The following is a 57,671-nucleotide window of genomic DNA, read 5'->3' as shown; positions in this document are numbered from 1 at the left end:
AGAAAGTCCTCTTTTGACAGACTTCCCACACAAGGCCCTCCAAGGGATCTCTCTGACAGATGTGACCCTCAGCTACGGCAAACACATCATCACCCATGACCTGCTCTTTACGCATTTCGGTCTTTCTGGCCCTGCAGCCCTTCGGATGTCTAGCTTTGTTAAAGGTGGGGAAATCTTATCTCTGGACCTCCTTCCGACTACCTCTTCTCAAGAGTTAAAAGACTTTCTAGAAGAGCATCGAGAAAAGTCCATTAAAAATAGCCTCAAAACCCTTCTTCCTGAACGGTTAGCTGATTTCTTGGCGCAAGGATTCCCTGAAAAACCCAAACAACTCACTCCTACTCAGACAGAAAAGCTCATTCAAAACATCAAAGAGATGCCTATTCCTGTCACTGGGAAGATGTCACTAGCCAAGTCCTTTGTCACCAAGGGCGGCGTCAGCCTCAAAGAAATCAATCCTAAAACCCTTGAAAGTAAGCTAGTTCCTGGGCTCCACTTTGCAGGAGAAGTCCTCGATATCAATGCCCATACAGGCGGTTTTAATATCACATCCGCCCTCTGTACCGGTTGGGTAGCAGGAAGCCCTCATTACTAAAAAACGAACTCGATTTGTTCGAGCTCGTCTTAGAATGATGACAAACTATTTTAAAGTAAAATAAGTTAAGTAATTCTACAAAGAAATATAAATGTGGTCCAATTCTTAGAATGAATAAAGAAAATGCCGAAACTTTCCGCTGTGAGAAAAGTGCCTGAAACTTTTTGTTTCAGGCACTCGGAATTATTGAGACCTTAGGCTCAATAATTAGTCATGGAACTACTACGAAGTTCGCTGACGTCCGTACTCACTTAAGGAAAGTTTTTAAGAGAACTTTGTCTTCAATCTGAAACGAACTCGATTTTCCATCGAGTTCGTCTTTTTATTGTTCTTTGGTTAATGAAAAACGGAAATCATTGTATTTGTTGTAGTCAAATGGTGTATTGGTAGCCGTTGTGAAAACAATCGGTGTATAGTGTCCTTCTTCTAAGATAAAACCAGGTTCGAGTCGGAAATCAGCGACACCTAAGCCTGTGATCCCAGGGAGCAAGGCATCAGCCCCATCAAGACCTTCAGCATCCCAATAGTAGATATTTCCAGTTGCTTGGACGGCTCTTGCCGTATAGGTAGCTGTTCGAGTCGGTTCGCTGTCATTTTTGAAGCTTACCACTGTTGTTACATCCCCATTGGCATCGACGGTCATTTTAATCGAATCCGCTTGTGGACTAGATCCTACCCAAGTTCCCACCAGTTCTGCAGGGACAGTAGCTTGCGTCGGAGTAGACGCATTCTCGGTCTTACTAGAGTCTTTTGTACCTGTCGCGCTACTGGTTTGAGTTGAAGAGCTAGCTGTATCTTTTGCCTGAGCAGAAGATGCTGCACTCTTTTTGCTATTACTTTTGGCTTTTTTCTCTACCTTACTGGTAGATGCTTTTGCGGAGGATGAGGAAGCTGTCTTTTTATCCTTAGCACCACAACCACCGAGAGCTAGACCAAGTGAAGCAGCCACTAGAACGGCGGCACTCCAACGGAAGATTGATTTTTTCATACGATCACCTCTTTATCTTTCTGACTCCCATTATACCTCAATTATTACAAAAATCAAGTTTTTTTGTAACAATTGTAATTTTTTTGTAACATATTTTTTCATTTAAAATGCCAATCGTAATAGAGCGATCAAGACAATTCCAAACAAAACGGTTCCCATAAGGTTTTTATAACGAAAGGCTACAAAGAGACTGGGAATGGTCACCATGAGGTCCAACCAGTGGAGCTGCGGGAGGCTTCCCATTTTCCCATCTACTAAGCTTGACAAAACCAAAGCAAAGATAATGGAAATGGGCAGGTATTTGAGAAAGCGGGTCACAGGAGCCGGCAGTCCCTTGTATTTGACTAAGAGGAAGGGCAGGATCCGAGGAATCCAGGTAACGAGGGCTGAGGCCAGAATGGCCATGAAGATAGAACTATTCACGCGCATCACAGACCACCCCCACAAAACAGCCGATCAAGGTCGCAGCTAGCACAGCTAGCGGTTGCGAAACAAAAAAGAGTAAGAGAAAGAAACTCACTGCTACTGCTAACAGCACCATGAGCATAGTCTTGGTCTTTTCTGTCAGTTGCATTCCTTGAAACTGGGCTGCAAAAATCCCAATAAACATAGCCACTAAAGCAAAATCAAGTCCAAAAGCCTTTGGATCAGGTAGGAGAGATCCCAGAGCTGTTCCGATAACCGTCGCACTGATCCAGGCCACATAGCCTACTAGATTATTCCCATGCATCCAAGGAACTGTAATGGTATCCGTCTTTAACTTCTCACTCAAGTAGACCCCATAACTCTCATCGGTCAGGAGGCTTCCAATCCCGATGGTATGAGCGAGACTAGCATCCTTAAAGTCAGACGATGTATGCAGACTCATCAACATATTACGGAGATTGATCAAACACACCGTCAAGGCCATATTCAAGATCGAAGAATGAGCCGCAATCAGAGAGATCATCGCAAACTGGGCCGCCCCAGCATAGACTAATACACTCATCAAGGCCATCTCCAAAGGAGAAAGATAGGGAGATGCCACCACACCACAAGCCAGGCCAATACTGATATAGCCCAAAGCCGTCGGTAGCGCGTCCCTCACCCCCTGCCAAAAATCTTTTTCCACTCTCTCACTCCTTTCTAAATCATTGACCTCTATTATAACACAAGAAAAAAGGTTGAAAAAGGACAACTGAGAGAGAAAGCTTTATAATCCCAGCCCTCCTCAATCTTTTATTCCTTCTATCATACCGAATTTTCTTTCGACTCGCAAATCCGCTACTAGTTGGTGAGATCCCAGCAAAAAAGCCATTGGACCTTGCACATCCAATTGGCTCCTTTTTCTTATTCAATTCCTTCAAAGGCTAGGCTTGGTTTGGCATTGAGGTCCCAGCCTGCGAAGTTTTCTTTGTTCCACTCACTGACACTGGCATAGGCGATCATCCCTGCATTGTCCCCGCAGAGGCGCAGAGGCGGAATGATGACCTTGACATCGGTGATCTCAGAAGCCAAGCGTTCACGAAGACCTTGGTTAGCTGCGACCCCACCAGCGACGACTAAGGTTTTGACTGGGTATTTCTCCAAAGCCTTCTTGGTCTTGGCCATGAGAATGTCTAATACGGCTGCCTGAAAGCTTGCAGACAAGTCTTCATTGGAGAGGTTTTCTCCTTTTTGCTGCGCATTATGGTGCAGATTAATAAAGGCCGATTTGAGCCCTGAAAAAGAGAATTCCAGATTGTCTTCCTTGATCATGGCCCGAGGGAAATCGTAGATATCAGATCCTTGGTGGGCCAGCTGATCAATTTCACGTCCTGCTGGATAGGTCAAGCCCATGACGCGCCCGACCTTGTCATAAGCCTCTCCGACAGCATCATCACGGGTCTCTCCGACGATCTTATAATCACCCGCTTCACTGACGTAGACTAGTTCTGTATGTCCTCCACTCACCAGCAAGGCCAAAAGTGGAAATTCTAAGGGCTCGACGCTTTGAGCGGCCATCAAGTGCCCCGCCATATGATTGACAGGAATCAAAGGAAGTCCATGCGCCCAGGCAAAGGCCTTGGCTGCAGCTAGGCCGACTAAAAGAGCTCCAACTAGGCCTGGACCGTAGGTGACAGCCACAGCTGTGACATCGGCTTCAGTGATACCAGCTTCTTCCAGGGCTTCTTCAATACAAGCAGTGATGACTTCCACATGGTGACGAGAGGCTACCTCAGGCACCACCCCTCCAAAACGCTTGTGACTTTCGATTTGACTGGCAATGACATTGGACAAGAGTTGGTCGTCATTTTTCAAGACAGCCACACTGGTCTCATCGCAAGATGTCTCAAAAGCCAAAATATATCTATCTTTCATTTGGGTTCCTCTTCATGATCACAGCATCCTCTATGGGATCGTGATAGTAGTTTTTCCTCCGTGCAATTTCTTCAAAATACATTTTTTTGTATAGGCCTTGGGCCGGTTGATTGGACACGCGCACTTCTAAGAAAATTTCTTTTTGGCCCGGCAACTGCGCGAGTAACTGCTGAGCTAAGCCTTGGCCTTGAAAGGCGCGCTTGACCGCAATCTGTAGTACTTCTGCTTCATAGAGAGTTTCTTGAATGGCGACAAACCCAAGGACTTGTCCTTCATCCACAGCTAGGAAATAGAAGATCGATTCCTGCTCTAAATCAGCTTCAATCTGCTCCAACTTCCAGGGGCTAGCTTCATAGACATCTTCCAGCACAGCGAGAATAGCAGCCGCATCCTGGTTGCTCCCTTTCCTGATTGTTCCTTTCATCATAGGCGCTTGATGTAAGAGGTCGTTGTTTCTGTGTGGTCTTTCAGCCAATTTTCCTCTGCTTCGACCCGTTTGAGATAATGAGGGACAAAATCATGGAGGCTAACAGGCGCTTGTTTGAGACCGAGACGTCCGATTTTCACTGCATCTGGCAGCGTTTCATAGTAAGCAGCCCTTGGCAGGCTAGAGGCGATCTGCTCCTTAAAGGGTGTGATTTCTCCGACAAAGGTGACCTGCTCACTCGTTGCTGCACGCTCTAGGACTTCCTCAAATGGAAAATGCCCTTCTGGTGCGACCAGCTGATCATCTTGGTAAAAACCTGCATAAACGTTGTTTCGACGGGCATCCATGACAGGCACTACCAAACCTTCTAGATCATCTGGCACTAGAGCTAAGAGGCTCGAAACCCCGACCAATTCAATCCCTAAGGTATGAGCCAATGTCTTTGCGGTTGCGACCGCAATGCGCAGCCCAGTGTAGCTCCCAGGACCTTCTGCCACCACGATGCGGTCCAAGTCCTTGGGTGTCAAGTCGATTTGTTGCATCAAAAAATCGATGACCGGCATCAAGGTAATACTATGATTTTTTTTAATGGTTAATGTTGTTTCTGCAAGTAGAGTCTCATCTTCTAAAATCGCTACAGAAAGAGCCTTACTCGAGGTATCAAATGCTAATAATTTCATTTCCTACTCCTCTTGAACTGGATTATATTATACTACAAATTCCCTTTAAATCCCAGCGAAACTCTCCTCCAGAGCGCAGGATTTTCATATCCAAAACCGCTCAAAAGCTTCTCTATTATAGGTCTTTGCCTCTCTGACTTTTCCAGTCTATCTTTTACTTACAGGCAAATTTATGATATAATGATAAATAATTGTATCGAATCAGGTCCACTAGTTGCGAGTAGGAAACTCTAGTGATTGCACTCCTCCGCAGCTAACAAATAGACCGAAATAATGAAAGGAAAATTACTTCATGATTTACAAAGTTTTTTATCAGGAAACAAAAGACCGCAACCCTCGTCGTGAAACCACGCATGCACTTTATCTCGATATTGATGCACCGAATGAACGCGAAGGACGCATCCAAGCACGTCAATTGGTTGAAGCAAACACAGATTTCAACATTGAATTTATCACACCACTTTCTGAGCAACACCTTGCTTACGAGAAAGAGTCAGGTGCTTTTGAACTAACGGAGTACTAATCCATGGCTTATACCTTAAAACCTGAAGAAGTTGGTGTATTTGCCATTGGTGGACTTGGAGAAATCGGAAAAAATACCTACGGGATCGAATACCAAGATGAAATCATCATTGTCGATGCCGGGATCAAATTTCCAGAAGATGACCTCCTTGGGATCGACTATGTAATCCCAGATTACTCTTATATCGTTGACAATATCGATCGCGTCAAAGCGGTCCTCATTACCCACGGACACGAAGACCACATCGGTGGGATTCCTTTCCTTTTGAAGCAAGCCAATGTCCCTATCTACGCTGGACCTTTGGCGCTTGCCTTGATCCGTGGAAAATTAGAAGAGCACGGCCTTCTTCGTGATGCCAAACTCTACGAAATCAACCAAAACACTGAGCTTCAATTTAAAAATCTTAAAGCAACCTTCTTCCGTACGACTCACTCGATTCCAGAACCTTTAGGGATTGTGATTCACACCCCTCAAGGAAAGATTGTCTGTACCGGAGACTTCAAATTCGACTTCACACCTGTTGGGGAACCGGCTGACCTCCATCGGATGGCGGCCCTTGGGGAAGAAGGCGTTCTCTGCCTGCTCTCAGACTCAACCAACGCAGAAGTCCCAACCTTTACCAACTCTGAAAAAGTAGTTGGCCAATCCATCATGAAGATCATCGAAGGGATTCACGGGCGCATCATTTTTGCTTCCTTTGCTTCGAATATCTTCCGTCTCCAACAAGCAGCTGAGGCAGCTGTGAAAACTGGCCGCAAGATCGTCGTCTTTGGACGCTCGATGGAAAAAGCCATCGTCAACGGAATCGAGCTTGGCTATATCAAGGTCCCTGCTGGAACCATTATCGAGCCAAATGAGATCAAAGACTATGCGGCCAATGAAATCCTGATCATGTGTACAGGAAGCCAAGGAGAGCCAATGGCAGCCCTCTCTCGGATTGCCAACGGAACGCACCGCCAAGTGCAACTCCAACCAGGAGATACCGTGATCTTCTCTTCTAGTCCGATTCCTGGAAATACAACCAGTGTAAATAAATTGATCAATACGATTTCTGAAGCGGGTGTAGAGGTCATTCACGGGAAGATCAACAACATCCATACCTCTGGACACGGGGGGCAACAAGAACAAAAACTCATGCTCCGCTTGATCAAACCAAAATACTTCATGCCTGTTCATGGTGAATACCGGATGCAGAAGATCCACGCAGGACTTGCGCGTGATTGTGGAGTAGAAAAAGACAATATCTTCATCATGAGTAATGGTGATGTCCTTGCCCTTACAGCCAACTCTGCTCGGATCGCAGGAAGCTTCAACGCTCAAGACATCTATGTCGATGGAAATCGTATCGGTGAAATCGGGGCTGCTGTCCTTCGTGACCGGAGAGACCTTTCCGAAGATGGTGTCGTGCTTGCTGTTGCGACTGTTGACTTCAAATCGAAGATGATCCTGGCTGGACCAGACATCTTGAGCCGTGGTTTTATCTACATGCGTGAATCAGGGGATCTGATCCGTGAAAGCCAACGCATCCTCTTCAACGCTATTCGTATCGCCTTGAAGAACAAAGATGCCAATATCCAAACCGTCAATGGTGCGATTGTCAATGCCCTTCGCCCATTCTTATACGAGAGCACGGAACGTGAACCTATCATTATTCCTATGATTCTCACACCAGATGACGAAAATTAACAAAACAACCAGTTGAGACTATTGTTTCAACTGGTTTTATAGTAACCTTATGAAGATCAAAAAGAGAGTGGCACAGAAATCGGTCATTCGTTAGAATTCGATTTCGTCGTCCCTCCTCCGCACAGTTGAGTAGGGCTGTAAAAGCTGATGAAATCAGCGTAGTAGAGCCCACTCAACCACTACGTCTTGCTCGACAATCCAAAAGAGGCTAGGACTTTTGTCCTAGCCTCTTTACTCTTGTTTCTTAATAAAGATCTAAATAGTTGTCTACTTCCCATTGGGATACGAAGGTAGCATAACTTGCCCATTCGATTCGTTTGGCTTCAAGGAAGCTGGTGTAGATGTGCTCACCCAAGGCAGCTTTCACCACTTCGTCTTCTGTCAAGGCTTTCAAGGCATTGTGAAGGGTAGAAGGGAGATCTGTGATTCCAGCTGCTCTACGTTCTTCTGGTGTCATCACATAGATATTTTCTTCGATCGGAGCAGGTGCTTCGATTTTATTTTCAATCCCGTGAAGGCCGACTTCAAGCAAGACTGCCAAGGCTACATAAGGATTGGCCATTGGGTCTACTGAACGCAATTCTAAACGAGTTCCCATACCACGTGATGCTGGCACACGTACCAATGGGGAACGGTTGCGACCTGCCCAAGCGATATAAACGGGTGCTTCATATCCTGGCACCAAACGCTTATAAGAGTTAACCGTTGGGTTTGTCACCGCTGTAAAGTTATATGCATGCTTGATCAAGCCACCCAAGAAGTGATAAGCTGTTTCTGACAATTGCATGCCCTTTGGATCTTCTGGATCAAAGAAGGCATTGTTGCCATCTTGGTCAAAGAGAGACATATTACAGTGCATACCTGATCCGGCAATTCCAAATTTTGGTTTGGCCATAAAGGTTGCATACAAACCGTGTTTACGAGCGATGGTTTTCACGACAAGTTTAAAGATTTGGATCTTGTCACAAGCGCGGAGAACTTCGTCATACTTAAAGTCGATTTCATGCTGACCAACGGCTACTTCGTGGTGACTGGCTTCTACTTCAAAGCCCATCTTGGTCAAGACATTTACGATTTCACGATGAGTGTTATCTGCAAGGTCTGTTGGAGCCAAGTCAAAATAGCCACCTTTGTCATTTACTTCAAGAGTTGGATCTCCATTTTCATCCAACTTAAAGAGGAAGAATTCTGGTTCTGGACCAAGGTTAAAGGATTTGAATCCAAGTTTTTCCATATGACGAAGGGCACGTTTCAAGTTGCCACGTGGATCTCCTGCAAATGGTTCCCCTTCTGTCGTATAGACATCACAGATCAAGCCAGCTACGCTACCATTTTCATCTCCCCAAGGGAAGACTGTCCATGTATCCAAATCTGGGTAAAGATACATATCTGACTCGTTGATACGGACAAATCCTTCGATAGAAGAACCATCAAACATGGCTTTGTTTGAAAGAACCTTGTCTAGTTGCTCATCGGTAGCTGGAATTTCGACGTTCTTCATGGTTCCCAAAATATCAGAGAACATCAAGCGAATAAAAGTAACATTTTTTTCTTTTACTTCACGGCGAATATCTGCAGCAGTAATTGACATTTTTGTCTCCTTAAAATAGATTACAAGCTTATGAAATGATCAACGAAATTGACCATATGGCGATGGGGAAGATGTGAAGCGACTTTGCTGAATAATGTCACGATGAAGAGCCTTACGGATCTCTTCTTGACTGACAACCTTGGTTTGCTCTTGCTCTTTTTCCGCATATTTCTTCTTAATATCCGCAATATTGAAGCCATCTGAGATATAATCTTTGATCTCAAGCAGGCGGTCCATATCGTCCAACGAATACATGCGGCGATTGCCTTCTGTCCGATCAGGAGAAATCAATCCCTGATCTTCATAATAACGAATCTGGCGAGCTGTCAAGTCGGTCAGCTTCATAACACTGCCAATCGGAAAGACTGCCAGCGAGCGTCGTAATTCCTTTTCCTTCATACCATTCCTCTTTCTATTCTATTATATCGAAAAAAAAATCTATGTCAAGATTAAATGTTATATAATCTTACATAGGTTTTTTGTGTTTCTTGAGAAAATCGCGAATGCGATCCACATCCGAATTGACCAAAATCGCAACGAAAACGCCAATAAAGGTCTCAAATATTCGGGCAAAAACATACAAGAAGGTTTCACCGTTAGGAATCGAGAGGGTAATGATCAGCATTGCCGAAACTCCTCCGATAATTCCTGCTTTATTATTCATAGCGACATTTGTCATAATGGTTAACATGGTCGCAATGGGTACAAAAATAAGAGTCACCCAATACGCCCCATGAAAGAGCGTTTTTAAAAGGAAGAACAATACGGCATAAAAACCTCCGATACTGTTGCCCATGACACGCGAAGCCCCGAAATGGACACTCTTATCAAAGTCTTCCCTCAAACTAAAAACAGCTGTCAAAGTCCCGATCTGAAGGCCTCGCCAGCCAAATATTCCAAAAATAAGTAGTACAATAAAAACGGCAATCCCTGTTTTAAAGGTTCTCATCCCCAAACGGAATTTGGACCAATCAAATTTGTGTCGTTTAAAGTAATCCATGGTCACCTATCTTTCTATTTCTATTATTCTACCATATTTTCAGAAAGGAGAGAACAGTTATCAATAGAAAGAAAAAAGAGAGTGGGACAGAAATCAGTAATTCGTTAGAATTCGATTTCGTCGTCCCACCTCCGCACAGTTGAGTAGGGCTGTAAAAACTGATGAAATCAGCGTAGTAGAGCCCACTCAACCACTGCGTCTTGCTCGACAATCCAAAAATAATTGAGAGGCTAGGACTTTTGTCCCAGCCTCTTTCATTCTATTTAGATTATTTGTCTGTAAGAGCAGCCAATCCTGGAAGTTCTTTACCTTCAAGGAGTTCCATAGAAGCACCACCACCAGTAGAGATCCATGAGAATTTGTCTGCACGTCCAAGGTTGATCGCAGCAGCTGCTGAGTCACCACCACCGATGATTGATTTAACGCCTGGTTGCTTCACGATAGCGTCCATCACACCGATTGTACCAGCTTGGAAGTCAGGGTTTTCAAATACACCCATAGGTCCGTTCCATACAACTGTTTTCGCACCAGTCAATTCTTGGTCGAATTTAGCGATTGATTTAGGACCGATATCAAGACCAAGGAATCCTGGATCTACTGCTTCACCTTCAGTGTCTTTCACTTCAGTGTAGTCAGCAAATGCGTTCGCTTCTTTTGAGTCAACTGGCAAGATCAATTTGCCGTTTGATTTTTCAAGAAGAGCTTTCGCCACATCCAATTTGTCTTCTTCTACAAGTGAGTTACCGATTTCGATACCTTGTGCTTTGTAGAATGTGTAAGTCATCCCACCACCGATAAGGACTTTATCAGCTTTTTCAAGCAAGTTTTCGATAACACCGATCTTGTCAGATACTTTAGATCCACCAAGGATAGCTACGAATGGACGTTCTGGAGCTTCAACTGCTTCTTTGATGTAAGCAATTTCGTTTTCAAGAAGGAATCCAGCAACAGCTTTATCAACGTTTGCAGAGATACCAACGTTAGATGCGTGTGCACGGTGAGCAGTACCAAATGCATCGTTTACGAAGATACCATCTCCAAGTGATGCCCAGTATTTACCAAGTTCAGGATCGTTTTTAGATTCTTTCTTGCCGTCAACATCTTCGAAACGAGTGTTTTCAACCAAGAGAACTTGTCCATCTTCAAGAGCGTTAACAGCTGCTTCCAATTCAGCACCACGTGTAACACCTGGGATAAATTGAACTTCTTGACCCAATTTAGCAGCCAAGTCAGCAGCTACAGGAGCAAGTGATTTACCTTCTTTATCTGCTTCTTCTTTTACACGTCCAAGGTGAGAGAAGAGGATTGCACGTCCACCTTGTTCAAGGATGTACTTGATAGTTGGAAGAGCTGCAGTGATACGGTTATCGTTAGTGATCACGCCATCTTTTACAGGTACGTTGAAGTCGACACGAACGAGAACTTTTTTCCCTTTCAAGTCAACGTCTTTAACAGTCAATTTTGCCATTAGATATGACTCCTTCTTTTTTTAATACATGATAATTATATCACAAAAGCTGTAAAAGAGGTAGAAAAATCCAATGCTTTTCCCCTCTAATTCACAGGATCCGAACGACACTTCTAAATACAAGATCAAACCTCTCTGGTTTTCACCAGAGAGGTTTTTTTGAGAGTGACTTTTTAAGTGAACAAAAGAATCTTTTAGAAGACTTACTCTTCCTTCTTCTTACCAGCCAAGAGGAAGCCGCCTAAGGCTGCTAGAAGAACAGCTTCAGCTGCAAAGGAAGCTTCTAGGCTTGCCGTATTTGGTAGGTGTTCCGATTGACTTTCTTTACTTGCATCTTTTATTCCTTGCTGAACCGTTGGCTGTGAGTTCGCTCCTTGGTGGGCACTTAACAACTGATGGATCTCTTGATCAACCATATCCTTGTGTTCTTCCTCTTGATGACCCGCTTGAGTAGAAGTCGTTGGGGCCAACTGATCCACTTGAGAAGACTCTGTAGGCTTCAATGGATTAACTGGATCCGGAGTCACTGGGGCAGCTGGTTGGACTGGTTGATTTGGTTGAGCTGGTTGAACAGGCTGATCTGGTTTAGCCGGTTCTTCTGGTTGGATCGGTTGATCTGGTCCTTCCGTTTTTGCTGGCTTATAGACAATCGCATAGTGAGTAAAGTGAGGAGCTGTAAAGATGACCACATCTCCAACCCTCTCAAAGGCTAAGGATTGAGGAGCTTGACCTTCTGGGAAGAAGAGAACTTGCTCTACTTCTTTATCCTTATCCACAGGGATTTTCACAAGGGATGGATGCTGGGTATCGACATCCTGACCACTTGCATCGACTCCTTCGATATCAAAGATAGTCGCTTCTCGTCCCTTCAGCTCTTCTTTTTCTGCCTGATTGGCTTCAACTTTCGCGACTTTTAGTCCCTTAATAGCAGTAGTCTCCAAGTTAGAGAATTGAACTTCGACTCCAGTCGCAGGGTCTACAAAGACCGCCGGCTTATCTTCTTTCAGGAGCGCAATCAAGGTCTCTAGACCTGTCTTAGCTGTTTCAAGCGCTTCAGGAGTGAGCTCTGAAGAAGCTAGGAGTTCTTTATTTTTCTCCAAGAGTGCCTGCAAAGCCTCACCAGAAGGGTGATTTGGCTTGCTTGCTAATAGAGCGGTCGCTTCTGTTGTTAGGGCAGAGAGAGCTTCTTTTTCTTTTGTTAGATTAGCTTGACCATCCAAGGCTTTCAAGAGAGCGGTCAATTGGTTCAACTGCTCATTGACTTGATCTTGTGTGCTGGTATCATGCTCTTTCAAGACTTTTTCAGAAGCAGCCATTCCAGCCAGCAAAGCTTCTTTAACTTCAGGAGTGGCAAATGTAAAGTCTACTTTGGCTTTTGCAGCTTCAGCTTCAGCCAATTTTTGCTTGAGGTATTCATCGTTGAGAGCTGGTTTTGGATTGACGAGGACATCAAAGCTTGTGCTAGCTCCTTTGTAATGGACAGTGATGGTTTGACGTCCTTCCTTTGTCGTATCAAAGCCAGTCACTTCCACACCTTCATCTGTCAAGGCATGCGTTTCGGTCGTTTCATCTTCAAAGACGACTGTAAAGCGTCCACCCTCCTTCTCCAATGCTTCTCCGACAATATATTCCACTTTTGGTTTGTCGGTCAATTCTAGACCAGCAACTGCTTTTTCACCTGCTTCCTCTGCACTGACCACAAAAACAGTGAGAGTCTTATCTAATTTCTGACCAAGGTAAGAAACTTCTAGGTGTTGTTCTCCCAGCTTGCTACTGTCAAATCCATGAATCTCTACACCTGAGTTGGTGAGGTTGACCAGTTGATCTGCTTGGCCATCTTTATAATGAACTCGGAGAGTCGCCCCTTTCAAGGAAAGGGCATCGCCTTCCCGGTAGACCTTCTTGGTCAATCCATCTTCAAATTGGAGTCCTGCAATTTCTTTATCATTCTTTGGAACTTCGATCGCCAAAACATTACTGATATCTTTACCAGGAACTTGCGCGCGATAGTAAAGAAGAGATGGGGTTGATTCAAAAGCGAGCGGTTTAAATATGAGATTTCCAGCTTGATCGGCTGTCATGGTCGCAATTGGACTAGTGGCTTCTTTATCGGCATAAAGAGTCAGAGTAGTATGAGCTGGGACATCTTTGAAGCCGACTTGGACAAAATGATTACCTAAGTTTTGCGCTGCAGCATGTTTCATCGGGATGTTGACCGTTTCCGTATCCAGACTTTCATACATCTTCCAGTTGTAAATCCGGATGGCTTGCCATGGGGTGCCGTTATCTGCTGTAATGACATGGAGACGCCAGTCTTGAGCCTTGATCGGATGATCCAGTGTAATGTCAGATACATGGGCTTTATTGCCACGAACTTCCTTAGCGAGCTTCCATTCACCCGCTTCGTCCTTGTAGTAAAGGTCGAAGTCACGGGTATTCATTTTGCCATCATCGACAGATTCTCCACCAGCACCGGCATGGTCCATGACCCAACGAACAATGGTCCGTGGTTGTGTCAAGCGGATATCGACGGTTCCACTCAATTGAGCAGAAGACCATTTATCTGAAAGACTGGTAATGGTCCCATTTAACATGCCTTCAATGCCTTCACTACCATCCGCATCTGGGAAGCTCGAACCGATCACTTTGGCTCCGATGACTACGTTTGGCGCTAGGGCTTTTGGTAGACTGGTATCTGACACGGTCATGCCCCAATCAAAGGCCACGGTTCCCGCATCTGAACGTTGACCATTCTTTCCAACTGCCACAACCTTGAGTTCCTGCGTCTTTCCTTCAGCACTTGCTGAACGGCTAACTTTTGGTAGATAGACGGTTGTCGCAGAAGACCCTGTTAAGAGACGCCAGTTGTCACCATCTTTTTCATAGACTTCATAATAATCCGCATCTGCTACCCCTTTAAAATTGAGGACTGCTTCTGCTTCTTGCGCATTTTGTAGGCGTTTTGCCCGAACGGATACTTCTGTTGGAGTCGCTGGTTTCTCTTGGTTGGACGTAATCGACAATTGGCCGAGATTAAATTTGTAGTCTTTGACATCCGTATCATGGTCAAAGAACATCTTCACAGCATAAATGGTCTTGCCAGCCAAACTTCCCAAATCAAAGGTTTGAGTGGACCAATCCGCACTTGGTGTCAATTCTTTCCATTCGTATTCAGAGTAGTCCTCTTTTGTGGCAACAGCTACCCAGGCAGCAGCTCCGACCCCACCTTTATGACTGACGCTCAATTTTGTCGTTTCTGTCACAGGAATCTTGGTCGAATAGAGCATGACATTTTGACTGCTATTGGCTTTTAAATCTCCTTCAAAGGCTAGAGAATTTCCTCCATTGTAGGCTTGATCAAAATCATAGCGGCCTTTCAATGGCGTACTATCTTCACTATGCTCTACCCACCAACGCCATGTTGGAAGGTAGCCAGAAACAGAACGGTAGTTCCATTCCCCTTCTTTAGAAATCTTGCCATCGACAAACCAGTGTTTTCCGTGACCAGTATTGAAGGAAGTATTGAAATCTTCACTAGTGATTGGGGTTTTGTCCACTACTAGATTGGACATACCGTACCAAGATTGGTCTGCTGGTTTTCCTTTAGTCGGATCTCCTTGGAAACCTGTCCAGAATAGATCTTCATGGGTATGGTAACCTTCACCAGTCTTTCCTAGACCTGTAATGGTATCAGGCGCATAAAGACCAAGGGATAGACGCAACTTGCCATGTTCATCTAAAATGGCATTCCAGTCTACATTAGTCTTATAAGAGCCTCCTTTTTGGAGCTCGAGTCCAGCTAGAACATCATAAGGATTCCGATGAATCCATTTAGCTGTACTGATGGAATAATCAACTTCTGATTTGCCCCAGTTAAAGTTGGCAAAGAAGGTATCAACTGGGTTTTCCCCATTTTCTGGCTGCATGAAATTGTAGTTGTATTCTCCCAGCGCATTCTCATGGTAACGGCCATATTCATAGGTCATAGCATCATACCAGGAATACTTAATCGGATAGTTCAGACTTTTCGCATATTCCTTGGTATAAAGAAGGAAATCTCTCAATTTTGGACCCAATGGTTCTACAAGATTTCCGGTTGTTTCTTGGTTGATAAAGTAACCATCAAAGCCATAGTACTTGGCAAGTTCTACTAATTTACGGGCGATCGGAAAGGTCTTAGACCCTTCACTATCTTCTTTCAAGGTTTCTGCAAAATGTTCTTGATCCTTGATACTGCTAGACCAGTTATAAAAGATTGTTCCATAAATAGGAACCCCATTTCGGTGGGCAGCATCGATCACATCTGCTGATGGAACCAGCCCTTCCCAAAAGACCATGGAGTCCAAATATTGCCAGTAATCAAAAGCATAGGCTTTAAACTCTTCTCCGCCGACAGACGCATGATCCTTGGCTTTGGAGTTCATGTTTGACAGTGCTTGGATCTTCGCTTCAGGGTTGGCTTGTTCATTAATTTGTTTCCCTTGAAAACGACTCGCAAGTGGGACGCTTGCTCTGTTCATATCGTCATCCGCTCGTTTTCCTGGTTCCCACTTCAAGAGATCGTCCCAAGTATCGAACTTAACTTCTTTGGGTCTTAATTGTTTTTCTTCATTGGTTGGTAAATCAGCCACTTTTTCAGCAGTAGCTTTCGGTTTTTCAGTCTCTGAAACAGCTGGATGATCTGTAGTCGCAGAGCTAGCTTCTGTACTTGTCGGACTAGTCTCTGGAGCGACCGCTTCTGCTGTAGCCGGTTTTACAGGATCAGCTGTAGGAAGCGCTGCATCTGCAGTGTAGACGCCAGCTTCTCTCACCAAATGATTGACATCATCGGTGTTTGCTGAAGAGCTTTCCAAGGGTTGTTCACTAGTAGAAACCGTCTCATCTGCAGAGACAGCGCCTGTTCCTAAAAATGCTAACCCAATCAATGCGGAACAAACTCCTACACTGAATTTTCGTATACTAAATCGTTCTTTCTTTTCAAATAGATGACCTTTCATCTTGACCTCCTTGTATGTTTTTTTCTTTTTCTTGAGCGATTTCCATTGTCTCCTTTCTCCACGACCTGTAATCGCTTTCATTTCGTTGTATTAGAAATCTCCAATCAAGAATAGGATACCCTAATCTATTTAGCACTGTCAATCTATTTTGGCAATTCCTATAATATGATGAGAAAGCCCTAAAAAAAGTACAAAAAAAGAGGAGGTTTCCCTCCTCTCATCATACGCATGAATTATTTAGCAATTTTTGCGAAGTATTCAAGAGTACGAACAAGTTGTGCAGTGTAAGACATTTCGTTGTCATACCATGAAACAACTTTAACCAATTGTTTACCGTCAACGTCAATAACTTTAGTTTGAGTTGCGTCAAACAATGATCCGTAAGACATACCTACAACGTCTGAAGAAACGATTGGATCTTCAGTGTAACCGTATGATTCGTTTGAAGCTGCTTTCATAGCTGCGTTCACTTCATCAACAGTAACGTTCTTGTCAAGAACAACTACCAATTCAGTAACTGATCCAGTTGGAACAGGAACACGTTGTGCAGCTCCGTCCAATTTACCGTTTAATTCAGGGATAACCAAACCGATTGCTTTAGCAGCACCAGTTGAGTTAGGAACGATGTTAGCAGCACCAGCGCGTGCACGACGAAGGTCACCTTTACGGTGTGGACCGTCAAGGATCATTTGGTCACCAGTGTAAGCGTGGATAGTAGTCATCAATCCTTCAACAACACCGAAGTTATCTTGAAGAGCTTTAGCCATTGGAGCCAAGCAGTTTGTAGTACATGAAGCACCTGAGATAACTGTTTCAGTACCATCAAGAATATCGTGGTTAGTGTTAAATACGACTGTTTTAACATCTGATCCACCAGGAGCAGTGATAACAACTTTCTTAGCACCACCAGCATGCAAGTGTTTTTCAGCAGCTGCTTTAGTAGCAAAGAAACCAGTTGCTTCAAGAACGATTTCTACACCGTCGTTAGCCCAGTCGATTTGTTCTGGATCACGTTCAGCGGAAACTTTAATGAATTTACCGTTAACTTCGAATCCACCTTCTTTAACTTCCACAGTACCGTCGAAACGACCTTGAGTTGTATCGTATTTCAACAAGTGTGCAAGCATAACTGGATCTGTAAGGTCGTTGATGCGTGTAACTTCAACACCTTCTACGTTTTGGATACGACGGAAAGCAAGACGTCCGATACGACCGAAACCGTTAATACCAACTTTAACTACCATTCGTGATTTCCTCCTTATGAAAATCAAAAAAATTTTTTGTGAAAAGAGTAACTTGACACAGCGCCAAACATCTTTTAACAGTCTCTATTATATACTTTATTGCATTAAAAAGCAACTATTTCCCCACGAAAAGCAAGATTTATCATAGATCACCACCTCTTTTATTGAAGTTTTTCACAAAGTCTTGTTTGCTAGGAAGAGCACTTTTTTACTTGTATTCACTTTTGGAACAAAGAAAAACTCTTCCCAAAGTGGGAAGAGTTTTTAAGCATTGGTAAATTAAGCTTCACCTTTAGCTTTTTTAATGATTTCTTCTTGTACTGATTTTGGTACATCTTCGTAGTGGTCAAATACCATCATGAAGGTACCACGTCCTTGAGTTGCAGAACGAAGGACAGTAGCGTAACCGAACATTTCAGCAAGTGGTACATATGCACGAACGATTTGGCTTGCACCGTGTGCTTCCATACCATCTACACGTCCACGACGAGCAGTTACGTGACCCATAACATCCCCAAGGTTTTCTTCAGGAACTGTGATGGTTACAAGCATCATTGGTTCAAGGATAGCTGGTTGTGCAGTCTTAGCAGCTTCTTTAAGTGCAAGAGATGCAGCGATCTTGAAGGCAGTTTCAGATGAGTCGACATCGTGGTATGAACCATCGTAAAGCTTAGCTTTCACGTCAACCATTGGGTAACCAGCAAGAACACCGTTCGCCATAGATTCTTGAAGTCCTTTTTCTACTGCAGGGATGAATTCACGTGGAACCACACCACCGACGATCGCATTTTCGAACTCGAATCCTTTACCTTCTTCGTTTGGAGTAAATTCGATCCAAACATCACCAAACTGACCTTTACCACCAGATTGACGTTTGAAGAATCCACGTGCTTGTGTAGAAGCGCGGAATGTTTCACGGTAAGATACTTGAGGAGCACCAACGTTAGCTTCAACCTTGAATTCACGTTTCATACGGTCAACAAGGACATCCAAGTGCAACTCACCCATACCAGAGATAACTGTTTCACCAGTTTCAGGGTTTGTTTCAACGCGGAATGTTGGATCTTCTTCAGCCAATTTTTGAAGGGCGATACCCATCTTGTCTTGGTCCGCTTTAGATTTAGGCTCAACCATCAATTGGATAACTGGTTCTGGAACTTCGATTGATTCAAGGATGATTTTTGCTTTTTCATCTGTCAATGAGTCACCAGTTGTAGTATCTTTCAAACCAACGGCAGCAGCGATATCTCCAGAGTAAACTGTTTCGATTTCTTTACGAGTGTTGGCGTGCATTTGAAGGATACGTCCGATACGTTCACGTTTACCTTTAGAAGTGTTCAATACGTATGAACCTGAGTTCAAGACACCTGAGTAAACACGGAAGAATGTCAAACGACCTACGAATGGGTCAGTCATGATCTTGAAGGCAAGAGCTGCAAATGGCTCTTCATCAGATGCTGGACGTTCTTCTTCTTCGTCTGTATCTGGGTTTACACCCTTGATTGCAGGGATATCAAGTGGGCTTGGAAGGTAGTCAAGGACTGCATCCAACATCAATTGAACCCCTTTGTTCTTGAAGGCAGAACCACAAAGTACTGGGTAGAATTCAACGTTGATTGTAGCTTTACGGATACCAGCTTTCAATTCTTCGTTAGTAATTTCTTCCCCTTCAAGGTATTTCATCATCAAGTCTTCATCAGTTTCAGCAACTGCTTCAACCAATTTTTCACGGTATTCTTGAGCTTGTTCAAGGTATTCAGCTGGAATATCTTCTTCAAGGATATCTGTACCAAGGTCGTTAGTATAGATTTCAGCTTTCATCTTGATCAAGTCAATGATTCCGCGGAAGTCATCTTCAGCACCGATTGGCAATTGAATTGGGTGAGCGTTTGCTTGAAGACGGTCATGAAGTGTGCTTACTGAGTAAAGGAAGTCAGCACCGATTTTATCCATCTTGTTAGCGAATACGATACGTGGAACTCCGTATTCAGTTGCTTGACGCCAAACTGTTTCAGTTTGAGGCTCAACACCTGATTGTGAGTCAAGAACGGTTACAGCACCGTCCAAAACGCGGAGTGAACGTTGAACTTCGATAGTGAAGTCCACGTGTCCTGGTGTGTCGATGATGTTTACACGAGTGTCTTTCCATTGAGCTGTTGTAGCGGCAGATGTGATAGTGATACCACGTTCTTGTTCTTGCTCCATCCAGTCCATTTGTGACGCACCTTCGTGAGTTTCACCGATTTTGTGAATCTTACCAGTGTAGTAAAGGATACGCTCAGTTGTAGTTGTTTTACCAGCATCGACGTGAGCCATGATACCGATATTACGAGTTTTTTCAAGTGAAAATTCGCGTGCCATGAGGTTTGTTTCTCCTATATTTTTTATTTCTATATTCTATTATAACATGATTTAATAAAAACGGATAGGCAGGACCTACCCGTTCTCAGTGTTTTCATGCTAAGTTTTGGTTCCAACTTGTAAGAAGAGTTGAATTGGGTTCAAGAGCTGACGAAGCTTAATTGAACTCGGGCTAAAGTTAGTTAGCCGATTTGAGCCGGAACGGGATGCTGTGTGAAAAAGATAAACTTCCTTGTATTCATCGAATACTGCGTCAGTTTCCTATTTTCACTTTGCATCCTTGCCGTTCCTAGCATCATGATCTTACCAGCGGAAGTGTGCGAATGCACGGTTAGCTTCAGCCATACGGTGAGTATCTTCACGTTTCTTAACAGCTGCACCAGTGTTGTTCGCTGCATCCAAGATTTCTTTTGCAAGACGATCAACCATTGTGTGTTCACCACGTTGACGAGCGATTGTTACCAACCAACGAAGTCCAAGTGTTGTACGACGTTCTGGACGAACTTCAACTGGGACTTGGTAGTTAGAACCACCGACACGGCGAGCACGTACTTCAAGTACAGGCATGATGTTTTCCATAGCTGTTTCGAATACTTCAAGAGCATCGTTTCCAGTAGCTTCTTTAATTTGTTCGAAAGCTCCGTAAACGATTGAAGCAGCTGTACCACGTTTACCATCAAGCATAACGCGGTTGATAAGACGAGTAACTAATTGTGAATTGTAAAGCGGATCTGGCAATACATCGCGTTTAGGCGCACGGTTTTTACGACTCATTTTTCTTTATCCCCTTTCCTTATGCTTTTGGTTTTTTAGTACCGTATTTAGAACGGCCTTGTTTACGATCGTTTACACCTGCAGTATCAAGTGCTCCACGGACGATATGGTAACGTACCCCTGGAAGGTCTTTTACACGTCCACCACGAAGAAGAACCACGCTGTGTTCTTGCAAGTTGTGTCCGATACCTGGGATATAAGCAGTTACTTCGATCAAGTTGCTCAAACGTACACGGGCAAATTTACGAAGGGCAGAGTTAGGTTTTTTAGGTGTCATTGTTCCAACACGAGTTGCAACACCACGTTTTTGTGGTGAAGAAACGTTTGTTTGAACTTTTTTATGACTGTTGTAACCAACGTTCAAAGCTGGTGATTTAGATTTTTCTACTTTTGATTTACGCGGTTTGCGAACCAATTGGTTAATTGTAGGCATCTACATTCTCCTGTGAAATTTTTTATTTTTGGTGATGGTACACTTGGTGACAGCTACCATCTGTGTGTACTTTTGCAACATTTGTCAGCACGTCCCTGTACACTCTTGAGAGACCAAAAGTAAAAAGTACCGTCTATTATTATAACATGACGGCACTTTGATTGCAAGATGTTTTTTTATTTTTTAAAGAAGTCGAAAAAGTTCATTATTGACCAGCTTCAGCAGGTACTTCTGCCCCTGCATCTGCAGCCGGAGCATACTGTTGTTGCTGTTGTGGTTGAACTGTCGCATTGGCTCCAGCTACTCCAGCATTGGCATTGGCATTAGTATTTGCGTTCGCGTTCGTGTTGGCATTAGCGTCTGTTTGAGTCTGCTGTGTTGCCGCTGTGTCGCTCTCATAGGTCAGTCCATAATAGTTAGCGATGTATTGGATACGGGCCTCAAGCGATTGCTTTTGAGTCGCATCTTTGACTTTCTTCACAGCAGCTTGGGCAGCGTTCACAGAATCTTGACTTGGAGTTGTTTCCATTTGAACGACTGCTTTTTCAGCAGCTTCTGTATTTTTCTTTTCTTCCTTCTTTTCTTTTTCTTCCTTTGTTTCCTTTTTCACTGGAAGGGAACCTGTTTTTTTAGCAGGTTGAATTTCTGTCGTTACCTGGGCAGCTGTATTCTTTTTAACGGTATACAAACCAGCTACCAAAATAAAGGATAGAGACAGAACTGTCACCAAGCGAATCCACAAAGGACTATTATCAAATCGATCTAAAATTCTTTTCACTTTTTGATCCTCCTTTGTTGCTCTTAATCAAAGATATTCCCAACTTCGACACTCAATTTATTTTCTTTTACATCGATGTTGGTCACGCGCAATAAGGATTTGTGTTCAAAGAATTCACGGTCGGTTGCAGCATTATCCGCAAAGACAGCTACCCCTGCTAATTCAGAATCAAATTCAGACAAGAGGCTGACCATCCCGTTAATCGTTCCGCCACCTTTAAGGAAGTCATCGACAATCAAGACCCGGCTTCCTGCTTTTAGGCTCCGTTTTGAAAGGAACATTTTCTCAATGCGATCCCCACTTGAGCCTGAAACATAGTTGACACTAACGGTTGACCCTTCTGTGATTTTCAAATCACGACGGACAATAACAAAAGGAACATTCAAGACATTGGCTACTGCATTGGCTAGAGGAACTCCCTTGGTCGCTACGGTCATGACAGCATCAATCTTCTTATCCCGGAAAGCTTTGGCAATGATGCGGCCGATGCGATTCAAAATCTTTGGATTGCTCAACAGATCAGACAGGTAAATGTAGCCACCAGGAAGGATACGATCACTTTCAGACAGCTGCTTGCAAAGATCCTCGACGATTTCTTTGGATTCTTGATCTGAGATAGACGGTGTAAAGATAACACCTCCACCAGCTCCTGTAATGGTCTCAATATTTCCGATTTCCATCTCTTCAAACGCACGCTTAATGATCACGATATCTTCTGAGATGGAAGACTTGGCAGACTCATACTTTTCCGCAAACGTATTGAGGCTCGTCAATTCATAGGGATGGTTGATCAAGTAATTAGAAATCACGACCATCCGTTCACTTCTTCTTAATTTCATTTTCTCACCATGTAGTTTTTTCTATCATTATACCATAAGAAGCGAAAAAAACGAACATTCTGATTTACAGAAGGCCGTTTTTTCCTGATTATTTCATTTTTAGCAGAATTATTCCCGTATTTATCTCTGTTTTTACTAGTCGAGATTCGGTTTATAGAAGTAACGATTTTCCATAGCAAAGATTTTATTGGTCATTTCGCCAGGACCAATTAAGCCAAGTGCTGTTGTCATCATCATCATTTCTGCATCCAAATTATCAATCATATGAATAATCTCTGCTTCCATGATTTTTGGACGAACAGGACTACCGTATTCGAGCAAGCCATGGTGACTCAAGATCACATGGCGAAGGACGATGACTTCTTCTTTTTGATCATCAATCTTCAACTCTTGCAAGACCTTGGTGATTTCTTCATCGATGAGTGCAATGTGGCCGATGAGGTTGCCCCGAACAGTGTATTCTGTATTTTCAGGACCCGTCAACTCGATCACTTTAGCCAAATCGTGTAACATAATCCCTGCAAATAGCAAACTCTTATTCAATTGAGGATAGATATCGCCGATACTATCTGCCAAGCGGACCATGGTCGCTGTATGATAAGCGAGACCTGCTTCAAAGGCATGATGGTTCGTCTTAGCAGCTGGATAGCTATAAAACTCTTTCTCATATTTTCCATAGAGGGCACGGACAATCCGTTGCCAAACTGGATTTTCAATTTTGAAAATCATGTTTGACAGGTATTCATGCAATTCCTTGGGATCTACTGGTGGTTTTTCCTTGAAGTCTGCTGGATTGTTGGGCTCTCCTGCTTGTGGCAAACGCATATTCAATTGATTAACTTGTGGAGTATTATTGTAGACCTCCCGACGGCCAGCCATATGGACCACGCGCCCAGCTGTAAAGCTCTCTACATTGTGTGGTTGGGCATCCCATAGTTTGCCTTCGATCGTGCCGGTCTCATCCTGAAAAACAAAGGCTAGATAGTTCTTCCCAGCCCGCGTTTGACGCACTTCTGCTGACTTGATCAAATAGAATCCTTCGAACAATTCATCTTTTTTCATTTGGTTAATTTTGACCATCATCTTCTCCATCTTCTATATATACATCTAGTCCCAGCAGGTCCTCATCGCTTTCGATTTGGCGGAGTGTCCGCTCGATGGCACTGGTCCGTCTGGTTAGCAAATCATCAATATTATTGGAAGCATTCTTTAAATGACGCTGAGTCTTGGCCAGAATCCCTCCAAACTTATGGAATTCTGATTTGACCGATCCCAACACCTTGCTAATGTCATCTGCACTCTTTTGGATGTTGAGCGTTTTAAAGCCAACAGACAAGGAGTTCAAGAGGGCTGATAGGGTGCTTGGACCAGCCACCAAAATTTGTTCGTCCCGACGCAAGCCATCGAAGAATTCTGGATTGCGAACCACTTCGGAATAGAGGCCTTCGGTTGGCAAAAAGAGAATTCCGAAATTCGTTGTCGCTGGTGGAAAGAGGTATTTTTGTTGGATATCCTTAGCAAAACGCTTGATACTAGCAAGAAGGGCCTTGCGGTAACGCTCGATCTCCTCTTTCTCTCCTGATTCATAAGCTTCTTCCAGACGATAGTAGTCTTCCAGTGGGAATTTAGAGTCAATTGGCAGATAGACTGGCTCCTCTCCTTGCCCTGGAAGCTTAATGGCATACTCCACGCGCTCACTGGATTGGGGAACGGTGACAAACTCCCGCTCATACTGGGCTGGGGTCAAGATATCTTCAATAATTTGGCCCAGTTGCAATTCGCCCATAATCCCACGCGTCTTGGTATTGGAGAGAACTTTATTAAGGGTTCCGACATCCCGCGCCACCGTCTGCATTTCTCCCAGCCCTTTGTTGACCGACTCCAATTGTTTTGAAACCGTCTCAAAGGAGGTCTGCAAGCGGTGCTGCAAGGTTTTCTCCAATTTTTCTTCTACCGTTTGGCGCATCTGTTCTAGCCGCACTTCATTGGACTCTTGGATCTGGCGCATGCGCTCATCTGTTTTGTCCCGATTTTTAGTAAAGTGCTCATTCATCTCAGCGCGCAGAGCCGTCGTCTGCTGGTGGATCTCCACTCGCATCTCGGTTAAGCGATCTGTCAGGGCGATCTCTAACTGCTGATTGGCAATCTGGCTTGCTTGTCTTTCTTTTTCAAAACGATAGTCCAACTGGTCTGTCAAATGATCCTCATGGTCTTCCAGCATCTCTCGTAAAGCCGGTCTTGTATCATCTGACCGTTGCAAGAGATAGATAAGGAGACCCAGATTGAGCAGGCCAATCAGAAGCAGAATGATATTCATATTAACCTCTGTCTTTACTATAAACAATGACAAGATAGCCACGGTCAAGACTCACTTGAATCGGTTGATCCAAAAATTCATTGGAGCCATACATGGCCTTCAAAAAATAATTCTCCTGATGGAGCGGATACTTGGCCCCTGTGATCTCTAAGCGGCCTTCTCCGACAGGCATAAAACCAACATAGGACATGGCTGGATCTGGCTGAATCTCATGGCAACCAGCTGGTCTGTAGATCAAGCGATTTTGACCGTCGACTAATTGGATTTGCTCCATGTAGGGAGCTAGGTCTGGATCGGTCGGCAAAAAGATATTGGACAAAAAGTGATCCAAACGACCGCCAAAGGCACCATAAACGGTGACAGCAGCCTCTGGATAGGCCTCAAAGACCGCTTTCAAGGTCAATTCCAAATCCGTATCATTCTTTTCAGGAACGGACTGAACAACCTGCTTGGCTTGGGTACGGATCTTATTCAAATCGGTCTCAGAGACGGAATCGAAATCCCCCACAGCCATATCTAAAGGCAGACCTTGTTCCAGTAACTTCAAACAGCCTCCGTCAACGCCTACATAAACGTCATGATCTCTTGGCAAGAGCGTGCTGTCACCTCCTGCCAGTATTGCGATGTTATCCATTTACAGCATCTCGGAGCGTTTGAACGCGCTCATTGACATCTCCATTAAAGACATAAGAGCCTGCTACAAAGACATTGGCCCCGGCTTCTTTGGCTTGCGAAATACTTTGGTCATCAATTCCACCATCCACTTCGATATCAAAGTCTAAGCCTTTTTCTTCACGAAGAGCGGCTAATTCGCGCACCTTGTCCATTGTTTCAGGCAAGAAGGCTTGGCCACCGAATCCTGGATTAACGGTCATAACCAAGACTTGATCCACCAAGTTCAAGACATGTTTGATACTGTCTACAGGAGTCCCTGGGTTGATCACGACACTAGCCTTCACACCCGCTTGACGAATTTTTTGAAGAGCTCCGTGAATATGGGGAGTAGCTTCCACATGGATGCTGATGATATCAGCTCCTGCACGGGCAAATTCTTCGATATGGTGTTCAGGATTGGTGACCATCAAGTGGCAATCAAAAACTAACTTGCTATGTGGACGCATGCTCTCTACGACACCAGCTCCAAAGCTGATATTGGGCACAAAATGGCCATCCATGACATCGATATGGGCATAGTCAGCTCCTGCTGCTTCTAAGCGTTTCAATTCACTTTCAAAATTGGCATAATCTGCACTCAAAATTGAGGGTGCAATTTTCATTGTTTTCATCGTTGTAGTGTCTCCTATTTTGGCATTTTTTTCGAAACTTTTTTATAGGTTTCGCGACGGTTTTCAATCTCACTTAGAAATTGCAAGTAATTCTCATAACGGAAAGGTGCAATTTTCTCTCTTTCAACGGCTGGTTTCACCGCACAAGCTGGCTCATGCGTGTGGGTACAGGTACGAAATTTACAAGAGTGGCTCACATCGGCGATCTCCGGAAAAGCTTGATTTAAGTCTTCACTGGTTGTCACTTCATAATCGAGGGAGGAGAAGCCTGGCGTATCTGCGATCTTTCCTCCATTTAAATGGTAAAAGCTGACAGCTCGGGTCGTGTGTCGACCGCGCCCCAGACTATCTGAAATCTCACCCGTTTCAAGCTCCAGATCCGGAGCGATTTTATTGAGCAAGGTCGATTTTCCTACACCGGTCTGTCCCATAAAGACCGTGGTTTGATTGGTCAAAAGGGGCAAGAGTTCCTCAATCGACAAGACAAAATCATAGCCAATAGCCTGATAGATTCCTTGGTAGTAGTGGATGTCTTCCATATCTTCTAACAAGTCCAGTTTTGAAATATAGACAATGGGATGAATCCCCTTGTGCTCCAAAAGGACCAGAAAACGGTCTAAAAGATTGGCATTGAAATCAGGCTCCTTAGCAGACATGATGACTACTGCCTGATCAATATTGACAATAGGAGGGCGCACGAGGCTATTTTTTCGAGGCGCAATGCTCAAGATGTAGCCTTCTGAATTCTCTTCAGCAGAGAACTCCACCTGATCCCCCACATAAGGAGTCTGTCCTTTTTTTCTAAAATTTCCACGAGCCCGTGTCTGGTAAATGTGACCATCTGACTCCACGTAGTAGAAGCCAGCCAAGGCCTTGACGATTGTTCCTTGCAAATCGTACTCCTTTGAGATTAATACTATCTATTATACCAAAAAATGAGAAATAAGGCTGGATTGCTTGATAAGAAAAAACGAAAAGTGAACCTCTCCGGACACTTTTAGAAACGAATAGGTTCGTTTTTTAAATGGATAGAAACAGAAGACGGAGTATCCGTTATGACTTGTCTTTTAGCAGAATTCGGGAAAGGGCACCTTCCTTTTTTTCCTTGGCATTTTTCCTAAAAAGTGTATAATAGAACTATGCGGAGGTGGTGGAACGGCAGACACGCATGCTTCAGGCGCATGTGCCCCTTCGGGCGTGAGGGTTCAAATCCCTTTCTCCGCATCTTGGAAAGGTGGCCCAGCTCGGTACGGCACCGGACTCGAAATCCGGCAAGTGGATTTTATTCACGCGCGGGTTCAAATCCCGTCCTTTCCTTCTACAACAAACAAGACATGAGCTACGAAGCTCATGTCTTTTCTGTTATTTTATTCCTGCTTCTAGAAGGCCATCTGCTAGGCGAGCGAAGTCTTCTAAGCTAAGAGCTTCTCCTCGTACAGAAGGTTGCAGGCCGGCAGCTTGGATTCCTGCTTCTAGTTTGGCTTTGATTTCTTCGGTCTTACCAAAGCGACTGGTCAAGTTGTTCCAAAGTGTTTTGCGGCGGTGAACAAAGCTGGCCTTGCTGACAGAGAAGAAGAAATCTTCATCCTTGACTGCTACTGCTGGCTCTTCGCGGCGGACCATCTTGAGGATGGCAGAGTCGACATTTGGTGCTGGCACAAAGACGGTGCGGGGTACGATAAAGGCTACCTTAGCAGTCATATAGTATTGGACTGCAATGGATAAAGAACCATAAGCCTTGGTGTTGGGCTCAGCCGAGATGCGGTCTGCCACCTCTTTTTGCATCATGACCACAAATTCTTGGAAAGGAATCTTGGATTCGATCAAGTGCATGAGGATGGGAGTTGTGATGTAGTAAGGAAGGTTAGCCACCACCTTGATCGGAAGGTCTGGGTTTTTAAACTCTGCGATGTACTGGTTGAGGTCTACCTTGAGGATGTCTTGGTTGACAACCGTTACATTGTCAAAATCCCGTAAGGTATCCGCCAAAATGGGAACCAAGCGGTCATCAATCTCAAAAGCCATTACTTCTGCGGCATTTTCTGCCAAAAATTCTGTCAAAGCTCCAATTCCTGGACCGATTTCGATGACATTGACCTGCTTATCAATCTCTGCCGTATCCACAATTTTTTGAAGGATGTTGGTATCGGTCAAGAAGTTCTGACCGAAGGATTTTTTAAAGGTAAAACCGTGACGCTCCAGCACTGCCTTGGTCACGCTATAATCTGCAATTCTCATTTTTTCTCTTTTCTAATCAGTTTAGGGGTAAAGGATCCCCTCTACTTCCGTCTTAATAACTGGCCATGGCCTCTTCGACTTGTGCTAAACAAATTCCAAACAACTCCAAGCGTTTGATCAATTGCTTGCCATTGCAGTAGCCGATGCGCAAGGCTTCTCCTAGATATTCCCGCCGTTTGCGACTATCGGTTCCCATCAACAGTCCAAGCCGCATCAAGTCGGTCTTTGTGATATCAAAGAAATTTTCATCTTCGTAAGACCCGACCAGTCCAGCTAGGGCTTTTTCTAAGTCTTCAAAACTGGCATGCTCCACTCCAAGAGAACGCCCCTTGGTCTTGGATTTGGGCACTGCTTCGCCACGATTTAAAAAAGCATGTTTGGCCTGGGGTACCTCTTGCATAATGATCTTGCGAATGCGCTCCCCATTGTAGTCTGGATCCGTGAAGACAATGACTCCACGCAACTCTTGCAAGGTAGCAATTCGTTCCAAGTCATCTTGATTAATGGCGGATCCACGTGTTTCATAGGTATCCACCTCATAAAAACGACGGAGATTGGCTGTGTCGTCCTTGCCCTCCACGACAATCACTTCTGGTATTTTTCTTTTATCAGTCAAGGCCAAATACCTTTCTTGCATTGTCATAGGTTGCCTGAGCCACTTCTTCTGTTGTTAAGCCACGTAGTGTTGCAATGAAGTCTACTACATAACGAGTATAGGCTGTTTTATTTTCCCGACCACGTTTGGGAACTGGTGCCAGATAAGGGGCATCTGTTTCAACCAAGATCTTGTCTAACGGCAGGCCAGCTGCTGCTTCTTGGACATCTGTGGCTTTCTTAAACGTCACTACTCCAGAAAAGGAGATCATCATTCCCAGATCCATGAAGCGTTTAGCTTCTTCTAGACTTCCTGAGAAAGAATGCATAATCCCACCACGTGGCCCAACTCCTTCACTCTTGATAATGGCATAGGTATCTTCAAGAGCATCACGCGTATGCACCACGAAAGGCAAGTCCAAGTCCTTAGACAGTTGAATCTGACGACGAAAGACCTTTTCTTGAATGTCTTTTGGTGCTGTCATCCAGTGGTAATCCAGACCAATTTCTCCGAGTGCGACGACTTTGGGATGTTTTAGCTGTTCAAGTAAATAGGCCTCCACTTCAGGAGTATAATCTCCTGCCTCAGTGGGGTGCCAACCAAGCGTGAGATAGAGTTCTGGATGCTGGTCTGCCAAGGCTATTCCTCGCTCAATCGTCGATTTGTCAAAACCAACGATATTGTGGGCTACAACACCCATTTCCTTGGCCAAGTCGAGCTCTTCTTGTTCTTTTCCTGCGAATTCTTCCACATTGAGATGGGTGTGGGTATCAAAAATCTGCATGATCTTCCTTTTCTTCCGAGTTTTTCTTCTTTCTATTATAGCAGAAAGCGCCTCTAAATTCACTTTCGGACAAAACAAAAACCAGTAGTCTCGAGTTTCTACTGGTTTTTAGGTTTTTATCTGAATTAGGCAGCCAAAACTTTGCGTCCTTTACGACGACGAGCTGCCAATACGCGACGACCATTTTTAGTTGCCATACGGTGACGGAAACCATGTTTGCGCGCACGACGAAGTTTACTTGGTTGATAAGTACGTTTCACGATGAATACCTCCTCATAGATTTTGTATTCGTTTAGCCGGCTAGTTGTGATCAGTTACTAAACATACTTTACTATTCTATCGGATTCAGCGCTATTTGTCAATAGCTATGAGAAAATTGTTGCAAATGGAGCTCTGAGAATTCTTTAGTATACCTAACGCGTAGCTAAATAATAGGGTTCCAGAGCCACCAGCGCCTCTTGCAACTGATCTAGGATATCCTCAAGAGAACCCTCCTTGACTAGAGAAACATCGTATTTGACGAGGACCTTACGAACCGCTCCTTCTGCTACTGCTTGTAACAGATCATGGCGATTCTTTTCTGTTCCTTCTACCCTTCGACTCTCACCATTTTCCTGAGCAAGGTAATAGACTGGTTGAGAGATGGGAAGAGTGAGAACCTTGTTTTGCTTTGGAAGGCTCTGATCATCTTTTTTTCGCTCGATAAAGCTCACCTCTAAGGAAACTCCAAAATCAGCAGCGTCTCCATAAAGTCTCAAGGCAAACATGGGTTCTGCCATCGTTCCTTCTCCTTTTAGATAGGCCCAAAAATGAGGACGCAAGACTTGAGCCTGGTTCATCCACTGGCTGGTCCGATCTTGCTCCAAATAGGGGTGACGCTGCTGAAAGGCTGAGACCAAATCCGTAAATTCCTTACGAGCTGCCTGAGCTAGTGTACGATACTGCTCCATCTCTGGGGCTAGCACTCCTGCCTTCGCTGGTGACTGGTATTTGATTCCTTGAAGCTTTAAAAACTCTCGAATCGCTGCAAATGCCATCTGTTTCCTTTCTAAACCTAAAAAAGGAGAGATCGGCTCAATCCCGTCTCTCCCTTATGGGAAATAATCGCTAGATTATCCTTCGATGTCTACCACCACGTAACGGTTTGGTTCTTCCCCTTCAGAGTAGCTAGTGACTCCTTCCATCTTAGAGACGATCCGGTGAATAATTTTGCGTTCACTGTTTGACATCGGATCTGTCTGTTGGGCTTGCCCATCTTCGAGGGCACGTGTTGCCAACTTCTGAGCATAGCTTTGAAGAACTTCCGCACGGTGTTCTACATAGTCATTAACATTAATGGTAATGTAAAAATTCTTTGAGTAGCGGTTATACAGGTAATTTTGCGCCAAAAGTTGAAGAGCCTTCAAGACTTTTCCGTGGTAGCCGATGACACGTCCTGGCTCATTGGTATCAATTTGCATATTGACCGTACGGCGGTTGTGACTACTTGAGATGGTCGCATCCACATCCATTTCATCGATTACTGTTTGAACATAGGCTGTCACATCTGTGACGACTTCTTCGATATTGTAGTTTTCCTCTACTTCGATACCAAGGTTTGAGAAATCAGACTCATTTGATTCTTTTGCTACTGGTTCTTTGACTTTCTCAAGGATATGTTCATGCCCTTTTTCTTCAAGAACGGTATCTGCTTCTTTGTCATGTTTGAGGATTTCTGTCTTGATTTCTTCAGAGACAACCTCTCCTTCTTCTTCGACCTTTTTGATCGCTGCAACGACGCGTCCGAGATCGACCGTTGCTTCGCTCACTGTCTTAACCGGCTCGTTTTGCGCATTGATTTCATCTGGGACACCTTTGACGGCTTTTTGATTGGCTTTCACAACCGTTGTTTCTGCAATCGGCTCAATCTCAACCTGGGCTGGTTTTTTCCCAAACAAGCCAAGAAAACCTTTCTTCTCACGCGCTACAACTGTAATGTGTGCCTTCATACGGGGAATATCTAAATCGTTCAGGCCTTTTTGAATGGCTTCTTCAACAGTTGCTCCAGTATATAGGACCATATGTCCACCTCTTTCTTATTTTTTCTTTTTCTGTGCTTTGTTTAGGGCACGGCGTTTTTGTTTTTCCATGTCTCGCGAAGCTTGCTCTTTTGCTTCACGCTCTGCGATAATCTTGAAGGGGTTGTTCAAGAGATAGGTCTGTCCGACTTGGTAAGCATTGGAAGTCACCCAGTAGAGTGCGACCCCGCTGGCCGAGAACAAGGCAAAGAAGAAGATCATCACAGGCATCACATACATCATGGTTGTTGCACTACCATTGCGCTCTGGCATGGCTTTATTGGTTAACCAACTACTGAAAAATGTGAAGAGAGCTGCAAGAACCGGCAAGACGTAAGTCGGGTCGATCGCGCCAAGGTCCAACCAAAGGAAGTGACCGACTTTAAGGAATTCTACACGGCTCAGCGCTTGGAATAAGGCCATCAAAACCGGCATCTGAATCAAGAGAGGAAGGAAGGCTGAAGATGTTTTGACGCCTTTTTCCTTGTAAAGGGCCCGCATCTCTTCAGAAAGCTTGGTCCGACTATCTAGATCCTTTCCAGGATACTTGGCTTGCAATTCCTTGAGTAGGGGTTGAATTTCCTGCATCTTGCGGGTTGAATTCATTTGATATTGGAAAAGCGGCAAGAGGACCGTCCGGATCACAATGGTAAAGACGATAATCCCCACACCGATACTTCCGCCAAATGACAAGAAGCGAATGGCTTCGGCAAAGAAGTAGACGAAGCGTTCCCAACCACCTGTCGACTGAGCTGTCACTTGAGAGGTTCCACAAGCTGTCAAGACCAATAAGGCCGCTCCTAATAATCCAGTTAACTTCAGTTTCTTTTTCACATTATTCCCTTTCTTGGTAGACATGCGCTAATTTTAAGACATGTACAAGATTTTTCTCTACTTGATGAAAGTCGAGCTCCTCCACTCCTTTACGAGCAATGACAACAAAATCATCGGTCGTAAGGAAGGCTTGGTGTTTGATTAAAACATGGCGAATCAAACGTTTGATGCGATTTCTAGTCACAGCATTTCCCAGCTTCTTACTAACAGACAGGCCGACTCGAAAATGTGGTTGGTCTTTGCGCAAGCGGTAAACAACGAATTTCCGATTGGCAACATTTTGACCACTTTTAAAAATAGCATTAAAATCTTTGTCACGTTTGACGCGGTAGCTTTTTTTCAAACCTCCACTCCCTCTATTAAATTTATTCTATTATACCATATTTTCAAAAAAAACCAATCTCCCTCAGGAAATCGGTTGCTACTTGAACACAGATAAAAGCAAAGGCAAGGTGTAGTAAAGATTGAGCAAGATATGGCCTAAAATCGGAGAAAGGAGCGTCTTGCTCCGATAATACAGGGTCCCAAAAATCACACTCGGTAGGAGATAGATGATACAAGCCCCTAACGAAAAGGGAGTATGGAGAAAATGCAGGCCACTGTAGATGAGGGCTGGAAGCCAAATCTCTGCATAGAGTTTCCAGCCTTTGAAGTAGGCATTTACCAAGGCTCCACGAAAGATCAGCTCTTCTGTCACCGGCCGGATAATGACCATTGCGATCACCAGGATGAGCACCCCTGTGGAACTTATTTCCCGAGGAAAGAGACTCAAAACGGCTGCCCGTCCTTGAACAAAACCACTGATGAAGTAGTCCAACCAGTAGAGCAAACAGGCTGCAAAAATGGCTTCCATCAGAGATTGAAGAGGGTTTTTCCCCAGCTTAAACTGCGCTTTTTTAGAAAAACGATAGACCAAAAATCCTGCAAAGGTTGCATAGAGGCCTTCTAGGCCAAATAAGGTCCAATAATAACTATTTGCGCTTGCTAGACTAGTAGAGACATACTGGGCCAAGGGGCGAAACTGAGGCCGGATATAAAAATAAAACAAGAGCAGAAAGAGGGGATAAAGCAGTGAGAGCTTTCCTTTGATGAATTTCATAGAGACCTTTCTTATAGAGTATGACAAATCGTATAGTGCATCTTACCATAATCGCGTCCAGGAATCAATCATAAGGATGCCTACCCTTACTCTTTAAGAAAAGCTACATAACCTCCTAAAACAGCGACTAAAATCAAGAGACAAAGAAGAGTTTCCATCCATACAAGAACTGTCAAGAAAGGTAATTGCAACAAGCCTTGGGCCATTTTTAAAGAGGTCGCTGTGATGACCGTTGGAAAGGTCAGAGCTGAAAAAGCGGGTTGAAAACCTTCTTTGATCATTCTTGGCAGGCGCGTCAAAACAAAGAAATAAAACCCTTGCGAGGCCACCACCATGATCAGTAAGAACCAGGTAGGAAGGCTTGCTCCACCCACACGAACCAAGGCTGCTAAAAGAAGTGAAAATGGAGCACAATAGATGCCTTCTTGCCCTAACAGATGATTGGGTAAGGGCTGCTTTTTCCCATCAAAAAAAATGACTGGGTAGAGAAGAAAGGTCAATCCAAAACCAATCACTAAAGCGAGATAAGCAATCTCCCTGATTCCTACAACAGGGTAGGTCAAGGCTGCTACTGCAATGCCCACATAGAGAACGGTCCAACTCGGAGTAGCATTGGCTCTTGGACGCACCATGACATGGGTCTTGGTAAAATAAAGAATCAAGCAAAGATCCAAGAGAAAGGCTGACCACCAAACCAACTGAGATAGACCTCCAAAGGCGGGAAAGAGGCGAAAAAGATAGGTGGATAGAATCATCCCTGCCATGGGAAAGGTCGCCATCCCAGATAACAGGGCTGGCTGTTGGAGTTCTATCTTGGTTTCTTGCCAGCGAATCGCATGATAGACTAAAAAGAAAAACCAGAAGAACAAACCTGTCAGACTAAAGGCATGGGCAAGAACAGGCAGAGAGTCTGCAAGAAGGTTCCCAGCGCCAACCAATCCTAACAGACAACCTGAAAATACTAAGGGAATCTTTTTCATCGGAAGCTCCAATCATTTTATCGCTTTCAGTATACCATAAAATCAAAGGGAACATCATCAAAAAAAGAAGTTGGTTTACCAACTTCTTTTAGAATGTAATCCACCTGTTTCTTACATAATACATCCTAAATGATACTTAAAAAATTGGGTATTCGGATTTTATGGTGGAAAAGGGCTTATAAATCACCCTTCTCCAAATTCTTAATAAGTGTTGAAAAATCGACACCTAAGTTGTCTGTAATGTCGTGATCATTCACTTCATACCAATTGAAAGTATCGTATAACATAGCTTTATTGAAAGCACTTGAATTAAATCGTGGCTTACGCTTTTTATGGAGCTTCTCATTGAAAAGGATTTTGGCTCGTAAGGCATCAAACGAGTAACCTCTACCCATTCGCTCTACCTGCCTAATAATGCTGTTAATTGACTCCGTATAAGCATTAGTGAGCCTTTTATCAAAGTAGTTGAATATTTCAACATGCCAGTTGTCTACGGCTCTCACGAGGTCTTTATATGCGTCTTTAGAGTTGCTGGACATACAACGGTGTCTCCATTGACTATAACGAAGATGATCTTCATCTGGATCAGGAGTATCCCATATCCAGTAAAACTCTTCTTTGAGTTCATAGGCTTCTTTTAAAGCAGGAAGATTACCTAACCAAGTATCTAAGAGGAATGATTCACGTTCATTTAGATCGTGTTTACGCTTTAGAAGGATAAACCTTTCACGCATAAGGGTACGTCTTTCTTTTTGGCTCATATGGGCTTTCAAAGACTTTCTGACGTTATCTAAGGCTTGATTAGCCATTCTAACTACATGAAACTTATCTACGACAACTTTAGCTTGTGGAAGGATAGTGTTCACTGCGTCTTTGTAGGGCTTCCACATATCCATTGTGACGTACTCAATGTAAGTCCTGTCACTGATTTCTGAAAGACGTTGGATGACTGTTTCCTTGTTACGGTTAGGCTTGATGTCATAAATAGTCCTGCGTTCAATATTAGTCAATACAAGCCGAGGTCTACGGATAATATGTATCTCGTCTATCCCAAGCCACTTAGGAGTTTCAAACTGGTATTCACGTTCTTTGAGTGCCACATAGTCCTTAAAAACGTTCCTAATGGTTTTCTCGTCAACACCAACGCTTTCTGCGACTTCTACAAAGGTCTTAGACATGGATTGCTCTTGAATGGACTTTAAAAGCCTTTTGGTCATACTACGCTTTTCATCTACAGATATTAGGCGTTCCCAGAAGGTAGATCCGCATTCACGACACTTGTATCGTCTACGGTTCAATTGTAAGCCCACTCGCTTTAAACGAATGGGCAAATCCATAATTAGTTGATTTCTTGAACTGTGTTTGTACAACTTGTCAAAACCACATTCAGGACAACGTTCAGGTGGTCCGACTGCTTCAACTTTAAACATCATATCGGTTTCATTTTCTTGTGGCGGTTCTATTGTTTTAATGTCTGGTAGGGATAATAAGTCTGACATATTATTCATCCTTTATTACTCTGCGGTGTTAAGGTATCAATTATAGATTTGATGTCGAAATCATCAGTGTTAAATTATTTTTGTGACCACAAATGCACTTAGAAAATCCCTTAAAGCATTAGCTGGTTCACTTGAATAGGGAGTTGTAAAAAGTTCCCTTAGCCTGCACAACAAGATAATTTCGAAATATCTTTATCGAACGTAAGTGCAACTAATTTTAGCCCTTCAGCCATTGTTAAATATGGTGCTAGGGTTTCTGTTAAATCTTCTATCGTTAAGCCAAATTTAACAGCTAATGATGCTGCATAGATGACATCTCCTGCATTTTCAGATACAATATGAACCCCTAATACTTTTAGTGTTTCTGCATCTGCTACTAGTTTAAATACACCGGTTGTTTCACGGTTTACAATTGCTCTTGGAACAGCATCTAAAGGTAATACAGATGTCTTCACATCATACCCTTTCTCTTTTGCTTGTTCTTCTGTTAAACCAACCGTTGCAACCGTCGGATTCGTAAACGTAACAGCAGGAACTACCGATAAATCTATTTTTTTGTTTAATCCACCAATAGCATTATCAGTAATAATTCCACCTTCATAGGCTGCTACATATACAAATTGTGGTCCTAAAGTCACATCTCCTGCTGCATAAATCTTTTCATTACTTGTTTGACCAAAATCATTGATCAGGATTTCATTATTTTTTCCAGTTTCAACACCTGCTGCACTTAAATTTAAAGAATCCGTATTTGGTTTTCTTCCAGTGGCAACAAGTAACTGATCTGATTCAATGACTTCTCTACTGCCATTTACTGTTACGTAAACCCTTTTTATCTCTCCACTTTGTTCAACACGCTCAAAAGTTGCCCCTTTGACAAGGTTTATACCCTGTTCAATTAACGCTTTTTCAACTGACTCTGAAATCTCAGGATCATACTCCTTTAAAAGTCGCTCACTTCTTTGCATAAGCGTTATTTCTGAACCTAAATGATGAAATAGTTGTCCAAGCTCCATTCCAATGTATCCTGAACCAATTACAGTTAATCGTTTTGGTATTTTCTTTAACTCAAGAAGTGTTGTACTAGTTAAATAGTCCATTTTTTCAAGTCCTGAAATTTGGGGCAACGAAGGCGATGCACCTGTTGCAATTAAAAAGCGTTTTGCAGATAACTTTGTCCCATTGACCTCAACCGTACTAGCATCAACGAATTTTGCTTCACCTTTAATTAAATCAAAATTATATTCATCAATTAAATCCATATATTTTTGATTCCGAAGTTCGCTCACCAATTTATCCTTTTGCGTGATTAAACTAGCTAAATCCACTTCTCCAGCGGATGTTTGTAAACCTATAAACGGATTGTCTTTTGATAAATGATTGATTTCCCCTGCCCTAAGAAGAGTTTTTGACGGAACACAGCCAATATTCACACAGGTTCCCCCAACCGTTCCACGCTCAATCATTCCAACTTTTGCACCGTATTCTATAGCTTTAATTGCCGAAGAAAAGGCAGCAGCACCAGAACCAATAATAAGAAGGTCATAATTGTCTTCATTAATTAACGCCACGTTTTCTAGTGATGATACTTCTTCAATTTCTCCGGCTTGGTAATTTGCTTCATCAATCGCCTTTATTGCACTTTCAACCTCAATATCATCGGGCAGTTCAAATACTGCTTCACCACGACGATAACTAGACTCAATATTTTTAGCACCTATCTTTTCAAGTGCTGATTCTACGTGTTTTTCACAACCCGTACAAGTCATTCCTGAAATGTTTACCTTAAATTTATTCATAAAAAAGCTCCTTTCGTTAATTAATCTCTCATGTTAATGTTTCTATTATTGGACACGAATGTAATTTCTTTTCATCTGGACATCGTTGTTTTAAGTCGTCTAACATAGTTTCAATTCGTTTTAAATCCTCTATTTGTTTTTGCACTTCCTTTTGTTTTTTAGAAACAAATTCGAACATATCTTGACAACGAACTTCATCTTTATCTACAACACCAAGTAATTTATAAATCTCGCTTAAAGAGAAACCAAGTTCCTGTATTCGTTTAATAAACCCAACACGCTTAACGTCATCATATGAATATATCCGATAACCAGCTTCCGTTCGGTGAGGTTCTTGTAATAAATTTTTTCGCTCGTAATATCTGATCGTTTCTTTATTAACTCCACATTTATCTGCAAACTCACTAATGCGATAAATCATCTTATTTCACCCCCTGAATATTATAAACCATGTACCATAGTACACGGTCAAGTAAATTGGACTATTTTATTTTTTTCCCAAAGTATCACTCGTATGTGATTGATACTTTTATATAATACTATTGATTATCCTAACATCCCACCAGAAAATCCGATTTAAACACCAGTTGTTTTTAAACTATTAAGAAAGTAATTCCACTATATATTCCGAAGACCCAAAAAATTAAAAAGATATCAACTATTAGGCTCACTTAGACATCTACTGAAACTTTCCGCCGTGAGATAAGTGCCTGAAATAATTATGTTTCAGGCACTCGGGATTATTGAGACCTTAGGCTCAATAATTAGTCATGGAACTTCCTCGAAGTTCGCTGACGTCCGTACTCACCTAAGGAAAGTTTCTAAGATGACTCTATCTACAATTTGAAAGAAGTTGGAGAATACCAACTTCTTTTTATCCATTCTATTAGACACTAGGCCTGTACGACCATCATATAAAGAAATAAGGATAGGAGAAAGACGATACTAACAACAAGGGTCGCTAACTTGAGTCCACGGTGAGACCGCCAGTAACTTGGCTTTCCTAGGTTACTGGTCGCATCTGTTGAAAGCGATTGTTGTTGGCGAGGCTGCAGGGTGATCAGAACCACAAGAGCAAGGGATAAGATCGAGATCCCGATTGCAAATACCATTTCCATCTTAGGATCCTCCTAACACTCTGAAGAGGGTAAAAATAACTCCCAACAAAATCACCAAACCAATGATCACATTAAAAGTGACATTGATCTTTTCAGAACGTGTCGTCTTTTCTTTTTCGGCAGGACGGCGTTTGAGAGACTCCATTCGTCCTTCTACTTCTTTGTAAAATAAATCTTTCTTACGATCACTCACTGTGTCCACCTATCCCTTCTTGCAAGCGAGCTTGGAAAACAGCTGGCTCAACGCTACTTGATTGGGCAATTTGTTGCGCGACGGCTTCTCTGTAGTTATCCACAGATTGGTAGATTTCCTGGATACGGGCCACCATATCTGCTTCTTTTCCTTGATCAAAGATATTGGCTTGTGCGAGGAAGTGGCGGTCATGCAAAGTATGGCTAAAGGCAAGGATGACTTGCTGGTGTTCGAAGGCCTTGCGAACAATGCCTTGCACCTCTGCATAGTGGTTGATATCCAGATAAATACTAGAGACCTTAAGCAACTCTTTGATCCGCTCTTGACTGATATTTTGGTACAAGACCACATTTGGATAGCGGACCATAGACAAGAGGCTGGCAGACATCTCCGTCAAAGCTGCTACACGGAAGGTCACATTCGGCAAGTTCTCTACTAGGTAGGTCAAGGCTTCGATCTGATCCGAATTGGTCAAGACAAAGGCGTCTTTACGGATATCGTCTTTCACCTTGAAATCATACAGGTAGCCAAGGGGACCGAAATAGCTATGCTGATCTTGCGAGGTCAACTGCAAAGCACGATGATAGGTCGCGTTTTGCGGAATCAAGATCTTCTTGGTCCGGATTTCTGGGCTCTTTAGAATCAACTGCATGTTGCCCGGAAGGCTGTCGTGAAGAGGCTCTTGCCACACCAAGACGTCGCGTCCTTTGATGCCTTTATTGCCCAACTGGAGACTAATGCTAAAGGAGGTAGCCAGCGTATTGTAGACCAAACCATCTAAATCAAAACCACGATACTCTAGATAAAAGACAAAGTAATCTAAGCGATTCTTGAAAATCCGCATAGGTTGATGGTCCAAGGTCAAGATCAAATCCCCTGTTTGGTGATTTTCTGTCAAGCGCTCGGTATCCCCTTCAAAGTAAGTAGTCACCAAATACTGTCCCTGATCGCCACAAGTCGTTACAGCAATCTTACGACCGTATTGGTCATAGTGCTCAACCATGACCACTTGTCCCTTATCATCTAACCACTCTAAGCGCTCGACGATGCGTTTATAGGAAGCAGCATGGTACACAATCCGAGCTTTTTCCTGACCATAGTAGGTCACTTTTCCCGAACTGTTATCCCCAGAAACTTCCCAGAAATCAGGCACTGGAACTTCATTAAAGTAGCGACCGCGCTTCTCCCCTTTTGCTTGTCCTAAGAAATAAATAAAGGGAGACTCGACACCGTCTGGTAAGAAACCGTTTGGCTCCAAAACAACGGTCGGATGGTCAAAGCCAGACTCTTTCATGGAGTGGAGCAGGTCTTGGCTTTCACGAGAATAACTATCAAATACGTTCAGCATGTGTCACCTCTTCTATCAATTGTGCCCAAGCTTCTTCTACTCGGCTGGTCAAAAAGTCTTCTGCACGCGCATAAGATGCTTGACGCATGCTGGCTAGATCATCCTTTTTGTATAGCTGGATCATTTTTTCCGCAAAGGCAGCAGCAATCTGGTCGACCACTTGATCTGCTGAAGGCGGAATGAGATAGCCGTTTTTACCTTCTGTAACAAAGGTCTGGTTGCCATAAGGAACGTCAAAACCGATTATCGGAAGACCAGAACCGATCGCCTCCATCAAGGTCAACCCAAAGCCTTCACTGGTCGACGCGGACAGGTAAACCTCATAATTCTTGTAAATTTCCTCTAGATTGGCATGCCCTTTGAGATGGATATAGTCTGCCGCCCCCAATTCATCAATTAGAGAACGCAACTTGCCTTCTTCTCCACCTTTTCCATAGATGTCAAAAGACAGTTCTGGCAATTCTTTTTTGGCGCGAACCACTGCTCGCACCAACCAGTCAATATGCTTTTCTGTCGCCAAACGAGAGGCAGTAATCATAGAAAATGGAGTGCGATTTTCGTTTTGTGGCAAGCTTGCAAGACTCCCAACTGGAATGGTATAGATAGCTGGCTGATGGTTGGTGTATTTAGCAAACTGCTCGGCCAAGATTTCTTTTTGGCGATCAGTCGCAACAATAAAGAAGTCCACCTTGTCTGCATTGGTAAATTGGTACTCGTAGTAGTTATTCCACAGGATATACTGATCATCGACATTATTGGCACTGAAGTGCTCGGCATGGACGACCACACCCAGACGGGCTTTTTGCGCTTCTTCAAAGATAGGCTGACCAATATTGGTTTCCCGATCCAAAATCACCAGATCTTGTTTGGTCAATTGAAGGGTCTGCATGAAGTAGCGGATCAATTCTTGGCGACCAACCAGATAGCGATCTGGGAAACGATAGATTTCGCGGCCATCCGCCATCTGCATGCTGTAGGCAACTGTCCCGTCTTCATTGTAAAAGCGGCGCTCAATCAAGTTGGCTTGGTTGTTCTTAGGAATGAAATACTCGGTACAATAGCGGGTATAGGAGAAATAATCCTTTCTCACCAAAATCCCTCTAGACACGTACTCGCAGCGTTCGACATAAGGACTGTTTTCTTCGCGCAGGTAGCAGGTCAAAAAATTGTCCTGGTCCTCATAAAAGAAGCGCTTGATCTTGCCGTCGACTTCTTCCCGAGTCGGTTTTCCGGCAAAACCTGATAAGACCTGATCAATGGTATAGGTCGTTGGCGCAATTTTTATATCTGTAAAATGGCTATAGAGCCAGATGATTTCATCATTTTTAAAACCGATATTTTCTGTTAAATGCTGGATATTATCGGCTAAGATCATATCCATAAAAACAAACTTGGCTGGTTGATGGATATTGCGTAACAACTGGGCACGGTAGGCCTGGGCATACTCAACACCACTGCTGGCCCAACCGATTCCAAGGTTGATATTGTATACTGTCATAATGTCCTCTTTTATGGGAAATGCAAGACAATTTCCCCTTTTTTATTGATTTCTACTCGACTTAGTAAGAGATTGCGGACCATTTGTTCTTTGGCCGCCTCTTTCATTCGTTCAAAGGATTGGTAGGCTTCTTGGAAAAATTCTACCAAAGGGTTTTTCTGACTGGTGTACTGACCAGAGAGCGCCATGCGCAATTGTTGCAGATAGTCTACCTGCTCGACCCAGTTTTCATCGATAGCTTTTAGGATGGCCATGCGCTGAAATTGGGCGATCACCTCATCGGTGCCTAAGATCTCATACTTAGCTTCTAACTCACTTTTAGCAATCTCCCACAAGAAATTCTCTTTGGTTTTCTTGCTACGGAAGGTTTGGTGGGCCTTTTCCGGATCTACTTGGTAGCTAACATTGTCTAACATATAGCGATAAAAAGCTACCGGTTCCTTGTATTCTTTTTTATGGACTACGCTTGAAAAAACGGAACGAAGCACTTTTTCAACGATATCATCCAAACGTCCTTCTTGTTTGATCAAGTGGTCGCGCTCTTCGTAGACGATGGCACGCTGAATGTTCATGCTTTCCGCAAATTCTAGCGTCATCCGACGACTGGCTTGACCAGAACTTTCACTAGCATTTTGGGCCCGTTCCACCAAGTTTCTATACTTGCGCTTGGTCAGAGCTTTGGCTGAACCAATCCGCTCATCTACATCATAGTCTTGATAGGTATCCTGGATCCAGTCTGGTCCCCAGTTTTTCATCAAATCGTCTTCCAAAGAGACAAAGAACTTGGTCAAACCGGGATCTCCTTGGCGACCTGAACGTCCACGAATTTGAAGGTCAATCCGCTGGTTCATCATCCGCTCAGTCCCTACAACTACTAAACCTCCTAACTCAGCTACTCCAGGTCCCAACTTGATATCGGTTCCCCGACCGGCCATTGAGGTCGCAACTGTCACGGCACCTTTTCGGCCAGACTCCTTAATGATCTGGGCCTCTCGAGGAGCATTGTTGGCATTGAGAAGATTGTGTGGAATTCCTTCACGCAAGAGAAGATTCGAATAAAGAATCGACATCTCAACGGATCCGGCAAAGACCAGAATCGGATTGCCCTTTTCGTGGACCTTCTTCACATAATCCAGGGAAGCCACGATTTTTTCCGGCAAGGTCTGATAGATTTCATCCGGCAAATCCTTGCGGATCTTCTTGCGATTGGTTGGGATCTTGATCACTGACATGGCATAGGTATCAAGAAACTCTGCCTCAGCGACCTTCCCAGTCCCGGTCATGCCTCCCAACTTCCGAAACATCTTAAAGAGGTTTTGGTAGGTAATAGAAGCCATGGCCCGTGTTTCTTGGGTGAGCTTGAGACCCTCTTTAGCTTCAATCGCCTGGTGGAGTCCTCCTTGCAAACGGGTCATTTCCATCAAGCGCCCCGTCGTCTGGTCTAGTAAGACAATCTCCGGTTGCCCTTCGACATTGGGGTGGATGACATAGTCCTTATCCTTAATAAAGTTTTTATTGGCCTGCAGGGCTAGGCTTATATGGCGGACCAAATCACGGTATTGGGGATCATAGAGGTTGGGAATGGCTAGAAAGGCTTCTGCTGCATGAGCTCCTTTTCGAGTCAACCAAACCCGTTTCTTTTCTTCATCAAACTTGAAGTCTTCCCCTTCTTTGAAGGTTTGGATCAGGGTATCAATAATCCCATATAGGTTAGATTGAACCCGAGGAGAACCAGAAATAATCAAGGGAGTCTGAGCACTATCTAGAAGCACCGAATCAATCTCATCGACAATGGCGTAATTGAAGTCTGCCAAAAACTGACCATCTGCCGAAGCCGTCAAGTTCTCTGTTAAATAGTCAAATCCCAGACTAGTATTGGTCGTATAAATAACATCTGACCGGTAAATCTCCCGTTTGACTTCTGGATCTAATTCTTCGTCTTCTGATTGTTTCAAGGGAACTCCAACAGTCAAGCCCAAAAAGCGGTAGACCTGTCCCATCTCTTCTGCATCCCGAGTTGCCAGATAGGTATTGGTCGTAATAACCATGACCCCTTTGCCCTCTAAGGCATTGAGATAAACCGGCATAGTTGCCGTCAAGGTTTTTCCTTCACCGGTATTCATTTCAGCGACATTACCTTGGTGGAGGACAATCCCTCCCATGACTTGCACGTCATAAGGAAACATGCCCAAGACCCGTTTATCAGCTTCCCGCGCAACCGCAAATGCTTCCGGCAAGAGATCATCCAAGGTCTCACCCTTAGCTAGACGTTCCCGAAATTCCACAGTCTTCTCCTGTAGTTGTCGATCCGTCAAGCGGGCCATGTCATCCTTCCAGCTATTGACTTCTTTTAAGATTTTTTTGATGTTTCTTAATTTAACGTAATCCAATGTAATCCTCTTTTTTTGCAGTGATGTTCGTCTATTCGAGAACTTCTGCTCCCTCAGACGATATTGGTTGAATCGTGAAATAGTGGAAGGTAAACTCTTGCAAACCTGCACTGAGCAAGCGTACTTCATAGGCGTATGCTTGATCTGGATAGATAAACGGCAAGCGACCTTCTGCGGTTACTCGACGGCCAACGACCTCTCCAAAGCGATCTTTGAAGACGATTTCTACCATAACGGTATGAGCAGGAGTCGCTTCCATCGTGATAACCAGTTCATAATCTTGCTCTCTTTTGAGCAGGGGCAGACTAGGAATTTGACGAGTTGCGCCAAAATTTGTCTGCGAATGCCAAGTTTTCAGCACTTGACCAGATGGCATGAGGGGGTTCTGAAACTGAACGCTTCCTTGGTCAGTCGCTTGAATGGTCGACCCCCAAAGATAATCTGCTAGAACGGTATCGCCCCAGTAGATTCGTCTGCTTTCATTTTCTTTTATTTTTATCATTGGTTTCTTCCAAAGTCTCTTTCCATGATTTCTTTGTACTGGGTCACAAACCACTCAATGATCGGACCACTCGCATCATTGTGTCGACCGGCACGGCTAGTGCTGATAATACGAACCGGCAATTCATACAAGGCCTCTAAAATATCTGGATAAGCCTGCTGGTCATAGTCATCATCCCTCATATAGGCAAGGGCTAAAATCGTATCCTTGAAATCTGCCTGGTCAAACCGGTCCCAGAAGCGTTGATTGAGCTGACCGATCCCTTCTTGCGACACTTGACCAATGATCAACTGCATCATGTCTAGGGATGTTCCAAACTCATCTGGACGTTTAAATTTCAGATTGGCAGCGACATCCCCCAGGTTGACAATAGGTTTTCCGACCAAGATCGCATGAGGAGAATAAAGGGCACCATAGTAAAGGGCACCAAAGGTCCCCATGGACAAGCCTGAGAAATTCATATCTTTTGGCTCAAAGCCGAGCAAGTCCAAGTGCTGATCAATAAAGGCAGTGATTTGACTTTCCAATTCTTCTGAGCCCATATAGAAGGATCCACCTTCCAGTCTTGGGTCAGAAAAGAGAATAAAGGGACTCCCCATCGCACGCATCATCCCAAACCCTTCAAAACCTTCGGCCGGGCGATACCCAGAAAAGTAAATGTTTAAAGGTGGCTTCATATCGCCAGGATGGAAATAAGCAAAAATTTCTTGGCGTTTGTGGTCCCGTAGCGTCTTAGCTCCTACGGTCATCTCTCCTAAAGGACCATGTGACAAGCGCTTATGGAGGGCTCCGATCGTAAGCGTCCCCTCTCCTTTTGCTTCCAGCGAAAAGGCTAGGTAATAAGGTTCTGCTCCATCCAATTCTAGTGGTTGTGCCATCTCTTCTTCTGAAAAGACTGCATCTTTGACCCACTCTCCCAGTGCACCAAAGCGGTAAAATTGAATCCGCAATTGCAGCTGACAGCTTGGATCTTTTTCATATTCCAACCAAAAATTGATGGGACGACTAGCATCATACACGTAGTTGTAGACCCACTGAGCAATCGGTGTAAACTCTTCACCGTATGATCCATCTAGCTTCAGAAAATGTTGCCCCAGCACCGTTTGCTGGCCAGCAAAATCCGGTCTCACTCGCAGGTCACGAACCGTAAAGGCATCTCCATATTGATTGTCGTATAAAAAGCGCTCTAAGACATAGAGAAATTGATGCTTATTTGAGAAATCCCAGGGTCTTGCTTGCTTGAGTCTTAAAAGGTGGGCCAATTCGTCAGAAGGCGCCTCTAGTTCATGGCTTTGATCATAAAAAACAGTATAAGGCTGAAAATAAGCCAGGTCTTCTCCTAAAGCTAATAAATCTTCTGGCTTTTCTAGAATCAAGGCTTTGAATTTGGAGATTTCCTCTTCTTCCATATATTCTTTGAGCGATGGAAGAGCGGTAGCTTGAAAAAAGTGCCAGCCTAGTCCAGCAGGAAGCTCCACCTGATCCTGCCAACTACTTGAGCCGATTTGGAGAATATGGGGTATTTGTAGTTTTTTATCCATGACGTTCTTTCATCCATCCTTCCCATTTCTCGATCAAGCGTTGACCGGTGTATTCTTGAATTTTTTCGATCGAGTAGACCAAGGCTTCGTTCCAAGGCTTCAATTCCAATAAGAAGTGCGTGATTGCCTTCTCTAATTCCTTGTCTCCCTTTGATAAGACATAGCCATTTTTCAAATGATCGACATATTCTGTCTGGACGCGGTTGACCTGTGGAATTCCAGCAGAGATCCCTGCAATCTGCGTATAGAGGTTGGGTTCCTCGCTTAAATCTACGATCAAGCGTGTTTTTTCCAATTCTTGAATAATGTCATTTTCATTTGAAAAATTCTTAACTACAAAACGGTAGTCCGGTGCGTCTTGTACGGACTCTTCATCGATGATCTGGTTTTCCCCAAGTCCTTCCATTTGGGCTGGTGATTGAACCAGATGAAAGTCCTGCTCGCTAGCGATCAATTCCTCGAGTTGCCCTTCTAATTCCTTAACATGCTCCGGTGATCCATTGTAAAATGCAAAAACAACTTCAAATAAAGGATGTTGCGCCAAGACCTCCAGAACCTTCTTGAGCTGGCTCTTACTTGGAAGCTCAGCTTCATTGACGTAAAAGTAAATCTTTGATTCCTTGCGTTCCTGACTTGATCCCAAACGGAGGCGGGAGTCAAAAGAGGTAATCCGGTGTGTCTTCTGAGCCAAGCTAGGAGAAAAGACCCCAATCGCTTCTTTGGTTTTTTCACTATCTGTAATCAAGAGCTGAGCATCAATCATATCAAAATAGAGGGCAAAGTTTTCGGCAGACAAGGGCTGGCGATCCCCGTAGAAAGACAAGACTTTCTTAACGCTACTTGCTGTATCTTGTAAAAAAGCCAAATTTGCTGGATGAGCTGCCAAAACCAACTGATCTCGTCCTGGAACCAAGGTTGCTAGCTGCTCCTTCATTTTTTCAGCGACAACGTCTCCCATATTGGCATAGCTTTCTTTTTTGAAGGCATGAAAGAAAGCTTCATTAACCATGACGGAGTGGTTCTCTTCGATCAACATCTCTCTCAAAACCCATTGCCCATCAAAACTCAGATACTCTTGGAAATAGGGTTTTCCCTCATTGTAGTAGATTCTACTAGAGATAAAGCCACGATCATCTAAGTACTCGATGTAGCTGATCTCGTCATTCTTATAACGGGTCAAAGAGAGAAGGTTTCCATCCACTCCCATATCAATTTTTGCTAGGTGGTGGCCCTTTCGAAATGCCATCACCAAAAAGGGAGTATAGGAAAAAGTGGTCTCACTCGGCCATTCGATGTCCTGAAGCTGAACTGGGCGCATAGCCAAATCAGACGGAACCTGTTGGATCTTATCAAAAATCGAAAGGACATCTGTCTCTAACAAATCTTGGCGGTGTAAAAAATAGCGCAGTTGTGGACTATATTGAGGCAACAATAAGATCCGATCCATTTCTGCTTCTTGAAAAATACGAACTTGATTAATGGTATCATCAAATTCAATGGATTCTCGCATCCAGTACCAAGGGGTAGCTGTTTGCTGCCAGATGCGGTCCGTTCCATACCAGGCTGGTACAAAATAATACATGGTTACTCCTAGAATATTCTTGTATAACGTTGATTGACACGAAGGGCACGAATTTCTTCTCGGATATTGTAAATCATCCCGACAAACATGAGGAAGGTTCCTGGAATCATGGTCAAGCGCAAAAGATCTTTATCCCATAACAAGAGGGAAAAAGGAAGCGCCGTAAAGAGGATCAGATACAAGGTCCCAAAAACCGTCAAGCGTAGCACAATTTTATTGATATAGCGACGTGTATCTGCTCCAGGATAGACATGATCGATATACTCGGACGCCTTCATCATCTTATCTGCAATTTCTTCTCCGTTCACATTGACAAAGGCGAAAGCAAAAGAGAGTAGGGCGATCATCAGAATGTAAAGAAGAATCCAAATCGGATCTCCCATCACCAAGTGTTTGGCTAAATGAGCGGCCCACTTGGCATTGGAATCCATAGACAAGATCAACAGCATGGCGTATTGAGGAATGGACACCAAGGTCATGGCATACATGAAGGGCATCCCTCCTGCTGGGTTGAGCTTGATATCCAAAAAAGTATAACTTTTCAAATTGTTGTGGATTCCTAATTTATTGACAGGAATCTGGTACTTGGAATATTCCACCAAGACTGCCACATAGACAAAAATCAAGATGAAAATCACGCCCAGAACATAAGCGATCTCTGGTATATTATTGACACTTGAAAGGGTCTGCATCACGTCTTCTGGAAGATACATCACCATCCCAGCCATCATGATCACCACAGAACTTCCAAGCCCCAAAGCGGCATTTAGATCTGAGAGCCAAACTAGAAAGAAGGCTCCAGCTACCATAATCATAGTATTGACTGCAATGACAAGTCCGGAGTTCAACCCTGTCTTCAAGGGGAGATACATGGCCACTGCCAAGGACTGGACAATGGCGAGTGTCAAGGTCACGTACATCTTTCGCCGCTCCACAATTTCCGAACTAGTTTTTTCGAGGTTAAAGCGTTTTGAAACGGTAAACATCCGCCACAAAATCATGGAAGACATCCAAGGGGATAGACCGATCGAAAAGATCGACATTCCGCGGAGGTTTCCCCCCATCACAGCACTTGAGAGCTGTAAACCGGTTGTCGTTCCCTCATTGAGTCTCAAGGCCTTTGATAAGTCAACAAAAGGCAGGGAAATTTTACTTCCCAAAACATAAATAAAGACGAAAAATATCGTCCAACAAAATCTCTTTCCTACTTCAGATCGTTTTAACATTTCTTTTAAACTTTCTCTTACTCATTTTGACTCTTCCACCTGGGAAACAGCCTTTACATATGCGCCTTTAGAGCATTTTATCTCAACTTATTTTACCATAATTTGCGACTTTTCCATACTCATTTGTCACTAATATTTGATAATATTTCAATTTCCCCATTTGGTACCGTATTCAACAAAAAATCCTTCAGATGTTTATCTGAAGGATTGTTCATTGAATGTTATTCATCCAAGGCCATGATGGTATCGACGAATAATTTTTTTGTGAAATAGCCATTGCGGATCAAATAAGAAGTATAGTGAGCTTTTTGGACCATTTGGGCATACGCTTCCTCTGTGCAGTCTTGAACCAAACAATTGGCTTCTTCAAGACTGGATGCTACAAAGCCAAGCCCTTTTTCTCGAATATAGTCTGCATTTGACAAATAGTCTGGCACCACTACTGGAAGACCTGCGGATAAGTAAGTCGATAATTTGTAGGAAATATTTTCTTTGTAGTAATCTCGCTCATCCTCGGGGTTCTCTGAATTTCCCCAAACCAGCCCAAAACCACCCTTAGAAAGCTCCAAAAGCAACTCTTGCTTGGTTCGCCAGCCTTCAATATGGACTTTTGAATAATCAACTCCTTCAACTGGTTCGGTATAGACATGAAGGGGTGTATCATATTTCCAGTCGATGATATGAGGGAAACGCGACGGATTTCCTGAGAAGATCAGTTTTTTCTCAAATTGCGGGGTATAGAGATCCAAACTGTGGGTCAAATCCCACAACTTTTGTACCACATATTTTTTAACTGTAAGCCCTTCTGATACTAGACGATGGTACATTTGCTCTGATGGAACAACGACCAGATCACTCTGATTGTACATGTCGATATAGTTGGGCATCAGGTAATAATTACTCTCAAACATAAGCGGTGGGACATCGTGGATAAACATGACCAACTTGGTTTGAAGGAGTTTTAACTTATCAACCAAACGGCGGTCCCACTCAATCCCATTCCAAGAAGGCGATTGAACAAAGACGATATCCCCAAAAGCAACGCCTGCTAAAATCCCATCCATTCGCGAGTTCAATTCACTAGCTGGTTCATTGCTATGATCATAAAAGTAGATCCCTAATTCATTGACCCCAAGCTCGCGAACGACATTCATGATATCGTTTTGGGCCATCAGGGCCACGCTCTGAGAAGACTGCCCGAATAAATTTGTAAAATGGATTTTCATCTCTTTCCTCTGACTCTTCTTTTTTTATCCCATATTTCCTGAAGATATGAAGGCAAACTGAGCTTTCACAAAGCAACCTTTTTCATACCCTTCAACGAAAACTTCCTCATTCATTATAACACATTTCACAACTTCTTAGACATTCTAGATCAATAAAAGACCGGTTCATTCCGGTCTTTTAAGGTTCTATTTGCCATCTTTTTTCCGAATTCCTAAAAGGGCTAATCCAGACAGAAGAATGGAAGCTACTATAGCAAAGATATTATTCGAAGGATGGGCTCCTGTCTCTGGAAGAGCAGGTCCTGAAGAATGCGTCGCATTTAGCGAGCTTGCATCTGATGGAGATTCTGAGTGAGAGGTGCTGAACGAAGACACGACAGACTCAGAAGGACTGGTCATAGCAGAGAAACTTGACGCATAAGACACACTGATCCATTCAGAAGCTTCATGCGATAGGGATTGACTCTCTGTCGATGATGCGCTCATAGATTCTGAGACACTTGTCAAAGGGAATTCAGACACTGACATCGACGTTGAAGTAGATTCACTTGCAGAAAGGAGCGAAGTTGATTGGCTATAGGAGTCAGACTTCGATAGCGAGGCTGACGCTAGAGATTCTGAATGAGATGCCCATTGTGAAGCAGATAGACTCTCTGAAACTGATCGAGAGAACGATCCAGACTCTGAAACCTGCGATGCAGCTACGACATTAGAAGTTGAAGCTGATTTGCTTGTCGAGGCAGAAGCTTGAACTAACGAATCTGAGTGGCTATTAGAGATCGTAGCTTGTACTAAGGATTCGGATTGACTTGCCAAAATCGATGCTTGAACCAAGGATTCGGATTGATTCGCCAAAATCGATTCTTGAACTTGTGACTCTGACTGGCTCGCTGAGATCGACTCTTGAATTTGTGACTCCGACTGGCTCGCTGAAATCGAAGCTTGTACCAGTGAGTCTGATTGACTTGCCAAAATCGAAGCTTGCACCAAGGATTCGGATTGACTCATTGAAACAGATTCAGACAGCTTTTCGCTCATCGAAATAGATTGCGACAAGGAAATCAGTTGAGAAACCACTTCTTCCGATCCAACCGCCGATGTTGACTGCGATTGAGACATAGAAATGGATCTAGACGCTAAATCAGATAAGGATACCGACTGACTCAACAAAACAGATTTCGAGGCTTTTTCAGACTCACTCTTAGATGCTGATTCAGAAGCTACTTTTGATTGCGATTCGGATTGACTGGCAGATACTGAGGTCTGAACCAAAGACTCTGATTGACTTGCAGAAATTGAGGCTTGTACCAGTGAGTCTGATTGACTGGCAGAAACAGATTCTTTAATCAACAATTCAGACTGGCTTGCGGAGACTGATGCTTGAACTTGTGACTCAGATTGGCTCGCTGAAGTCGATGCTTGAACCAAGGATTCGGATTGACTCCTTGAAACGGATTCAGACAGCTTTTCGCTCATCGAAATAGATTGCGACAAGGAAATCAGTTGAGAAACCACTTCCTCCGATCCAACCGCCGATGTTGACTGCGATTGAGACACAGAAATTGATTTGGATACCAAATTAGATAAGGATACCGACTGACTAAACAAAACAGATTTCGAGGCTTTTTCAGACTCACTCTTAGATGCCGATTCAGAAGCTACTTTTGATTGCGATTCTGATTGACTGGCGGAAATCGATTCTTGAATCAATGACTCTGATTGACTGGCCGAAACTGAGGCTTGAACCAACGATTCTGATTGACTCAATGATGTTGATTGCAAATCAGTCGATACTTGCGATTCCGACTGACTCATTGAATCAGAACGAGAAAAGGACATAGATTCTGTAATTTGAGACTTAGATTCGACATCAGAAGTAGATTGCGATTGACTTTCGGAAACTGATGCTTGAATCAAGGACTCAGATTGACTGGCGGAAACTGACTCTTGAACTAGCGAATCGGATTGACTCGCGGAAACTGATGCTTGAATCAGCGAGTCTGACCGACTGACAGATACTGATTCCTGAACCAATGACTCGGACTGACTTGCGGAAACGGATGCTTGAACCAAGGAATCAGATTGACTAGCTAATACGGATTCTTTGAGCAACGAATCGGATTGGCTAGACGATACAGATGCCTGAACCAACGAGTCGGATTGACTCGCGGAAACTGATTCTTGAATCAGCGAGTCTGACTGACTGACAGATACTGATTCCTGAACCAATGACTCGGACTGACTTGCGGAAACTGATGCTTGAACTAACGAATCTGATTGGCTTGCTGAGATCGATTCTTGAGCCAATGAATTCGATTCACTTGCCGAAACTGACTCTTGAACCAGCGAATCAGATTGGCTGGCAGATACGGATTCTTGTACTAACGAGTCTGATTGGCTAGCCGATACGGATTCCTGAAGCAACGACTCTGACTGACTCAACGAAACGGATTCTGACAGCTTTTTGCTCATCGAAATAGATTGTGACAAGGAAATCAGTTGAGAAATCACTTCCTCCGATCCAACCGCCGATGTTGACTGCGATTGAGACACAGAAATTGATCTAGATGCTAAATTAGATAAGGATACCGACTGACTCAACGAAACAGATTTCGAGGCTTTTTCAGACTCACTCTTAGATGCTGCTTTTGATTGTGAGTCGGATTGACTAGCTGATACAGATTCTTTAATCAATGACTCTGATTGACTCGCTGAAATCGACTCTTGAACAAGCGACTCAGATTGGCTTGAAGAAACTGATTCTTGAACCAAGGAATCAGACTGGCTGGCCGAAACGGATTCCTGAAGCAACGACTCAGACTGACTTGCAGATACAGATTCCTTAATCAATGACTCTGACTGGCTGGCTGAAACGGAGGCTTGTACCAATGACTCTGACTGGCTGGCAGAAACGGATTCCTTAATCAATGACTCTGACTGGCTGGCAGAAACGGAGGCTTGTACCAATGAATCTGATTGACTTGCCAATACAGATTCCTGAACCAACGAGTCTGATTGGCTGGCTGAAACGGACTCTTGAATCAACGACTCCGACTGACTTGCGGAGATCGATTCCTGGATCAACGAGTTGGATTCGCTTGTCGATACAGATTGTGACAAGGAAATCGAGGTTGAAACCTGTGAATCTGATTGACTGGCGGAGCTAGATGCTTGTGACAAGGAAACGGACTCACTGACCGAAACAGATTGAGAAGATGAAATGGATTCTGAAACTAGTGACTCTGAAGTTGAAATCGAGAAGTTTTGAGATTGTGAAGCAGATTCTGACGGTGTCATCTTCCGATAGTAATAATTCACACTCGTTAAGGGGTATGAATCTACTATTTTTTTGATCGTTTGTTTGAAGTTGGAAAAACCATCTGCTCCTTGAGGTGTTGCATCTTCTCCAACGACCATGGTCGTATTTTTATCGAGGTAGGCCGATTTTGGAAGTTCCGTGAATGGTTTTGGAACAGTATATTCTATTCCTGTTTTCTCATCAGTGTATGTAACTGTCTCCTTACTAGAGAACCAACCTGTAATATCCAACTCAAAATGTTGGTAATCTATTCGTTTTGGTGTAACATTCAGGAAATAATCCTTGTTTTTACTTTCAACTTTACGAGTTCCACCTAAATCTGAAAGGTTATCCGTACTATCTTGTTTAAATTCTTTTTCATAAACAAGTGTATATACATCGGTTACCTTAGCATTTCCTACATCACCACTACTAACATCATGGATTTTAGAAGGATCTAAAACATAGTAGCGAAGAGAATAATCACCATTTTGATTAAGGGTGACAACTTCACTTTTAATGAAATGCTCACGCGCATCCCCTAATAGTTCAATTCTTGATTTCCCATTCTTACTATTATCGAACACCCCACTTTTACGATTCGGGAACACGGTGTGCGCTGGGACCTGTACATAACCAGGAAATTCGCGTGGATTGGAAGCTGTATAATGCTGGCCTTCCAATCCGTAGATTCTATACTCTAGTAAGGATCTTTCTTTCCCCGTTGGTTCATATTGCCCATTAAACCATCTACCATTCGGGTCCACTTCTCTATAGAAGGTCGATTGTTGTCCCATCATAGATGGAATTTTGATACTAGGATACGTCCTAATCAATTGCCCTTGATTCTCAGGCGTCATGACATCATAAATACTCCGGAATAAGAAAGCCTGTTCCGGAATAAAATTCGTCAGCATTCCAAAGGTCCCATTACCTGTAGAAGGTTCCGAATTAAAAACCTTGTTCCCAAGGGGAGCCTGACCAATTAGTACTTCTTTTGGTAATTGAATATCTTGGCCATATCCTTCTGGAGATACAGTTTGTGAAAAAATTTCAGCCCCATCTGATTTTCGGACAATGCGGAAATAAACATCCATTGCCTTATGCTTTTCCGGATCTATCTCACTGATATCAATCGACATAGTCGCATAGTAACCAAGTGACTCTCCTTGTTTATTCACAAAGTCCCAAATACCAAATGTATAACGATTGGTGTAGGGTTCACCTAAAAAATTTTTCAACTCTTCAGGCGAAAATCTTAAGAGATCTTTATCTAGATGAGGATCCTTAGCATATCCTGGTGTGTCAAGTGTAGGATCTTCTACACTCGCACCATTGGGATCTTCTGGGTTCGGGGTCATATCCAATACATCATCAGCCAAGTATGTTTCCTCAGCTAGAGGAGCCAACTGAGCAGAGATCGCAGGTTTCCCATCTATATTCGTATTTCCCACAAAACCTGCAGCTGTCAAGGTCGTCATCATCTCATCGACAGCTTTCTCCAAACGATCGCGCTGGTCAGCATAAGCTTGCGCACTGGCATTGGTGTGGATCAAGTTATTGCTTGCAGCCACTTCAGCCTGCACTTTGTTAATGACAGCTTCGACCACTGCTCGGCGATCATTGTCCGTCATTTTAGATGCGTAATTCCCTGCAATTTCTTGAAGCAATTCAGCTTCAGAGGTATTTTGTTCCAAAACAACGGCTTCTTCTAAACTAGTCGGCTCTTCAACAACTACCTCTGACTCTAGAGCTTGAGCAGACTCACTAAGTGCCGTTGATAATGCAGTTGATCCAACTTCGCTCAAGGACAAAGAAGTAGATTCACTGATCGAAGCAGACGCACTCTCAGATGTAGAAAGGCTGGTTGATCCTGAAACAGAGCTGGATTCTGAAGGCTGGCTTGAAGTTTTCGCTAAAACCACACTATCCACTTCTGCCAAAGTTTCCTGTTTTGTCTCAGAAACCGTTGGTGCAAGTGATGTTGCATCCTCCGCCTTAGCAGTCGTAGCAATCACAGCACCACCAAAAACAGTCCCTACCGTAATCAAACCCTTTAAGAAGGCTTGGCCATTCTTTTTACTTTCTATTTGATCTTGCTGCACGTTGGCAATGATGGTCTCCTCCACTTGCCCACGCACCACGCGAAAGAGGCCTAGAGCAGCTGTTGATGCTCGAAGCCAATTTTTTCCTGATTTAATTAATTTGAAGCGTACGACACGATCTGTTTCACGAAAGTTTCCTTTTGAACGCTTAAATTGCATGATATTCCCCTTACATTGTAGTCATTATTCATTATACAGCAATACTACGTAGATTCAAGTAATTTGCTACAAAAAACTTATATATTATCGTTTAATTTTCAAATTTTTTTGTAACACATTAAAAATACTTCATTCTACTAGAAAAAAGTGAATCTCCCATGAGATTCACTCGAAAAAAATGATATTTCCTACTAGATCAGTTCCCCTTCTTTTTACGTCGGGTAAGTCCAGCAATTCCAGCTAACCCTGTAACTACTCCGAGAAGAGCTGATGTTACAGATCCTGTTTCGCCAGTATTTGGAAGGACCACAGATTGGCTGTGTTTTTGTGATCCACTTGCTGATGCTGATGCAGACAATGACTCTGAATGAGAAATTGATTGGCTCATTGAGTTAGAGTATGAACCGCTACCATATGTTGATCCTGATTGTGATTGACTCACTGAAACTGAAGTACTTACTGATGTTGAAGTTGATTCAGGTGCAGAGGTACTCAATGATGCTGACTCAGATGCAGATACTGATGTCGAAACTGATTCTGATGTAGATACCGACTCAGATGTAGAAACCGATTCGGACATCGATACCGATCCAGAGGCTGAAACTGACTCAGATGTAGAGATTAATTCGGACGTTGAAACTGATTCTGAGGCTGATACTGATTCTGACGTTGATAATGACTCAGATGTCGATGCTGACTCGGACATTGACACTGATTCGGATGTTGAAACCGACTCAGAGGCTGAAATTGACTCGGAGGTTGAGACTGATTCAGAAGTTGAAACTGATTCTGATGTGGACACCGATTCAGAGATTGACACTGATTCGGATACAGAAACTGATTCAGACGTTGATAATGATTCTGAGGCCGATACTGATTCAGACGTTGATACTGATTCAGAGGTTGAGACCGACTCAGAGGTTGAGACCGACTCAGATGTTGATGCTGACAATGATTCCGAGGTCGAGATTGATTCAGACGCGGACAATGACTCAGAGGCTGAAACTGACTCTGAAATAGAGACTGATTCAGACGCTGAAACTGACTCAGATGTAGAGATTGATTCAGAGGTTGAGACTGATTCGGACAATGAGACTGATTCTGATGTAGAGGCCGACTCAGAGGCTGATGCTGACTCAGATACAGAAACTGATTCAGACGCTGAAACTGACTCAGAGGTCGATACCGACTCAGACGTTGAGGCCGATTCTGATGTCGATACCGACTCGGATGTCGAGACTGATTCGGACACTGAGGCTGATTCTGAAACAGA

At 43.5% G+C, this 57,671-nt stretch carries 50 protein-coding genes and 2 tRNA genes (1 of these 52 running past the window's edge); 5 read left to right on the top strand and 47 right to left on the bottom strand.

The features are described from left to right. Nucleotides 1-595: the 3' portion of an aminoacetone oxidase gene (gene aao, locus K1I56_RS04805; RefSeq protein WP_223325398.1), read on the top strand. The gene continues 578 nt to the left of window position 1, outside the view; 595 of the gene's 1,173 nt are visible here — the last part of the coding sequence; its start codon lies off the left edge, out of view; its stop codon occupies nucleotides 593-595. A 322-nt stretch (nucleotides 596-917) separates the two neighbouring features. On the opposite strand, the gene K1I56_RS04800 is transcribed toward aao, so the two are convergent. The 6 genes from K1I56_RS04800 to tsaB form a co-directional block, all read right to left on the bottom strand. Continuing rightward, the gene (locus K1I56_RS04800; RefSeq protein WP_223325397.1) at nucleotides 918-1,583 is read right to left on the bottom strand and encodes a hypothetical protein; all 666 of its coding nucleotides are present in this window, start codon (nucleotides 1,581-1,583) and stop codon (nucleotides 918-920) included. Nucleotides 1,584-1,685: 102 nt separating this feature from the next. After that, the gene (locus K1I56_RS04795; protein ID WP_223325396.1) at nucleotides 1,686-2,012 is read right to left on the bottom strand and encodes an AzlD domain-containing protein; all 327 of its coding nucleotides are present in this window, start codon (nucleotides 2,010-2,012) and stop codon (nucleotides 1,686-1,688) included. Further along, on the bottom strand, nucleotides 1,999-2,694 hold the full coding sequence (locus tag K1I56_RS04790) for an AzlC family ABC transporter permease (protein ID WP_003003018.1): 696 nt from the start codon (nucleotides 2,692-2,694) through the stop codon (nucleotides 1,999-2,001). Before K1I56_RS04790 ends, K1I56_RS04795 begins: the two co-directional genes overlap by 14 nt. A gap of 218 nt (nucleotides 2,695-2,912) precedes the next feature. Continuing rightward, nucleotides 2,913-3,923: a tRNA (adenosine(37)-N6)-threonylcarbamoyltransferase complex transferase subunit TsaD gene (gene tsaD, locus K1I56_RS04785; protein WP_223325395.1), complete on the bottom strand. Its 1,011-nt coding sequence runs from the start codon at nucleotides 3,921-3,923 to the stop codon at nucleotides 2,913-2,915. After that, the gene (gene rimI / locus K1I56_RS04780; protein ID WP_201037216.1) at nucleotides 3,913-4,350 is read right to left on the bottom strand and encodes a ribosomal protein S18-alanine N-acetyltransferase; all 438 of its coding nucleotides are present in this window, start codon (nucleotides 4,348-4,350) and stop codon (nucleotides 3,913-3,915) included. The genes tsaD and rimI overlap by 11 nt, the downstream gene beginning before the upstream one ends. Beyond that, nucleotides 4,347-5,030 (bottom strand): tRNA (adenosine(37)-N6)-threonylcarbamoyltransferase complex dimerization subunit type 1 TsaB, encoded by a 684-nt coding sequence (gene tsaB, locus K1I56_RS04775; protein WP_201037217.1) that lies wholly within the window; start codon nucleotides 5,028-5,030, stop codon nucleotides 4,347-4,349. Before tsaB ends, rimI begins: the two co-directional genes overlap by 4 nt. Before the next feature lie 292 nt (nucleotides 5,031-5,322). Here tsaB and K1I56_RS04770 point away from each other — a divergent pair, with 292 nt between their 5' ends. Both K1I56_RS04770 and rnjA read left to right on the top strand, forming a co-directional pair. After that, on the top strand, nucleotides 5,323-5,553 hold the full coding sequence (locus K1I56_RS04770; protein WP_003008866.1) for a DNA-directed RNA polymerase subunit epsilon: 231 nt from the start codon (nucleotides 5,323-5,325) through the stop codon (nucleotides 5,551-5,553). 3 nt (nucleotides 5,554-5,556) lie between these two features. Next, entirely contained in the window at nucleotides 5,557-7,239 is a 1,683-nt protein-coding gene (rnjA, locus tag K1I56_RS04765; protein ID WP_070586717.1) for a ribonuclease J1, read from the top strand. A 244-nt stretch (nucleotides 7,240-7,483) separates the two neighbouring features. Here the strand turns inward: rnjA and glnA are convergent, their stop codons facing one another. From glnA to rsgA, 16 genes are all read right to left on the bottom strand, one after another. Continuing rightward, complete coding sequence (glnA, locus tag K1I56_RS04760) at nucleotides 7,484-8,830, bottom strand: type I glutamate--ammonia ligase (RefSeq protein ID WP_223325394.1); 1,347 nt, start codon at nucleotides 8,828-8,830, stop codon at nucleotides 7,484-7,486. Nucleotides 8,831-8,869: 39 nt separating this feature from the next. Next, the gene (locus K1I56_RS04755) at nucleotides 8,870-9,229 is read right to left on the bottom strand and encodes a MerR family transcriptional regulator (protein ID WP_003012408.1); all 360 of its coding nucleotides are present in this window, start codon (nucleotides 9,227-9,229) and stop codon (nucleotides 8,870-8,872) included. Nucleotides 9,230-9,296: 67 nt separating this feature from the next. Then, the gene (locus tag K1I56_RS04750; RefSeq protein WP_003008874.1) at nucleotides 9,297-9,830 is read right to left on the bottom strand and encodes an FUSC family protein; all 534 of its coding nucleotides are present in this window, start codon (nucleotides 9,828-9,830) and stop codon (nucleotides 9,297-9,299) included. A 268-nt stretch (nucleotides 9,831-10,098) separates the two neighbouring features. After that, nucleotides 10,099-11,298, bottom strand: coding sequence for a phosphoglycerate kinase (locus K1I56_RS04745; protein ID WP_223325393.1), 1,200 nt, complete (start codon nucleotides 11,296-11,298; stop codon nucleotides 10,099-10,101). A 203-nt stretch (nucleotides 11,299-11,501) separates the two neighbouring features. Next, nucleotides 11,502-16,295, bottom strand: coding sequence for an endo-beta-N-acetylglucosaminidase (locus tag K1I56_RS04740; protein WP_223325392.1), 4,794 nt, complete (start codon nucleotides 16,293-16,295; stop codon nucleotides 11,502-11,504). 233 nt (nucleotides 16,296-16,528) lie between these two features. Continuing rightward, nucleotides 16,529-17,539, bottom strand: a complete 1,011-nt coding sequence (gap, locus tag K1I56_RS04735; protein WP_023919220.1) for a type I glyceraldehyde-3-phosphate dehydrogenase — start codon at nucleotides 17,537-17,539, stop codon at nucleotides 16,529-16,531. Nucleotides 17,540-17,818: 279 nt separating this feature from the next. Further along, a complete protein-coding gene (gene fusA / locus K1I56_RS04730) occupies nucleotides 17,819-19,900 on the bottom strand; it encodes an elongation factor G (protein WP_003003071.1) in 2,082 nt (693 codons plus the stop codon). A 303-nt stretch (nucleotides 19,901-20,203) separates the two neighbouring features. Continuing rightward, nucleotides 20,204-20,674 carry a 30S ribosomal protein S7 gene (gene rpsG / locus K1I56_RS04725; RefSeq protein ID WP_003003105.1) on the bottom strand — a complete coding sequence of 157 codons (471 nt, stop codon included), beginning with the start codon at nucleotides 20,672-20,674 and terminating at the stop codon, nucleotides 20,204-20,206. 19 nt (nucleotides 20,675-20,693) lie between these two features. Beyond that, the gene (gene rpsL / locus K1I56_RS04720; RefSeq protein WP_003003125.1) at nucleotides 20,694-21,107 is read right to left on the bottom strand and encodes a 30S ribosomal protein S12; all 414 of its coding nucleotides are present in this window, start codon (nucleotides 21,105-21,107) and stop codon (nucleotides 20,694-20,696) included. A 205-nt stretch (nucleotides 21,108-21,312) separates the two neighbouring features. Continuing rightward, on the bottom strand, nucleotides 21,313-21,885 hold the full coding sequence (locus K1I56_RS04715; RefSeq protein WP_049514802.1) for a hypothetical protein: 573 nt from the start codon (nucleotides 21,883-21,885) through the stop codon (nucleotides 21,313-21,315). Nucleotides 21,886-21,908: 23 nt separating this feature from the next. Then, nucleotides 21,909-22,724, bottom strand: a complete 816-nt coding sequence (purR, locus tag K1I56_RS04710) for a pur operon repressor (RefSeq protein ID WP_037599408.1) — start codon at nucleotides 22,722-22,724, stop codon at nucleotides 21,909-21,911. A gap of 135 nt (nucleotides 22,725-22,859) precedes the next feature. Further along, nucleotides 22,860-23,804, bottom strand: coding sequence for a 3'-5' exoribonuclease YhaM family protein (locus K1I56_RS04705; RefSeq protein WP_223325391.1), 945 nt, complete (start codon nucleotides 23,802-23,804; stop codon nucleotides 22,860-22,862). Then, nucleotides 23,791-25,041 carry a DNA recombination protein RmuC gene (locus K1I56_RS04700; protein WP_223325390.1) on the bottom strand — a complete coding sequence of 417 codons (1,251 nt, stop codon included), beginning with the start codon at nucleotides 25,039-25,041 and terminating at the stop codon, nucleotides 23,791-23,793. Before K1I56_RS04700 ends, K1I56_RS04705 begins: the two co-directional genes overlap by 14 nt. Before the next feature lies 1 nt (nucleotide 25,042). Beyond that, a complete protein-coding gene (locus K1I56_RS04695; RefSeq protein ID WP_223325389.1) occupies nucleotides 25,043-25,675 on the bottom strand; it encodes a thiamine diphosphokinase in 633 nt (210 codons plus the stop codon). Further along, nucleotides 25,668-26,327 carry a ribulose-phosphate 3-epimerase gene (rpe, locus tag K1I56_RS04690; protein ID WP_201037222.1) on the bottom strand — a complete coding sequence of 220 codons (660 nt, stop codon included), beginning with the start codon at nucleotides 26,325-26,327 and terminating at the stop codon, nucleotides 25,668-25,670. The genes K1I56_RS04695 and rpe overlap by 8 nt, the downstream gene beginning before the upstream one ends. 14 nt (nucleotides 26,328-26,341) lie before the next feature. After that, the gene (gene rsgA, locus K1I56_RS04685; protein WP_201037223.1) at nucleotides 26,342-27,220 is read right to left on the bottom strand and encodes a ribosome small subunit-dependent GTPase A; all 879 of its coding nucleotides are present in this window, start codon (nucleotides 27,218-27,220) and stop codon (nucleotides 26,342-26,344) included. 248 nt (nucleotides 27,221-27,468) lie between these two features. Here rsgA and K1I56_RS04680 point away from each other — a divergent pair. Continuing rightward, nucleotides 27,469-27,551 (top strand) — tRNA-Leu (locus K1I56_RS04680). Between the two features lie 4 nt (nucleotides 27,552-27,555). After that, nucleotides 27,556-27,644 (top strand) — tRNA-Ser (locus K1I56_RS04675). 45 nt (nucleotides 27,645-27,689) lie between these two features. On the opposite strand, the gene rsmA is transcribed toward K1I56_RS04675, so the two are convergent. From rsmA to K1I56_RS04550, 25 genes are all read right to left on the bottom strand, one after another. Continuing rightward, nucleotides 27,690-28,565, bottom strand: a complete 876-nt coding sequence (rsmA, locus tag K1I56_RS04670; RefSeq protein ID WP_049497093.1) for a 16S rRNA (adenine(1518)-N(6)/adenine(1519)-N(6))-dimethyltransferase RsmA — start codon at nucleotides 28,563-28,565, stop codon at nucleotides 27,690-27,692. A gap of 52 nt (nucleotides 28,566-28,617) precedes the next feature. Further along, the gene (gene rnmV, locus K1I56_RS04665; protein WP_223325388.1) at nucleotides 28,618-29,202 is read right to left on the bottom strand and encodes a ribonuclease M5; all 585 of its coding nucleotides are present in this window, start codon (nucleotides 29,200-29,202) and stop codon (nucleotides 28,618-28,620) included. Continuing rightward, a complete protein-coding gene (locus tag K1I56_RS04660) occupies nucleotides 29,174-29,944 on the bottom strand; it encodes a TatD family hydrolase (RefSeq protein WP_223325387.1) in 771 nt (256 codons plus the stop codon). The genes rnmV and K1I56_RS04660 overlap by 29 nt, the downstream gene beginning before the upstream one ends. A gap of 125 nt (nucleotides 29,945-30,069) precedes the next feature. After that, nucleotides 30,070-30,204 carry a 50S ribosomal protein L34 gene (rpmH, locus tag K1I56_RS04655; RefSeq protein ID WP_003003086.1) on the bottom strand — a complete coding sequence of 45 codons (135 nt, stop codon included), beginning with the start codon at nucleotides 30,202-30,204 and terminating at the stop codon, nucleotides 30,070-30,072. 153 nt (nucleotides 30,205-30,357) lie between these two features. After that, nucleotides 30,358-30,981 (bottom strand): ribonuclease P, encoded by a 624-nt coding sequence (locus tag K1I56_RS04650; protein WP_223325386.1) that lies wholly within the window; start codon nucleotides 30,979-30,981, stop codon nucleotides 30,358-30,360. A gap of 75 nt (nucleotides 30,982-31,056) precedes the next feature. Beyond that, the gene (jag, locus tag K1I56_RS04645; protein ID WP_031573879.1) at nucleotides 31,057-32,004 is read right to left on the bottom strand and encodes an RNA-binding cell elongation regulator Jag/EloR; all 948 of its coding nucleotides are present in this window, start codon (nucleotides 32,002-32,004) and stop codon (nucleotides 31,057-31,059) included. Between the two features lie 15 nt (nucleotides 32,005-32,019). Further along, nucleotides 32,020-32,835: a YidC/Oxa1 family membrane protein insertase gene (locus tag K1I56_RS04640; protein ID WP_223325385.1), complete on the bottom strand. Its 816-nt coding sequence runs from the start codon at nucleotides 32,833-32,835 to the stop codon at nucleotides 32,020-32,022. A gap of 1 nt (nucleotide 32,836) precedes the next feature. Then, nucleotides 32,837-33,178, bottom strand: a complete 342-nt coding sequence (gene rnpA / locus K1I56_RS04635; protein ID WP_003002960.1) for a ribonuclease P protein component — start codon at nucleotides 33,176-33,178, stop codon at nucleotides 32,837-32,839. Nucleotides 33,179-33,256: 78 nt separating this feature from the next. Next, entirely contained in the window at nucleotides 33,257-33,934 is a 678-nt protein-coding gene (locus tag K1I56_RS04630) for a CPBP family intramembrane glutamic endopeptidase (protein ID WP_223325384.1), read from the bottom strand. Nucleotides 33,935-34,020: 86 nt separating this feature from the next. After that, nucleotides 34,021-34,914: a TDT family transporter gene (locus tag K1I56_RS04625; RefSeq protein ID WP_223325383.1), complete on the bottom strand. Its 894-nt coding sequence runs from the start codon at nucleotides 34,912-34,914 to the stop codon at nucleotides 34,021-34,023. 176 nt (nucleotides 34,915-35,090) lie between these two features. Then, the gene (locus tag K1I56_RS04620; protein ID WP_223325382.1) at nucleotides 35,091-36,413 is read right to left on the bottom strand and encodes an ISL3 family transposase; all 1,323 of its coding nucleotides are present in this window, start codon (nucleotides 36,411-36,413) and stop codon (nucleotides 35,091-35,093) included. 158 nt (nucleotides 36,414-36,571) lie between these two features. Continuing rightward, on the bottom strand, nucleotides 36,572-38,212 hold the full coding sequence (gene merA, locus K1I56_RS04615; RefSeq protein ID WP_001031938.1) for a mercury(II) reductase: 1,641 nt from the start codon (nucleotides 38,210-38,212) through the stop codon (nucleotides 36,572-36,574). A gap of 28 nt (nucleotides 38,213-38,240) precedes the next feature. Next, nucleotides 38,241-38,633 carry a mercury resistance transcriptional regulator MerR gene (gene merR, locus K1I56_RS04610; RefSeq protein ID WP_000640387.1) on the bottom strand — a complete coding sequence of 131 codons (393 nt, stop codon included), beginning with the start codon at nucleotides 38,631-38,633 and terminating at the stop codon, nucleotides 38,241-38,243. A gap of 472 nt (nucleotides 38,634-39,105) precedes the next feature. Further along, nucleotides 39,106-39,330: an accessory Sec system protein Asp5 gene (asp5, locus tag K1I56_RS04605; RefSeq protein ID WP_003012425.1), complete on the bottom strand. Its 225-nt coding sequence runs from the start codon at nucleotides 39,328-39,330 to the stop codon at nucleotides 39,106-39,108. Nucleotide 39,331: 1 nt separating this feature from the next. After that, nucleotides 39,332-39,523 (bottom strand): accessory Sec system protein Asp4, encoded by a 192-nt coding sequence (asp4, locus tag K1I56_RS04600; protein WP_003003066.1) that lies wholly within the window; start codon nucleotides 39,521-39,523, stop codon nucleotides 39,332-39,334. Beyond that, the gene (gene gtfB / locus K1I56_RS04595) at nucleotides 39,516-40,871 is read right to left on the bottom strand and encodes an accessory Sec system glycosylation chaperone GtfB (RefSeq protein WP_223325381.1); all 1,356 of its coding nucleotides are present in this window, start codon (nucleotides 40,869-40,871) and stop codon (nucleotides 39,516-39,518) included. The genes asp4 and gtfB overlap by 8 nt, the downstream gene beginning before the upstream one ends. Beyond that, nucleotides 40,855-42,369: an accessory Sec system glycosyltransferase GtfA gene (gtfA, locus tag K1I56_RS04590; RefSeq protein ID WP_223325380.1), complete on the bottom strand. Its 1,515-nt coding sequence runs from the start codon at nucleotides 42,367-42,369 to the stop codon at nucleotides 40,855-40,857. The genes gtfB and gtfA overlap by 17 nt, the downstream gene beginning before the upstream one ends. Before the next feature lie 11 nt (nucleotides 42,370-42,380). After that, a complete protein-coding gene (gene secA2 / locus K1I56_RS04585) occupies nucleotides 42,381-44,765 on the bottom strand; it encodes an accessory Sec system translocase SecA2 (protein WP_223325455.1) in 2,385 nt (794 codons plus the stop codon). A gap of 25 nt (nucleotides 44,766-44,790) precedes the next feature. Then, the gene (gene asp3, locus K1I56_RS04580) at nucleotides 44,791-45,261 is read right to left on the bottom strand and encodes an accessory Sec system protein Asp3 (protein ID WP_223325379.1); all 471 of its coding nucleotides are present in this window, start codon (nucleotides 45,259-45,261) and stop codon (nucleotides 44,791-44,793) included. Beyond that, nucleotides 45,258-46,802 (bottom strand): accessory Sec system protein Asp2, encoded by a 1,545-nt coding sequence (gene asp2 / locus K1I56_RS04575; RefSeq protein WP_223325378.1) that lies wholly within the window; start codon nucleotides 46,800-46,802, stop codon nucleotides 45,258-45,260. Before asp2 ends, asp3 begins: the two co-directional genes overlap by 4 nt. Then, nucleotides 46,795-48,384, bottom strand: a complete 1,590-nt coding sequence (gene asp1 / locus K1I56_RS04570; RefSeq protein ID WP_223325377.1) for an accessory Sec system protein Asp1 — start codon at nucleotides 48,382-48,384, stop codon at nucleotides 46,795-46,797. Before asp1 ends, asp2 begins: the two co-directional genes overlap by 8 nt. An 8-nt stretch (nucleotides 48,385-48,392) precedes the next feature. Next, nucleotides 48,393-49,610 carry an accessory Sec system protein translocase subunit SecY2 gene (gene secY2, locus K1I56_RS04565; RefSeq protein WP_223325376.1) on the bottom strand — a complete coding sequence of 406 codons (1,218 nt, stop codon included), beginning with the start codon at nucleotides 49,608-49,610 and terminating at the stop codon, nucleotides 48,393-48,395. Between the two features lie 221 nt (nucleotides 49,611-49,831). Further along, nucleotides 49,832-50,836 carry a sugar transferase gene (locus tag K1I56_RS04560; protein ID WP_223325375.1) on the bottom strand — a complete coding sequence of 335 codons (1,005 nt, stop codon included), beginning with the start codon at nucleotides 50,834-50,836 and terminating at the stop codon, nucleotides 49,832-49,834. A gap of 186 nt (nucleotides 50,837-51,022) precedes the next feature. After that, nucleotides 51,023-56,398, bottom strand: a complete 5,376-nt coding sequence (locus K1I56_RS04555) for an accessory Sec-dependent serine-rich glycoprotein adhesin (protein WP_223325374.1) — start codon at nucleotides 56,396-56,398, stop codon at nucleotides 51,023-51,025. A 196-nt stretch (nucleotides 56,399-56,594) separates the two neighbouring features. After that, nucleotides 56,595-57,671, bottom strand: a 1,077-nt coding sequence (locus K1I56_RS04550; protein ID WP_223325373.1) for an LPXTG cell wall anchor domain-containing protein, incomplete at its 5' end; no start/stop codon positions are given.

Source organism: Streptococcus parasanguinis (assembly GCF_019929185.1).
Taxonomy (GTDB): domain Bacteria; phylum Bacillota; class Bacilli; order Lactobacillales; family Streptococcaceae; genus Streptococcus; species Streptococcus parasanguinis_O.
This window is presented reverse-complemented; position numbering and strand designations above follow the sequence as displayed.

What these genes read in the sequence shown, in the direction of transcription:
- tsaB (WP_201037217.1), bottom strand. Translation starts at nt 5,030, where the DNA reads ATGAAATTATTAGCATTTGATACCTCGAGTAAGGCTCTTTCTGTAGCG.
- asp3 (WP_223325379.1), bottom strand. Translation starts at nt 45,261, where the DNA reads ATGATAAAAATAAAAGAAAATGAAAGCAGACGAATCTACTGGGGCGAT.
- merA (WP_001031938.1), bottom strand. Translation starts at nt 38,212, where the DNA reads ATGAATAAATTTAAGGTAAACATTTCAGGAATGACTTGTACGGGTTGT.
- asp5 (WP_003012425.1), bottom strand. Translation starts at nt 39,330, where the DNA reads ATGGAAATGGTATTTGCAATCGGGATCTCGATCTTATCCCTTGCTCTT.
- K1I56_RS04630 (WP_223325384.1), bottom strand. Translation starts at nt 33,934, where the DNA reads ATGAAATTCATCAAAGGAAAGCTCTCACTGCTTTATCCCCTCTTTCTG.
- K1I56_RS04740 (WP_223325392.1), bottom strand. Translation starts at nt 16,295, where the DNA reads ATGAAAGGTCATCTATTTGAAAAGAAAGAACGATTTAGTATACGAAAA.
- asp2 (WP_223325378.1), bottom strand. Translation starts at nt 46,802, where the DNA reads ATGGATAAAAAACTACAAATACCCCATATTCTCCAAATCGGCTCAAGT.
- purR (WP_037599408.1), bottom strand. Translation starts at nt 22,724, where the DNA reads ATGAAATTAAGAAGAAGTGAACGGATGGTCGTGATTTCTAATTACTTG.
- rpe (WP_201037222.1), bottom strand. Translation starts at nt 26,327, where the DNA reads ATGAAAACAATGAAAATTGCACCCTCAATTTTGAGTGCAGATTATGCC.
- K1I56_RS04695 (WP_223325389.1), bottom strand. Translation starts at nt 25,675, where the DNA reads ATGGATAACATCGCAATACTGGCAGGAGGTGACAGCACGCTCTTGCCA.
- K1I56_RS04560 (WP_223325375.1), bottom strand. Translation starts at nt 50,836, where the DNA reads ATGAAAATCCATTTTACAAATTTATTCGGGCAGTCTTCTCAGAGCGTG.
- gtfB (WP_223325381.1), bottom strand. Translation starts at nt 40,871, where the DNA reads ATGCTGAACGTATTTGATAGTTATTCTCGTGAAAGCCAAGACCTGCTC.
- K1I56_RS04625 (WP_223325383.1), bottom strand. Translation starts at nt 34,914, where the DNA reads ATGAAAAAGATTCCCTTAGTATTTTCAGGTTGTCTGTTAGGATTGGTT.
- gap (WP_023919220.1), bottom strand. Translation starts at nt 17,539, where the DNA reads ATGGTAGTTAAAGTTGGTATTAACGGTTTCGGTCGTATCGGACGTCTT.
- rpsG (WP_003003105.1), bottom strand. Translation starts at nt 20,674, where the DNA reads ATGAGTCGTAAAAACCGTGCGCCTAAACGCGATGTATTGCCAGATCCG.
- jag (WP_031573879.1), bottom strand. Translation starts at nt 32,004, where the DNA reads ATGGTCCTATATACTGGAGCAACTGTTGAAGAAGCCATTCAAAAAGGC.
- tsaD (WP_223325395.1), bottom strand. Translation starts at nt 3,923, where the DNA reads ATGAAAGATAGATATATTTTGGCTTTTGAGACATCTTGCGATGAGACC.
- rnmV (WP_223325388.1), bottom strand. Translation starts at nt 29,202, where the DNA reads ATGCAAGAAAGGTATTTGGCCTTGACTGATAAAAGAAAAATACCAGAA.
- rpsL (WP_003003125.1), bottom strand. Translation starts at nt 21,107, where the DNA reads ATGCCTACAATTAACCAATTGGTTCGCAAACCGCGTAAATCAAAAGTA.
- rnjA (WP_070586717.1), top strand. Translation starts at nt 5,557, where the DNA reads ATGGCTTATACCTTAAAACCTGAAGAAGTTGGTGTATTTGCCATTGGT.
- K1I56_RS04700 (WP_223325390.1), bottom strand. Translation starts at nt 25,041, where the DNA reads ATGAATATCATTCTGCTTCTGATTGGCCTGCTCAATCTGGGTCTCCTT.
- K1I56_RS04705 (WP_223325391.1), bottom strand. Translation starts at nt 23,804, where the DNA reads ATGGTCAAAATTAACCAAATGAAAAAAGATGAATTGTTCGAAGGATTC.
- secY2 (WP_223325376.1), bottom strand. Translation starts at nt 49,610, where the DNA reads ATGTTAAAACGATCTGAAGTAGGAAAGAGATTTTGTTGGACGATATTT.
- K1I56_RS04800 (WP_223325397.1), bottom strand. Translation starts at nt 1,583, where the DNA reads ATGAAAAAATCAATCTTCCGTTGGAGTGCCGCCGTTCTAGTGGCTGCT.
- glnA (WP_223325394.1), bottom strand. Translation starts at nt 8,830, where the DNA reads ATGTCAATTACTGCTGCAGATATTCGCCGTGAAGTAAAAGAAAAAAAT.
- gtfA (WP_223325380.1), bottom strand. Translation starts at nt 42,369, where the DNA reads ATGACAGTATACAATATCAACCTTGGAATCGGTTGGGCCAGCAGTGGT.
- fusA (WP_003003071.1), bottom strand. Translation starts at nt 19,900, where the DNA reads ATGGCACGCGAATTTTCACTTGAAAAAACTCGTAATATCGGTATCATG.
- K1I56_RS04750 (WP_003008874.1), bottom strand. Translation starts at nt 9,830, where the DNA reads ATGGATTACTTTAAACGACACAAATTTGATTGGTCCAAATTCCGTTTG.
- K1I56_RS04745 (WP_223325393.1), bottom strand. Translation starts at nt 11,298, where the DNA reads ATGGCAAAATTGACTGTTAAAGACGTTGACTTGAAAGGGAAAAAAGTT.
- merR (WP_000640387.1), bottom strand. Translation starts at nt 38,633, where the DNA reads ATGATTTATCGCATTAGTGAGTTTGCAGATAAATGTGGAGTTAATAAA.
- K1I56_RS04555 (WP_223325374.1), bottom strand. Translation starts at nt 56,398, where the DNA reads ATGCAATTTAAGCGTTCAAAAGGAAACTTTCGTGAAACAGATCGTGTC.
- K1I56_RS04755 (WP_003012408.1), bottom strand. Translation starts at nt 9,229, where the DNA reads ATGAAGGAAAAGGAATTACGACGCTCGCTGGCAGTCTTTCCGATTGGC.
- rimI (WP_201037216.1), bottom strand. Translation starts at nt 4,350, where the DNA reads ATGATGAAAGGAACAATCAGGAAAGGGAGCAACCAGGATGCGGCTGCT.
- K1I56_RS04770 (WP_003008866.1), top strand. Translation starts at nt 5,323, where the DNA reads ATGATTTACAAAGTTTTTTATCAGGAAACAAAAGACCGCAACCCTCGT.
- K1I56_RS04795 (WP_223325396.1), bottom strand. Translation starts at nt 2,012, where the DNA reads ATGCGCGTGAATAGTTCTATCTTCATGGCCATTCTGGCCTCAGCCCTC.
- K1I56_RS04650 (WP_223325386.1), bottom strand. Translation starts at nt 30,981, where the DNA reads ATGGCATTTGCAGCGATTCGAGAGTTTTTAAAGCTTCAAGGAATCAAA.
- K1I56_RS04620 (WP_223325382.1), bottom strand. Translation starts at nt 36,413, where the DNA reads ATGTCAGACTTATTATCCCTACCAGACATTAAAACAATAGAACCGCCA.
- K1I56_RS04660 (WP_223325387.1), bottom strand. Translation starts at nt 29,944, where the DNA reads ATGCAGATTTTTGATACCCACACCCATCTCAATGTGGAAGAATTCGCA.
- asp1 (WP_223325377.1), bottom strand. Translation starts at nt 48,384, where the DNA reads ATGTATTATTTTGTACCAGCCTGGTATGGAACGGACCGCATCTGGCAG.
- rsmA (WP_049497093.1), bottom strand. Translation starts at nt 28,565, where the DNA reads ATGAGAATTGCAGATTATAGCGTGACCAAGGCAGTGCTGGAGCGTCAC.